General features: G+C 41.4%; 51 protein-coding genes (1 of these 51 cut by a window edge). 8 read left to right on the top strand and 43 right to left on the bottom strand.

The annotated features are described in order from the left end of the window. The 7 genes from B5F18_RS07280 to B5F18_RS07310 all read right to left on the bottom strand — a co-directional run. On the bottom strand, positions 1 to 1,276 hold the beginning of the coding sequence (locus B5F18_RS07280; protein ID WP_087157020.1) for an NPCBM/NEW2 domain-containing protein. It extends 3,701 nt beyond the left edge of the window; the window shows 1,276 of its 4,977 coding nt (coding positions 1-1,276); its start codon is at positions 1,274 to 1,276; its stop codon lies beyond the left edge, outside the window. A gap of 166 nt (positions 1,277 to 1,442) precedes the next feature. Continuing rightward, complete coding sequence (locus tag B5F18_RS07285) at positions 1,443 to 1,676, bottom strand: hypothetical protein (protein ID WP_087157021.1); 234 nt, start codon at positions 1,674 to 1,676, stop codon at positions 1,443 to 1,445. Positions 1,677 to 1,692: 16 nt separating this feature from the next. Then, positions 1,693 to 2,166, bottom strand: a complete 474-nt coding sequence (gene smpB / locus B5F18_RS07290) for an SsrA-binding protein SmpB (protein WP_087157022.1) — start codon at positions 2,164 to 2,166, stop codon at positions 1,693 to 1,695. After that, on the bottom strand, positions 2,153 to 4,297 hold the full coding sequence (gene rnr / locus B5F18_RS07295) for a ribonuclease R (RefSeq protein WP_087157023.1): 2,145 nt from the start codon (positions 4,295 to 4,297) through the stop codon (positions 2,153 to 2,155). The genes smpB and rnr overlap by 14 nt, the downstream gene beginning before the upstream one ends. A gap of 106 nt (positions 4,298 to 4,403) precedes the next feature. Beyond that, on the bottom strand, positions 4,404 to 4,646 hold the full coding sequence (gene secG, locus B5F18_RS07300) for a preprotein translocase subunit SecG (protein ID WP_087157069.1): 243 nt from the start codon (positions 4,644 to 4,646) through the stop codon (positions 4,404 to 4,406). A gap of 72 nt (positions 4,647 to 4,718) precedes the next feature. Then, a complete protein-coding gene (gene eno / locus B5F18_RS07305; protein ID WP_087157024.1) occupies positions 4,719 to 6,035 on the bottom strand; it encodes a phosphopyruvate hydratase in 1,317 nt (438 codons plus the stop codon). Between the two features lie 79 nt (positions 6,036 to 6,114). After that, on the bottom strand, positions 6,115 to 7,464 hold the full coding sequence (locus B5F18_RS07310) for an MATE family efflux transporter (RefSeq protein WP_087157025.1): 1,350 nt from the start codon (positions 7,462 to 7,464) through the stop codon (positions 6,115 to 6,117). 179 nt (positions 7,465 to 7,643) lie between these two features. Between B5F18_RS07310 and B5F18_RS07315 the strand changes: the two genes are divergently transcribed. Then, positions 7,644 to 8,492, top strand: coding sequence for a YitT family protein (locus B5F18_RS07315; RefSeq protein WP_087157026.1), 849 nt, complete (start codon positions 7,644 to 7,646; stop codon positions 8,490 to 8,492). On the opposite strand, the gene B5F18_RS07320 is transcribed toward B5F18_RS07315, so the two are convergent. The 6 genes from B5F18_RS07320 to glmM form a co-directional block, all read right to left on the bottom strand. Continuing rightward, positions 8,489 to 10,159: a DUF6020 family protein gene (locus B5F18_RS07320; RefSeq protein WP_087157027.1), complete on the bottom strand. Its 1,671-nt coding sequence runs from the start codon at positions 10,157 to 10,159 to the stop codon at positions 8,489 to 8,491. The genes B5F18_RS07315 and B5F18_RS07320 overlap by 4 nt on opposite strands. Positions 10,160 to 10,375: 216 nt before the next feature. Then, positions 10,376 to 11,548, bottom strand: a complete 1,173-nt coding sequence (gene dltD, locus B5F18_RS07325; RefSeq protein ID WP_087157028.1) for a D-alanyl-lipoteichoic acid biosynthesis protein DltD — start codon at positions 11,546 to 11,548, stop codon at positions 10,376 to 10,378. A gap of 3 nt (positions 11,549 to 11,551) precedes the next feature. Beyond that, positions 11,552 to 11,785 (bottom strand): D-alanine--poly(phosphoribitol) ligase subunit DltC, encoded by a 234-nt coding sequence (dltC, locus tag B5F18_RS07330; RefSeq protein WP_087157029.1) that lies wholly within the window; start codon positions 11,783 to 11,785, stop codon positions 11,552 to 11,554. Positions 11,786 to 11,803: 18 nt separating this feature from the next. Then, positions 11,804 to 12,955, bottom strand: coding sequence for a D-alanyl-lipoteichoic acid biosynthesis protein DltB (gene dltB / locus B5F18_RS07335; RefSeq protein WP_087157030.1), 1,152 nt, complete (start codon positions 12,953 to 12,955; stop codon positions 11,804 to 11,806). Further along, a complete protein-coding gene (gene dltA, locus B5F18_RS07340) occupies positions 12,952 to 14,457 on the bottom strand; it encodes a D-alanine--poly(phosphoribitol) ligase subunit DltA (RefSeq protein WP_087157070.1) in 1,506 nt (501 codons plus the stop codon). The genes dltB and dltA overlap by 4 nt, the downstream gene beginning before the upstream one ends. Before the next feature lie 217 nt (positions 14,458 to 14,674). Beyond that, positions 14,675 to 16,021, bottom strand: a complete 1,347-nt coding sequence (glmM, locus tag B5F18_RS07345; protein WP_087157031.1) for a phosphoglucosamine mutase — start codon at positions 16,019 to 16,021, stop codon at positions 14,675 to 14,677. A 222-nt stretch (positions 16,022 to 16,243) separates the two neighbouring features. Here glmM and B5F18_RS07350 point away from each other — a divergent pair, with 222 nt between their 5' ends. The 4 genes from B5F18_RS07350 to B5F18_RS07365 all read left to right on the top strand — a co-directional run bounded on the left by B5F18_RS07350 (position 16,244) and on the right by B5F18_RS07365 (position 19,661). Beyond that, a complete protein-coding gene (locus tag B5F18_RS07350) occupies positions 16,244 to 16,909 on the top strand; it encodes a response regulator transcription factor (protein ID WP_087157032.1) in 666 nt (221 codons plus the stop codon). Between the two features lie 90 nt (positions 16,910 to 16,999). Beyond that, positions 17,000 to 17,914: an ATP-binding cassette domain-containing protein gene (locus tag B5F18_RS07355; protein WP_087157033.1), complete on the top strand. Its 915-nt coding sequence runs from the start codon at positions 17,000 to 17,002 to the stop codon at positions 17,912 to 17,914. Next, positions 17,907 to 18,731, top strand: a complete 825-nt coding sequence (locus B5F18_RS07360; protein ID WP_087157034.1) for an ABC transporter permease subunit — start codon at positions 17,907 to 17,909, stop codon at positions 18,729 to 18,731. The genes B5F18_RS07355 and B5F18_RS07360 overlap by 8 nt, the downstream gene beginning before the upstream one ends. 27 nt (positions 18,732 to 18,758) lie before the next feature. Beyond that, positions 18,759 to 19,661: a sensor histidine kinase gene (locus tag B5F18_RS07365; protein WP_087157035.1), complete on the top strand. Its 903-nt coding sequence runs from the start codon at positions 18,759 to 18,761 to the stop codon at positions 19,659 to 19,661. A gap of 126 nt (positions 19,662 to 19,787) precedes the next feature. Here the strand turns inward: B5F18_RS07365 and B5F18_RS07370 are convergent, their stop codons facing one another. The 4 genes from B5F18_RS07370 to B5F18_RS07385 all read right to left on the bottom strand — a co-directional run bounded on the left by B5F18_RS07370 (position 19,788) and on the right by B5F18_RS07385 (position 26,411). After that, the gene (locus B5F18_RS07370) at positions 19,788 to 20,966 is read right to left on the bottom strand and encodes a phosphoribosylaminoimidazolecarboxamide formyltransferase (protein WP_087157036.1); all 1,179 of its coding nucleotides are present in this window, start codon (positions 20,964 to 20,966) and stop codon (positions 19,788 to 19,790) included. Positions 20,967 to 20,994: 28 nt separating this feature from the next. After that, entirely contained in the window at positions 20,995 to 21,708 is a 714-nt protein-coding gene (locus B5F18_RS07375; RefSeq protein ID WP_087157037.1) for an IMP cyclohydrolase, read from the bottom strand. Positions 21,709 to 21,862: 154 nt separating this feature from the next. Next, the gene (locus B5F18_RS07380; protein WP_162607559.1) at positions 21,863 to 24,307 is read right to left on the bottom strand and encodes a hypothetical protein; all 2,445 of its coding nucleotides are present in this window, start codon (positions 24,305 to 24,307) and stop codon (positions 21,863 to 21,865) included. Between the two features lie 13 nt (positions 24,308 to 24,320). Next, positions 24,321 to 26,411: an efflux RND transporter permease subunit gene (locus B5F18_RS07385; RefSeq protein WP_087157039.1), complete on the bottom strand. Its 2,091-nt coding sequence runs from the start codon at positions 26,409 to 26,411 to the stop codon at positions 24,321 to 24,323. Positions 26,412 to 26,606: 195 nt separating this feature from the next. Here B5F18_RS07385 and B5F18_RS07390 point away from each other — a divergent pair, with 195 nt between their 5' ends. Beyond that, complete coding sequence (locus B5F18_RS07390; protein ID WP_087157040.1) at positions 26,607 to 27,233, top strand: TetR/AcrR family transcriptional regulator; 627 nt, start codon at positions 26,607 to 26,609, stop codon at positions 27,231 to 27,233. A gap of 11 nt (positions 27,234 to 27,244) precedes the next feature. On the opposite strand, the gene yfcE is transcribed toward B5F18_RS07390, so the two are convergent. From yfcE to B5F18_RS07415, 5 genes are all read right to left on the bottom strand, one after another. Continuing rightward, positions 27,245 to 27,805, bottom strand: coding sequence for a phosphodiesterase (gene yfcE, locus B5F18_RS07395; protein ID WP_087157041.1), 561 nt, complete (start codon positions 27,803 to 27,805; stop codon positions 27,245 to 27,247). A gap of 95 nt (positions 27,806 to 27,900) precedes the next feature. Next, the gene (locus B5F18_RS07400; protein WP_087157042.1) at positions 27,901 to 28,359 is read right to left on the bottom strand and encodes a low molecular weight protein-tyrosine-phosphatase; all 459 of its coding nucleotides are present in this window, start codon (positions 28,357 to 28,359) and stop codon (positions 27,901 to 27,903) included. Between the two features lie 167 nt (positions 28,360 to 28,526). After that, positions 28,527 to 29,720 (bottom strand): site-specific integrase, encoded by a 1,194-nt coding sequence (locus tag B5F18_RS07405; protein ID WP_087157043.1) that lies wholly within the window; start codon positions 29,718 to 29,720, stop codon positions 28,527 to 28,529. A 107-nt stretch (positions 29,721 to 29,827) separates the two neighbouring features. Beyond that, entirely contained in the window at positions 29,828 to 30,031 is a 204-nt protein-coding gene (locus B5F18_RS07410) for an excisionase (RefSeq protein WP_087157044.1), read from the bottom strand. Beyond that, the gene (locus B5F18_RS07415) at positions 30,028 to 31,089 is read right to left on the bottom strand and encodes a replication initiation factor domain-containing protein (protein WP_275532816.1); all 1,062 of its coding nucleotides are present in this window, start codon (positions 31,087 to 31,089) and stop codon (positions 30,028 to 30,030) included. Before B5F18_RS07415 ends, B5F18_RS07410 begins: the two co-directional genes overlap by 4 nt. 471 nt (positions 31,090 to 31,560) lie before the next feature. Here B5F18_RS07415 and B5F18_RS07420 point away from each other — a divergent pair, with 471 nt between their 5' ends. After that, entirely contained in the window at positions 31,561 to 32,214 is a 654-nt protein-coding gene (locus B5F18_RS07420; RefSeq protein ID WP_087157045.1) for a helix-turn-helix domain-containing protein, read from the top strand. Between the two features lie 189 nt (positions 32,215 to 32,403). Here B5F18_RS07420 and B5F18_RS07425 read toward each other — a convergent pair whose 3' ends face one another. Beyond that, a complete protein-coding gene (locus B5F18_RS07425; protein ID WP_087157046.1) occupies positions 32,404 to 32,940 on the bottom strand; it encodes a PadR family transcriptional regulator in 537 nt (178 codons plus the stop codon). A gap of 137 nt (positions 32,941 to 33,077) precedes the next feature. Here B5F18_RS07425 and B5F18_RS07430 point away from each other — a divergent pair, with 137 nt between their 5' ends. Continuing rightward, entirely contained in the window at positions 33,078 to 34,316 is a 1,239-nt protein-coding gene (locus B5F18_RS07430) for an MATE family efflux transporter (protein WP_087157047.1), read from the top strand. Between the two features lie 50 nt (positions 34,317 to 34,366). On the opposite strand, the gene B5F18_RS07435 is transcribed toward B5F18_RS07430, so the two are convergent. From B5F18_RS07435 to B5F18_RS07535, 20 genes are all read right to left on the bottom strand, one after another. Then, the gene (locus B5F18_RS07435; protein ID WP_087157048.1) at positions 34,367 to 35,338 is read right to left on the bottom strand and encodes a serine hydrolase domain-containing protein; all 972 of its coding nucleotides are present in this window, start codon (positions 35,336 to 35,338) and stop codon (positions 34,367 to 34,369) included. 46 nt (positions 35,339 to 35,384) lie between these two features. Continuing rightward, entirely contained in the window at positions 35,385 to 36,215 is an 831-nt protein-coding gene (locus tag B5F18_RS07440; protein WP_087157049.1) for a MerR family transcriptional regulator, read from the bottom strand. A gap of 497 nt (positions 36,216 to 36,712) precedes the next feature. Further along, positions 36,713 to 38,719 carry an ATP-binding protein gene (locus B5F18_RS07445; RefSeq protein WP_087157050.1) on the bottom strand — a complete coding sequence of 669 codons (2,007 nt, stop codon included), beginning with the start codon at positions 38,717 to 38,719 and terminating at the stop codon, positions 36,713 to 36,715. A gap of 21 nt (positions 38,720 to 38,740) precedes the next feature. Then, positions 38,741 to 39,109 (bottom strand): recombinase family protein, encoded by a 369-nt coding sequence (locus B5F18_RS07450; RefSeq protein ID WP_242955823.1) that lies wholly within the window; start codon positions 39,107 to 39,109, stop codon positions 38,741 to 38,743. 930 nt (positions 39,110 to 40,039) lie between these two features. Next, positions 40,040 to 40,753: a pentapeptide repeat-containing protein gene (locus B5F18_RS07460; RefSeq protein ID WP_242955824.1), complete on the bottom strand. Its 714-nt coding sequence runs from the start codon at positions 40,751 to 40,753 to the stop codon at positions 40,040 to 40,042. Between the two features lie 42 nt (positions 40,754 to 40,795). Next, on the bottom strand, positions 40,796 to 41,707 hold the full coding sequence (locus B5F18_RS07465; protein ID WP_087157052.1) for a hypothetical protein: 912 nt from the start codon (positions 41,705 to 41,707) through the stop codon (positions 40,796 to 40,798). A 41-nt stretch (positions 41,708 to 41,748) separates the two neighbouring features. Then, positions 41,749 to 41,964 carry an IS66 family insertion sequence element accessory protein TnpA gene (gene tnpA / locus B5F18_RS12720; protein WP_087157053.1) on the bottom strand — a complete coding sequence of 72 codons (216 nt, stop codon included), beginning with the start codon at positions 41,962 to 41,964 and terminating at the stop codon, positions 41,749 to 41,751. 171 nt (positions 41,965 to 42,135) lie between these two features. Continuing rightward, positions 42,136 to 42,327 carry a hypothetical protein gene (locus tag B5F18_RS07475; RefSeq protein ID WP_087157054.1) on the bottom strand — a complete coding sequence of 64 codons (192 nt, stop codon included), beginning with the start codon at positions 42,325 to 42,327 and terminating at the stop codon, positions 42,136 to 42,138. Between the two features lie 12 nt (positions 42,328 to 42,339). Then, on the bottom strand, positions 42,340 to 43,227 hold the full coding sequence (locus tag B5F18_RS07480) for a Fic family protein (RefSeq protein ID WP_087157055.1): 888 nt from the start codon (positions 43,225 to 43,227) through the stop codon (positions 42,340 to 42,342). A gap of 427 nt (positions 43,228 to 43,654) precedes the next feature. Then, complete coding sequence (locus tag B5F18_RS07485; RefSeq protein ID WP_087157056.1) at positions 43,655 to 45,364, bottom strand: retron Ec67 family RNA-directed DNA polymerase/endonuclease; 1,710 nt, start codon at positions 45,362 to 45,364, stop codon at positions 43,655 to 43,657. A 687-nt stretch (positions 45,365 to 46,051) separates the two neighbouring features. Continuing rightward, entirely contained in the window at positions 46,052 to 47,143 is a 1,092-nt protein-coding gene (locus B5F18_RS07490) for a DnaB-like helicase C-terminal domain-containing protein (protein ID WP_087157057.1), read from the bottom strand. A 28-nt stretch (positions 47,144 to 47,171) separates the two neighbouring features. Continuing rightward, complete coding sequence (locus B5F18_RS07495; protein WP_087157058.1) at positions 47,172 to 48,074, bottom strand: hypothetical protein; 903 nt, start codon at positions 48,072 to 48,074, stop codon at positions 47,172 to 47,174. A 213-nt stretch (positions 48,075 to 48,287) separates the two neighbouring features. Continuing rightward, on the bottom strand, positions 48,288 to 49,196 hold the full coding sequence (locus B5F18_RS07500; protein WP_087157059.1) for an Abi family protein: 909 nt from the start codon (positions 49,194 to 49,196) through the stop codon (positions 48,288 to 48,290). A gap of 859 nt (positions 49,197 to 50,055) precedes the next feature. Then, positions 50,056 to 51,102 carry a toll/interleukin-1 receptor domain-containing protein gene (locus B5F18_RS07505; RefSeq protein ID WP_162607560.1) on the bottom strand — a complete coding sequence of 349 codons (1,047 nt, stop codon included), beginning with the start codon at positions 51,100 to 51,102 and terminating at the stop codon, positions 50,056 to 50,058. A 292-nt stretch (positions 51,103 to 51,394) separates the two neighbouring features. Continuing rightward, complete coding sequence (locus B5F18_RS07510) at positions 51,395 to 52,225, bottom strand: SDR family oxidoreductase (protein ID WP_087157061.1); 831 nt, start codon at positions 52,223 to 52,225, stop codon at positions 51,395 to 51,397. 80 nt (positions 52,226 to 52,305) lie between these two features. Further along, on the bottom strand, positions 52,306 to 52,821 hold the full coding sequence (locus B5F18_RS07515; RefSeq protein WP_087157062.1) for a flavodoxin: 516 nt from the start codon (positions 52,819 to 52,821) through the stop codon (positions 52,306 to 52,308). A 364-nt stretch (positions 52,822 to 53,185) separates the two neighbouring features. After that, positions 53,186 to 54,070, bottom strand: a complete 885-nt coding sequence (locus B5F18_RS07520; protein ID WP_087157063.1) for a LysR family transcriptional regulator — start codon at positions 54,068 to 54,070, stop codon at positions 53,186 to 53,188. A gap of 36 nt (positions 54,071 to 54,106) precedes the next feature. Beyond that, on the bottom strand, positions 54,107 to 54,880 hold the full coding sequence (locus B5F18_RS07525) for an anti-sigma-I factor RsgI family protein (RefSeq protein WP_087157064.1): 774 nt from the start codon (positions 54,878 to 54,880) through the stop codon (positions 54,107 to 54,109). Beyond that, complete coding sequence (locus B5F18_RS07530) at positions 54,873 to 55,355, bottom strand: RNA polymerase sigma factor (protein WP_087157065.1); 483 nt, start codon at positions 55,353 to 55,355, stop codon at positions 54,873 to 54,875. The genes B5F18_RS07525 and B5F18_RS07530 overlap by 8 nt, the downstream gene beginning before the upstream one ends. 14 nt (positions 55,356 to 55,369) lie before the next feature. Continuing rightward, positions 55,370 to 55,765 carry a hypothetical protein gene (locus B5F18_RS07535; protein WP_087157066.1) on the bottom strand — a complete coding sequence of 132 codons (396 nt, stop codon included), beginning with the start codon at positions 55,763 to 55,765 and terminating at the stop codon, positions 55,370 to 55,372. Between the last annotated feature and the right edge of the window lie 113 nt (positions 55,766 to 55,878).

A 55,878-nucleotide genomic window follows, 5' to 3' on the forward strand; every position in this document is an offset into this window, starting at 1 on the left:
CCATGCCCCAGAACACACTCTCAGACCAGAACAGCATGCCAAGTTCATCACATGCTTTTGCATAGGATGGGTCATGCGGATAATGGGAGCCGCGGATAAAATTCATCCCTGCTTCTTTTAACATTGCTACATCCCGGTAGAATCCCTGGTTCGTGACAGCATCTGCCCATCCGCCGTGGTCTTGGTGCGCATTCGCTCCGTCGAGCAGCACCTTTTCTCCATTTAAGTAAAATCCGTCATTTTTGTACTGGGCCCACCGAAATCCAAGAGGTGACTCGTATGTATCCGCAACTTCTCCGTCCGCGTACACCGTTGTATGCACTTCGTAAAGGTACGGATCCTCGGTATCCCAAAGATGAATTCCCTCAATCGTCTTGCTCGTATCGTCAAAATTATAAATTTCTCCGGGCTCTATCACCTGCTCCGGTGAAGAGAACCGGGCAACCACCACATTGTCCGCATCCACAACCTGCTGTATTACGGACACGGTCTTGGCTGTATCCGAATCGTTTTCCACCTCTGTCTGTACATTCACGTTGGAGCGCCTGTTTTCAATATTTTCAAGAATCTCATCCTCGCTTGGATAATTGTCCGGCACATTCACTGCCGACTCATCAAAACCTGGATTCGTAAGATCCGGAGTTGTCACAAAAGTTCCGTACCAGGTCACGTGCACATCGTCTGTAACGTTCAAATAGACATCCCTGTAAATCCCTCCGGTAAACTGATGATCTCCTGCCCTTGGCGTAAGATCTGGCTGCCAGATATTGTTCACCCGGACTGCGATCTCATTGGCGCCTGGTTTTACAAAGTCCGTGATATCGTACTCGAATCCAGTGTATCCCCCCTCATGGGTTCCGACAGGCTGTCCGTTCACATACACCTCAGCCATCTGGAACACTCCTTCAAATTCAATATTGATCCGCTTGTCTTCCCAGTCACTTGGAACCTCAAAAGATTTTCTGTACCATCCGTAGCCTACATAGAAACTACTTTCCATGTCGTACGGCACACTGAAATTGTGCGGCAGCGCCACATCCGACCATGCGGAATCATCAAACTCCGGAAGAGATGCGCCTTCTGCGTCACCTAGGTAAAACTTCCATTCCCTGTTAAAATTTACTTGAGTACGCCCGCTCTTTTCAGACTGGTACTCTTCTCCTACACGAGTCTCCTCGTCTGCTCTGACCGGTATCTCAATGCCAGGGCAAACCATCGCCGCTGCCAGGGCAAACCCAAGCAGCTTTTTTCCGGTTTTTTTCCACTTTTTCATCATACTTTTCCCCTTTCTGCTTTTTCTGCATTTTTTCAGGATTTGGTTTTATTCTAGAAGAAAAGGAATCAAATTACAGTATAAAATTTCACTTTATTTTTATGAAATTCTATTATAAAACAAAATAGAATCGCAAATTTTCACCTTTACGATTCTATTACAATATTTTTTATTCAATTCCCAAAATCTCTGCAAGCACCTCTATCAGCACTTCATTGGTACAGGATTTTACATATCCCATCATGTGCAGGGAAATCTCGTCCCATTTTTCTGCATCACTTAACTTCCCGTTGTGTCTTGTCTCATCGATCAGGCGCACAAGCTGCGGCGCAAGCTCTTCATATGTCTCCACTGTAGTGTCTGTCACCATCTTTCGTAGCTGTTCTTTTGTCGTTGGTACCATCTTTTTCCTCCCACCCTTATCCAAAATTGCGCACTTTGAATTCTCGTTGCGCCTCTCTTGTCTGGTCTTTCTTTGCAATGTCCGCGCGCTTGTCATAAAGTTTTTTTCCTTTTGCAAGTCCGACCTCCACCTTCACAAGGCTGCCTTTAAAGTAGACCTTCAAAGGAACCACCGTGATCCCTTTTTCTTTCATCTTTCCAAACATTTTGAGGATTTCATTTTTGTGCAGCAAAAGTTTTTTCACACGAAGCGGATCTTTATTGAAAATATTCCCCTTTTCATACGGGCTGACGTGCATACCGTAGACAAACATTTCTCCGTTCTCGATTCGGATAAACGCTTCTTTTATACTGCATCTGCCCATGCGCAGGGATTTTACTTCTGTCCCGTGAAGGGCAATCCCAGCCTCGTAGGTATCCAGGATAAAATAGTCATGATATGCTTTCTTGTTGTTTGCGATCAATTTGCCGTCCACCTTACTCTTTGCCATCCGTCTCTCCTCCTTTTACAAGCTTAAAGTCAATGGTCCTTGAAAACCGGTCCGTGCCTGCGACCTTCACCTTCACTTTCTGTCCAAGCTTATAGCTCTTTCCTGTGTGCATACCGACCATTTCATAGGTGTCCTCCATATATTCATAGTGGTCATCCTGCATCTGCATGACATGAACAAGTCCTTCCACTGTATTTGGGAGCTCCACATACATGCCCCACTTTGTAATGCTTGAAATCACACCTTCAAATACTTCCCCTTCATGTTCTTCCATATACTCCACTTTTTTCAGTTTAACTGTCTCTCTTTCCGCCTCTTCTGCGATCCGCTCCCTTTCACTGGACTGTGTGCACACTTCCGGGAGGATCTTTTCATAATGGGAGAGCCGGTTTTCGTTCATCTTTCCCCTCAGCGTCTCCTTAATGATCCTGTGGATCTGAAGATCCGGGTATCTTCGGATCGGCGAGGTAAAATGGCAGTAGTAGGCTGCCGCCAATCCAAAGTGTCCGGTGTTCTCCACCGTATACTTTGCCTGTTTCATAGAACGAAGAGCCAGTCTGCTGATCAAAGCCTCCTGTGGTGTATCCTCGATCTTTGCCAGAAGTTTCTGGATCTCCTTTGGCCTTACCGCCTGGTTTGCAATGTGCATGGAATGGCCAAAGTTATTGATAAAGGCAGCAAGCTTTTTGATCTTGTCCTCATCCGGCACATCATGGGTACGGTACACGAACGGGATTTCCTGCCAGAAAAAATGTTCCGCGATCGTCTCATTTGTGATGAGCATAAAATCTTCGATCAGTTTTGTGGCTGTATTTCTGTCATATGGTTGCAGACTCTGCGGATGTCCCTCTTCATCCAGGATCACCTTTGTCTCCGGAAAATCAAAATCAATGGATCCCCTCTTCCTTCTTTTTTCCCTCAAAAGTTTTGCAAGGGTTTCCATCTCTTCAAACATGGGAACAAATTCCCGGTACCGTTCTCTCTCGGTTTCGTCTTTGTCCTCCAGGATCTTCTTTACGCTTGTGTATGTCATTCTCTTATCCACACAGATCACTGACTCCGCGATTTTGTGGTCAACGACATTTCCTTTTTCGTCAATGGTCATAATGCAGCTTAAGGCAAGCCTGTCCTCCCCTGCATTCAAAGAGCAGATCCCGTTTGAGAGCACTTTCGGCAGCATAGGGATCACCCGGTCCACAAGATAGACACTGGTCCCCCGTTTGCGCGCCTCCCGATCCAGGGCGCTGTTCTCCTGCACATAGTTGGTCACATCCGCAATGTGAACGCCCAAAATATACTTATCCCCCTCTTTTCTCACAGACACTGCATCATCCAGATCTTTCGCATCTTCCCCGTCAATGGTCACCATCATCCAGTCACGCAAATCCATTCTTCCCGCCATATCCGCGCTGCTGACCGGTTTTCCGACACGCTCGGCCTGATTTTTCACCTTTTCCGGAAAATCCGTGGGAAGGTCATACCCTTTGACAATGGATAAAATGTCAGTACCCGGCTCATCTGCATATCCCAAGATTTCCACAACAGTGCCTTCCGGTTTCTTTCCTTCTCCACCGTAAAACGTAAGCTCCACCACGACTTTTTGTCCTGTCTCTGCGCCTTTTGATTTCTCCGCCGGAACAAAAATATCCTGTCTGATCCTTTCATTGTCCGGCACCACGAACCCGAAACTTTTGCTCTTCTGGTAATATCCCACAACTTTTGTAAGTCCGTGGGAAAGTATTTTTGCAATCTTTCCCTCCCTTCGTTTGCCCTCTTTTGCCGGTTTCAATACCACTTCCACCTCATCCCCCAAAAAGGCATATCCCGAGTCCTCCTCAGAGATAAAAATATCCTCCCCGCCGTCCGCCGGGGTGACAAATCCAAACCCCTTGGCGTGAGGCTGGTATACGCCGGTGAGCTGCCGGCCTCCTCCTTTGACGTATTTTCCTTTCTGGGTCACATGGATTTTTCCTTCCCTCTCAAGTTCATCCAGGATCTCTTTTAACTCATGCTTTTCAGCCTTTGGCACTTGAAGAAGTACGGCGAGCTCTTTTAGTTTCATCGGCACGTAGAGATCGTCGCACATAAATTCATAGATCAGTTTTTTTCTTTTTTCAAATATTGATTCCATATATCTCCATCCTCTTATCCGCATTCCGTATGAATGTAAGACAAAAGAAAAACACTCTATTTTTCCAAATAGAGTGTTCCATCCTCAGCCTGTATTCATACTTTTATTAAGCGAATACATGTAAATTCAATACTGCTGCAAGTACAAAAAATAAAACTGCCACAACTCTTGTACCTTTAACAAGGGCACCTTCCATGGAACGTCCCTTATTCTGTCCCCAGTATGTCTCTGCGGCTCCACTGATTGTACCAAGTCCTGCTGACTTTCCTTCCTGCATCAATACGACTGCTGTCAATGCAATACAATCTATCACGAAAATAATTGTCAACACGATTTTTAAAATGTCCATTCCCATCGCACCTCCTGTGTATAAACCATATTTATGGTACCACATTCATGCTGTTTTTGCAAGGTGTATTTTCTATTTTGCTATCTCAAATCTGGTAAATGGATTCTCGTACTGCGCCCCGTCCGAAAGCCGGTCTTCGATCCGCAAAAGCCGGTTGTATTTTGCTGTTCTCTCTGCTCTGCAAGGCGCTCCTGTTTTGATCTGACCTGCATTGCACGCCACTGCCAGATCGGAGATAAAACTGTCCTCCGTCTCCCCGGAACGGTGAGAGATGACAACCTGGTATCCTGCCACTTTGGCAAGCTCAACAGCCTGCAAAGCCTCTGTGAGCGTCCCGATCTGGTTCACCTTGATAAGAATGGCATTGGCTGCTTTTTTCTGGATTCCAAGCGCAAGCCTTCTTGTATTTGTGACAAACAGATCATCTCCTACAAGCTGAAGATCCTGGCCAAGCCTTGTTGTCAGAAGTTCCCATCCTTCCCAGTCCTCCTCGTCCAGAGGGTCCTCCACAGAAACGATCGGAAACTCTTCCATTAATTCCTCCAGGTATTCGATGATCTCCTCGGAAGAGCGGACCACTTTTTTCTCCTGTCCTTTGCTCTCTCCTTCAAAGACATATTTTCCAAAATCCTTGTCGTAAAGCTCTGAAGCAGCCATGTCAAGGGCAATGGCGATCTCCATACCCGGCTTATACCCTGCTCTTATGATGGCTTCACGGATAAAATAGAGCACCTCTTTTGCCGAAGTAAGCTCAGGTGCAAATCCGCCTTCGTCGCCAACAGCAGTCGTGTATCCCTTTTCCTTCAAAATCTGTTTCAACGTATGATACACTTCCGTGCACATCTGAAGTCCTTTTTTAAAACAGCAAGCCCCCACAGGCATGATCATAAATTCCTGGATATCAATGGCATTGTCCGCATGCCTTCCCCCGTTTAAAATATTCATCATCGGCACAGGCATCTTTCTTGCACCCACGCCTCCAAGGTATGCATAGAGCGGAAGACCAAGCGCCTTGGCCGCGGTCCTTGCACAGGCAAGAGATACCCCAAGCATTGCATTTGCACCAAGATTGCTTTTGTTCTCCGTGCCGTCCCTTCTTAAGAGGATGCGGTCAATCGTACACTGGTCCAGCACATTGGTTCCGATAAGCTCCTGCGCGATTTGATTGTTCACATGATCCACAGCCTTTTCCACGCCAAGCCCCCTGTATCTTTTTCCTCCGTCTCTGAGCTCTGCTGCCTCAAACTTTCCAGTGGATGCCCCGGAAGGCACTTGTGCACGGCCTACGTACTCATCTGCCGCCAACACCTCCACCTCCACAGTTGGATTTCCCCTGGAGTCCAAGATTTCTCTTGCAAAAATATCCGTAATCGGCAAATATTTCAACATGTCAAATTCCTCCTTTTTCATGGAGATAGTATGACCAGAGCGAAATCATTCCATACCGGGACGAATTTTGTAAAATTTTCTATTTTTGATTCAGATATTTTTTCAAAACAATCACGAACCAGAGCGGCACCACAATTCCTTTGATGATGCTGGAGATGGAAAGGCTCCACCATACTCCGTCAAGGCCAAGCGCTGTGGAAGACAAAAGAAGGGCCATCGGGATCCTCGCCGCTGTAAAGACAATGCTCACAACCGCAGGCGGAGTTGGTTTCCCGAGTCCCTGAAACGCGCCTGCAGATGTCAGTTCATTGCAGTTGAACCATTCTGAAACTCCAAGGATCCAAAGGTAGCTTACGCCCATTGGGATCACGTCTTTTTCCGTGATAAATATTTTGAAGATCGACTCCGGAAAAACAACAAGCAAAAGTGTGGTAAAGATTCCCCACACGACCATGATGGCCATTGCTGTCTCGTATCCTTTTTTGATCCGCTCCTTTTTTCCGGCTCCATGATTCTGCGCTATAAATGCATTGACCGCGGAACCGAATCCTTCCGCTGTCATCCACGCGATGGACTCAATCTGGCTGCCGACTTTCTGCACTGCCACAGCTGCATCTCCCCATGCAGCCACGATCCTTGCTGTTGCCATTCCGATCATGGAAAAGATCATGCTCTGCACGGCAACCGGAAATCCCATTTTCAAAATCATAATCATATACATTTTCTGTGGTTTTTGAAACAAGTGTAGTCTCTGGAAAATGACCGGTTCCTTCCACACGATCTTCAAAAACACAAGAAACACAATAATCTGTGCCAGCACAGTGGCAATAGCAGCGCCTGCAACACCCATTTTCGGAAAAGGTCCCATGCCGAAAATAAGGACAGGGTCCATGACAATGTTCACAACAAGACCGATCAACGTTGCCTTAAACGTCACAAGACTCTTTCCCATGGCCGTCATAATTCCTGTGAGCACCAGATTCATAAAATTAAAGATGATGCACCCACCTGTTATCATGAGATATATCTTTGCATCGTTTCTCACTTCCGGCTGATTTAGTTTAAAAAAAGCAATCAGCGGCCGAATAAAAATAGTGCATGCGGCGGCAAACAAAATTCCAAACAAGACGCCCATCTGGATGGCATTTCTTGCATAGGATGCCGCCTCGTCGATCTTCCCGCCACCAAGCGCATGAGCGGTTTTAATCTGTCCTCCGATCCTTGGGATCGTGATCAGGCCGTTGGAAAACCAAATATACATACCCGCAGCGCCCACTGCCGCAACTGCACCACTGCCCACCCGTCCGATCCAGATCATATCCGTCAGGTTATACGCCATCTGAATAAAAGAAGTCCCCATGATCGGCAGCGCAAGTCTTGCAAGCGAGCCGGCAATGGGGCCATTCAGCAAATCACATTCTTTTTTCATCTGTATTCCTATCCTTCCTCTTTGTCGTCTTACACTGCCTTTTTATTGTATCTGCAAGCATCTTTTTCGTCAACATACTCTCAAAAATTCCAGTGCTTTTAAAGTCGAATTTTCTTGTCTTTTCTATAGACAGAATGTAAAATCATATAGGAATGAAATCTGAAAGGAAACAAAAAGTTATGCAAAAAGAATCCACTTTAAAAACCTACACTCTCCTGACGGCGAGTATTGCCATGATGGCGGTGGGGACGTATTTCTTTAAATTCACGAACAATTTTACGTTCGGCGGTATCACCGGCCTTGCAGTCCTTATAGCAAAAACCGGACTGATGTCAGCCAGCGACTTTACCTTTGTCATGAATATCGTCCTTCTTGTCATTGGCTTTCTTGTGCTTGGCAGGGGATTCGGATTTAAGACTGCTTACTGCAGCATTCTTTTATCTGTCATGTTGAGCGCCCTTGAGCGCCTCTTTCCGATGAGCCGTCCTTTGACAGATCAGCCTATGCTGGAATTGATGTTTGCCATCGCACTCCCTGCGTTCGCCTCTGCCATACTTTTCAACATCGGTTCATCAAGCGGCGGAACAGACATCATAGCCATGATTTTTAAAAAGTACACAAGCGTCAACATCGGAAAGTCTTTGATGATCACTGATGTGGGAATCACGCTGGCAGGTTTCTTGATCTTTGACATCAAGACCGGACTCTATTCCGTACTCGGACTGGCCATCCGCTCCTTTATGGTGGACAACTTTATCGAGAGCCTGAACCTTAGCAAATATTTCAACATTGTCTGTTCAAAGCCTGAGCCGATCTGCGATTACATCACACACACGCTGAACAAAAGCGCAACCGTCTGTTCTGCGAAAGGCGCATTCTCCGGCCAGGAAAAATACATCATCTTTACGGCCATGACGCGCTATCAGGCCGTGAAACTTCGAAACTTTATCAAACAAGAAGAGCCGGAGGCCTTTATCCTCATCTCCAATACAAGCGAGATCATCGGAAAAGGATTTCACAGCATTTAAGTTTCCTCTGCTATTGTTCTTGTGCCGATTCCAAGCAGGAGGGGCAGAAGGAACAACAGCGGAAGCGCATACCGAAAATAGATGGTGCCGTTTACCGGGGAGAGAAAGTTTACAAGGATCAAACACACAGCCGGAAGATACAAAGACGCGGCTGCATACTTTCTCTTCCTGAGCAAAAAGGCAAGCGCTCCAAGCGTGATCCATGTATAGAGGGCCGGTGATTCCAAAACCGAAAATACTTTAGAGGAATGCACCATATCCGAATATTTCTCGATTCCTTCCCTGGCGCCTTTAAATTCTGGCAGTGAATGGAAAGAAAAGCCTTTTCCGTCAATCCTCTCTCTCATACAGCGTTCACTCGTCTTTTCATAATATTTTCCCCTTTGAGTGCCATTATCCCAGATGTAAAAATAGCCATATGTCTGATCCAAAAATGCCTCCACATAGCATTTGGGGTATTTCAACAGCATTTCTCCCCATACTTGAAAATATTCCTTCATTTCCTGCCCAGTGGCATCTTCACGGAACGTATTTTTCACAGGGTCCGAAAGATCCGGATCATAATTCTTTCCTATCTTGTCATAATCCAGCACTTGGTCAATGACTTCTTTTTCTCTCTTTGTGATCTCATCCCCATATTCTTTTACGCACCGCGCTGTCTGCTGAAACGGAATGGATAATGCCTCTCTTCTGCTGCCCGGCGTGATCAAAAGCGCTGGGTAGAGCGCATTTACAATAAGGAAATATACTGCCGCACTTCCAATGAAAACAGAGGCAAACCGAAAAAAGTATTTCTTTTTCTTCCAAAACACAAACAAAATCGGAAGAGAAAACAAAAGGACATACACACCGTTTTGCCGCAGCAGACACATCAGGCACGCGGTAAGAAAAAAGAGCACCATTTTCCCCTTCTTTTCCAGCATGGCCCCTTCACTTCTGACCACATCCACAAGAAAAAGCACAAAAAGCACCACGCTGTCTGCAAACAAGGTATCTTTGCTCAAAAGCACCACATACCTTGGCACGATCGGATACAGCGCAAAAATCCCCATCGTAACACTCTGACACCAGATTGGCAGCTTTAATTTCTTCAGGTATGCAATTGTACAGGAGAGTACTGCGGCTGTGGAAAAAAACTGAACCAATGTGTACAAAAAAATCCCCAGATTATCGGAATGAAAAACTTCCCTTCCGATTTTTACTGCTCCTCCCATCAAAACCGTATGCAAAACCGGATGATGGTTGTTGATCAGCTGATCTTGGGATATCAGATTCAGGTAATTCGATGTCCCGTTTGGCAATTGAAAAAACTGACTGATCTGCGCCCCCGTATCTCCCATAAAAATTCCCGGGTAATACGCGATCAGGTACGGCAGCCAGAAAATCGTCAAAACAAAAAATGCACTTCCAAAGGGATGTTCTTCCAGAATCCTTCCAATCTTCCCCTTTGGCGGCTTTCTCTCCCATCTCTTGGAATTGTCTATAAAATCATAGATTTCCCCGAGCAAAAAACTATAAATCCCAAAAAGAACGACACAGACGAAAACCGCAGCCAAAATCCTCCACGGACTTCCTATGAGCATATCCAGACTGTGCGTTACCTCCATACTGTATCCTGTGACGGTAAATACAGAAAACAGTGCTGCCGTCAGACGTATCCATCCCATGTTTCAACCTCCCTGATTGTCCATTTACTTTTTATCCCCACAAAGGCAGGAGCCATCCAAACAGATGGCGCCTGCCCATACATTTCTCTTTTGCTGTTTTAAAACTGCGAATACACGAACTGCGGTGCTGTGGAAAGATTCGCAGACATCAGATAAACATAAAGTATCACCATAAGTCCATAAAAAGTCAAGACCCACAGGATAAAATTACTTATTTTATTCCTTTTTATTTTCCTGATAAAATCTGTAAATACTTTCATTCACATCTACCCATCCTTTCTTTCCAAGATGCACCCGGTCACAGAAAAAGTACGGTGTATATTCGTCTTCGGAAAAATCCGCCAGTTTGGCGCCGTATTCTTCTGCAATATCCCGGATATTCTGATAATATTTTTGTCTGGCCTCCTTTGGAAATTCCGTGTAGTCATAATAATATCCGTTTACAGGCATCATTACGAGCATAGGTTCGATTCCCATATCTTTACACACATCGAGAAAACTTTTCAGATCATCGTATTCCGGCGATACGGAGTATCCATTCCTTGCGTGCTTGCTGCTGCCTTTTTTCCCCGGAAGTATCTTCTTTAATTTCCGGTAATATTTGCTGTCAAAATAAAATGGATTTTGTTCCTCTGCCTCACATTCTGCCACTGCTTTTTCCTTATATTGCTCAAAATCCAGGTCCTCTTTTTTTGGCTGTTTCTTTCCATCCATTTTTATGCCTGCTCTTTTCATACCAGCCACAATGGAAAATCGCTCTTTTTCATCCAGGAAAGTATTCCAGAACTTTTTGTAAGCTTTATCCCAGAAACTGCCCTCCCCCTGATCTATGCGCTCGTACATTTGTACTCTCTCAAGCGTTGGGGGATCTACCTTCAAAAGTTTATTTGTCCTGTTTTGTATGTACTCCTTTGTCTTATCGGAGAGCTTTTCATTGTCCAGCATTGCCAGATAGTGGGTTTCCGAAAAACGGGATGCAAATGCCTCGTCCACGACTCCTTCTTTTTTAAACCACTGAGGGGACAAAATGAGCACTGCTTTTTTGTTCGTCATAGATTCCCCGATGGATGCAAGTGTGATTGCATGTCCAAGGCACTGGTAATATCCCGTGCCGATAAGCATGGGATGAAAAGTGGTTTTGGAGAACATCTGTGTCGGGTGGTAAGCGGTCCCTTTTAGATGGTCAAACTCCGAGGAGCCAAACACAGGAATCACATCTTTATCAAGATTCTGTGCAATCCCTGCATGGGATTTGTATTTTTCCTCATTTACCCATGTGGCAACTTCCGGATTTTGCAGCGCAGCCTTCCTCCCCATATAGACATGGCATCCTGCAATTGTTCCAAAAAACAGAGCTGCCGCCAGGAGAAACGCTGCTGCTTTTTTCATACCTTACGCCCTCCTTGTTTCAACCAGCGCTATTACCTTTGCAGGAGTATCCACATCGCTTCTTTCAATCTCTGAAGGCGCGATCACAATGCCAAACCTCTCCTCCAGCTCTGCCAAAAGCTCTGCAAATGCCAGGGAATCCAAAAGCCCGGATTCTAAAAGTTCTGTGTTCTCATCTTCCATTACTAGATCATCATCACAAATCTCTGCCAGTAATTCTAAAATCTCTTCTCTCATGTTATTTAACCTCCTGTGTTATATCACTTCAAAAAATCGTCCTGAAAAAATAAAAAATCCAAAAAATACAATCTGCATAGTCACAAACCAGGACGCAGCCTGATACCATTTTTTCTTTTTATTCTTTTTATAAAACTTTGATTTCTTCTGATATATTTCTGTCAACGCTAAAATCACACCATGATACAGTCCGTATACAATATAGGAAGGAGTGAGCCCGTGCCATACCCCCATGATCCCCATATTGATGATAAAACCTACACTGGCTCTTTGCAGACGTGTATGAAACCATTTCTTTTTCACACATTTCATGATAAAACGTGTGAAAATAAAGTCCCTGAACCAGTGCGACAATGTGATATGCCATCTGTCCCAAAACTCTTTTAGATCTTTGCTCACAAATGGGGCTTTGAAATTATCCGGCAGTCTTACACCGAGGATATAGGCAGTGCCGGCTGCCATCAGAGAATACCCTGCAAAATCAAAAAACAGATAAATTCCGTATGTGTACGCATATCCAAGGTTTAAGTACCATACATTTCCCGATCCCAGAAACGCCATCCACCGGTATACGGTTGCCGCAATGACAATTTTATACACCATCCCCAGGAGAATCTTAAAAACACCGTCCCCAAGGAGCGTCAAGTACTCTTTTCTCTCCAGCACCTTACTCCAGTCTTCATGGAATCTCCTGCTCCTGTCTATAGGCCCGGACGAAAACGACGGGAAAAACAGCAGAAACGCTGTAAATTCCACAAGCGGCACTTCCCGGATCACTCCATCGTAAATCTCTATGATGACCTGGACGCTTCGAAATGTCAGATAAGAGATACCCAGGAATCCAAACCAGCTTACGCGGAACAATGGGGCAACTTTGCACAAGATCAATGGCAGCAGGCCTAGCAAAACGGCCAGATAATAAAGGATTTCCACTCTTCCGTACTTGCGGCGGATCGCCAGATAGCCTTTTACCACTATAACCGACAATACATAAAACAGGATCAGGTTTAGAAACTCCGCCGGATTTTTGTGCAGCACAAGCCCTATCACAAGAATAGATGCGCAAAGCTGATAATACCGCAGCGGTTTTTCCATGATTCCCAGAATCACAGCCGGCAAAAGGATCATGATCAGACAGAGAAAAAATGGAAATCCGTCGTAAAAACTCACCGTCCACTCCTTCCCAGCGCTTTTCTGTCCGCTTTCCCGTTCGCTGTCATCGGGATACTGTCAAGAAAAAGAAATTTTTTCGGAATCATGTATTCCGGAAGAAATTTTCCTAAACGCTCTTTAAGGTCTTTTGTATACGCTCTTTCATCCTCTGTTCTCTTTTTTGCGACCACATGGGCAGTCAGGCTTTTTACCTTTCCCTCCCTCTCATTTGCAGTTACCACGGCATGTTTGATATCGTCCAGTTTTAAAATATTGTTTTCAATGTCCTCGATTTCCATCCTGTACCCGTGCAGTTTGATCTGGAGATCCATGCGGCCGCAGTAGAACAGCATGCCGTCCTCCATATATCCTTTATCACCGGTGTGATATCCTCGTATGCCGTCTTGGTTTGTCAAAAAGAAAACCTTTTCTGATAGCTCTTTTCTTCTGTAATATCCCAAGCTTACTGAATCGCCGATGATGACGATCTCTCCTCTTTCTCCATCCTTGCAAAGGTTTCCCTCTTTGTCTCGGATTTCAATTCTCGTCCCCGGCTTTGCCTTTCCAACCGGCAATGGAGATACTGTCTGACAAAGTTCTTCTGTCACTTCAACCTCTGTGACTGCAACTGTTGACTCTGTCGGCCCGTATGTATTCATAATGACAGCCTTTGGAAACCTCTCCGAAAGTCTTTTTGCTGTGCGGTTTGTCAATGTTTCTCCACAGAATAGAAACACTTCAAGATCGGAAAGATTTTGCCCGTCAAAAGATGGTTCCGACAGACACACCTCTGCGAAAGACGGAGTGGACACCCATATGTGGACGCCGCTTTTTTCCAGCTCACTCTTTAACGCCCCATAATCTGCCTGCGTCCGTTTATCCAGGCAGTAAAGCGTACCGCCGCTTGCAAGACAGGTATACAAATCCATGACTGACAGATCAAAAGAAAACGGAGCCTGATTTAAAAATACTTTTCCGTCTTTATCTTCCCGTTTATTTCCAAGGGATACAGACCAGTCCAGAAAATGGGAAAGACCGTTTTCCGTAATCTGCACTCCTTTTGGCTCTCCCGTGCTGCCGGATGTAAAGATAATATAAAAGACATCTTCCCCGGATACGGGATTCAGTTCCCTTTTGTCTGCTTTTGGAATTTCTTTTTCCGGAAAAATCAGTTTCTTGTCTCCCACGTCCACCTGCAGCTCTTCTGATGCAAGCACTACGTTTGAGTCCAGCATATTTAAGATCGACCCGATTCTGGACTGTGGAACAGAAATATCTATCGGGCAGTAAGCCCTTCCTGACTTGACACAAGCTAAAAAGGCAACGAGCATTTCCGGCTTTTTGTGTCCATACACTGCGATCGGCTCTTTATTTTCACCGCAGACCTCGTCCAGATACCATGCAAGTCTGTCGGAATCGCGTTCCAGTTGCCCATATGTCAACGTATGCCCGCCCGAAGAAACAGCAGTCATATCCGGTCTTGTGCGGGCATACTCCTTGATGCATTCTAAGATGTTCATGTTTGTCTTCACCTCGTCTTTCGATTTGCCCACAGTATATCCAGATTCTTCCTGACAGACAAGCATCTTCATAGATTCTTAAAAATTCTTCAGAATGCCTTTCATTTTTCCAAAACAAAACTTTCAGAAATTCCTTTTGAGGCCAAAATAAAGAAGGCCCCTCAAGCCATCTCATGACTTTGGGAGCCCTCCTTATTTTACGGCTGTGTCTTTCTTTTTATTCTATCACCAGATTCTGCTCTTTCATTACGTCCACAACCCGATCCACATACTTGGCACACAGCTCATCTGTTGCCGCCTCAACCATAACCCTGATCAAAGGCTCTGTACCGCTCTCGCGCACAAGGATACGTCCTTCCTCTCCAAGCTCTTCTTCCACAGAATGGACTGCTGCCTGGACTTTCTCATTTTCTCTTGCCTGCTTTTTGTCCGCCACCTTGACATTTTTTAAAAGCTGAGGATAAATTTTTACTTCCTCTGTCAGTTTCGCAAGGCTCATCTTCTTTTCCAGTACAGTCTCCATGATCATAAGGGATGTCAGGATTCCGTCCCCTGTTGTGGCGTGTTTTGCAAAGATAATATGGCCGGACTGCTCTCCTCCAAGGGAGTAGCCGTTTTGTACCATGTTTTCATAGACATATTTGTCGCCTACTGCTGTCTTTTCATACTTGATCCCTGCCTTGTCGCATGCTTTGTAAAGTCCAAGGTTTGACATGACCGTTGTCACGATCGTATCATCGTTTAGTCTTCCCTGCTCTTTCAGATATTTTCCGCATACATAGAGGATCAGATCGCCGTCCACGACTTTTCCCTCTCCGTCAACCGCAAGACATCTGTCCGCATCCCCGTCAAAGGCAAAGGCAATGTCCAGATTTTTTTCTTTCACAAGCTCCTGCAGGGACTCTATATGTGTGGATCCGCAGTTTGTGTTGATATTCAGCCCGTCCGGCTCATTGTGGATCACGTATGTCTTTGCGCCAAGTGCATCGTAAACGCTTTTTGCGATCGCAGACGCACTTCCATTCGCGCAGTCCAGTCCGACCCGCATTGTCTTAAAAGAACGGGTTGCAAGAGAAATCAAATGGCCAATATACCGGTTTCTTCCGGCCGCATAATCAACAGTCCTTCCTATCTTCTCTCCTTTTGCGAGCGGCAGTTCGCCCATCTTGCCGTCCAGATACGCCTCAATTTTTTCTTCCACCTCGGTTTCCAGTTTCTGTCCCATACCGTTGATGACTTTGATCCCATTGTCATAAAATGGATTATGGCTTGCCGAGATCATGATCCCACAGTCAAAATCTTCACTTCTTGTGACAAAAGAGACGCTTGGCGTTGTAGTCACATGCAGAAGATAGGCATCAGCCCCTGATGCAGTGAGCCCTGCGGCAAGCGCATACTCAAACATATAGCTGCTGCGTCTTGTATCTTTCCCAAGGACAACCCTTGCTTTTTTTTCCTGTCCATAATACCAGCCAAGAAATCTTCCAACCTTGAAGGCATGTTCCACAGTAAGACCTTCATTGGCCTCTCCCCGAAATCCATCTGTTCCAAAATATTTTCCCATTGCCTTACCCTCCTAAGATATTTTTATTTAGACAATTGTTCTTTTTTTTTGCACTTTACATCACAACATTATATAGACTTGGACTGAAAAATACAATACTTTTTTTGCTGTTCACAAAATCTTGTGTTTTTTTGTCCCATTTTTCGTTTGCAGTTGACTGCTTGCACGGGATATACTATGCTGAAAATCAGATTAAAAATACCATGTTACCGGAGGATTTTTATGAAGACAATTATGGTCATCGACGATGATGTGTATATCGGAAATATGTTGGAGGAAACATTGGAAAACGAAGGATATCATATTGTGCGCGCCTACTCAGGGACAGAAGCTCTGCTGCTTCTGAACGCGCAAAAACCGGATCTGATCCTTCTGGATCTGATGCTGCCTGGGCTTAGCGGGGAGGAACTTTTGCCCAAACTTTCCGGCATTCCTGTCATTGTCGTCAGCGCAAAGAGTACTGTGGACGACAAAGTACAGCTCCTGCTGCACGGTGCAGCTGACTACATCACCAAGCCTTTTGATACAAGGGAGCTTTTGGCAAGGATCCTCGTGCAGTTTCGGGACAGTTCCAAAAAGACAGATGCCTCTCTGACCTTTTCGGATATTGTCTTGGACACCCGGACGCCTTTGGTGAGTGTCCTTGGAAAGCCGGTTCACCTTACCAAGACCGAGTACGCGATCTTAAAACTGCTTCTTCAAAATCAGGGCCAGATCATCACAAAATCCACGATCCTGGAGCGCATCAGCGAAGATACCCCGGACTGTGTGGAGAGCTCCCTGAAAGTCCATATCAGCAATCTTCGCAAAAAGCTGCGGGCAGTGTCGGACAAAGACTATATTGAGGCAATTTGGGGCATTGGCTTTAAACTCCGGGACGAAGAATAAATCTTTACGGTTTCTTTACGGTCTTCTTTACCGCTTTCTTAACCTTTGTCTTGTAGACTATGGGCATCAACAATTGAAAGGAGACTTTTTATGGAATATGTACTGACTACCAAAGATTTATGTAAATCTTACAAACATTTTAAAGCACTCAACCAGGTTTCCATGCACATCCCAAAAGGATCCATCTATGGATTTGTCGGCAAAAACGGAGCGGGAAAGACCACGCTGATCCGGCTGATATGCGGCCTGCAGTCCCCAACTTTTGGCGAATACTGTCTGTACGGAAAAAAATTTACGGACAAAGATATTTTAAAATCCAGAAGACGTATGGGCGCTGTGGTGGAGACACCGTCCATCTACATGAATATGACTGCCAGGGACAATCTCATTGCCCAGTACCGCGTCCTTGGACTTCCTTCCCTTGCGGGACTGGAGGATCTGCTCGTGCTTGTTGGTCTTGAAAACACCGGAAAAAAGAAAGCGAAAAACTTTTCCCTTGGCATGCGCCAAAGGCTTGGCATCGCCATTGCCCTTGTGGGAAATCCGGATTTTCTTGTCCTTGACGAACCGGTAAACGGGCTGGACCCGCAGGGCATCATTGAGATGCGCGAACTGATCCTAAAGCTCAACCGGGAGAAACAGATCACCGTTCTTATCTCCAGCCATATTCTGGACGAATTATCAAGACTTGCTACATGCTACGGATTTATAGACAGCGGCAGACTCGTAAAAGAGATCAGCGCAGAAGATCTGGAGGCTGCGTGCAGGAAATGTCTTTGCATGGAAGTCACGGACACGAAAGCTTTTGTGCGCGTTCTTGATAAATGGGATCTTCCGTACAAGATTTTGTCATCCAGTAAGGCAGAGATTTATGAGAAACCAAACATTTCCAAGCTGACACTGGCCCTTTCGGAGGAAGGGTGCGACGTGCTCTCCATCCAGGAAAAAGATGAGACTTTGGAGAGCTATTTTATGAATCTGATCGGAGGTGGAAATCATGAGTAGACTTATACACGCGGAGTTTTGGAGACTGAGAAAAAACGTCCTCTATTTTATCTGCCTTCTCTTCATGCTTGGCTACACCCTCCTTGGATACCTCTCCCAATACAGGAACCTGAAAGAATACGGCTATCACTATTCTGTGGACACCTTCTTTTTCGGATGTCTTGTTCCGATTGGTTTTGTATTTGCGGTTTTTGTAAGCCTTTTTGTCGGTACACAGTACGCGGACGGCGCGATCCGCAACCGTCTGATCGTGGGAGCAAAAAGAAGAGATATTTATATGTCATCCTTCATTGTGACCGGGGCAGCTGCAGTCTTTATCACGATCGCAACATATGTGTTTGGCCTTACCGTTGGCATTTTGCTTTTGGGAAAACCGGAAATTCCTTGGAGTCATATGTTTCTTTTCATGGCAGCAGGGATCGTGATGAGCGCAGCATTTGTATCAATCTTCCACATGTTCGCCATGCTGACTTCCAGCAAGACCAATTCTGCTGTCTTTTGCATCCTGCTCTCTTTTGTCATGTTCTTTGTGGCAGTTGGGATTTACCAGGCTTTGGTACAGCCACAGACCATTCAGCAGATGGTGATGAAGGATGGCGTTTCCGTGATCGAGACGGTAAAAAATCCTGGTTACCTGACCGGTTTCAAGCGGACCCTCTACCAGGCTTTTCTGGATATTCTGCCTCCTGGCCAGGCCATGCAGCTTGGAGAGTGTTCCTTGTCTCATGCCGCAAGAATGATGGGGTACTCTGCTCTTATTACGATCATCACAACGTTTGTCGGAAACTTTATCTTTTGCAGAAAAGACATCAAATAACGAACTTAAAAATAAAGGAGTGTTCCTATGGAAATCTGGCTGTTTCTGTTTCCAGCAGTCTGTATTTTGGTGATAACAGCGCTGCTCATAAAACTATATCTGATGAGGAGATCTTTGGATGAACTGTGTCAAAATCTGCCGGAAAAGATCAAGACGGACACAAATACGCTTCTTGACATTTCCAGCCGTGATCCTCATCTTCTTGCGCTGGCAGACAGCCTTAATGAACAGCTTAAAACGCTCCAGAAAGAACGTCTCCGTTTTCTTTCCGGGAACCAGCAGATGCAGGAGCGGATCGCGGATATTTCCCATGATCTTCGAACACCGCTTACCGCGATCATCGGGTATCTGGATCTTCTGGAAAAGGAAGAACACACAAAGACATCGGACCGGTATCTTTCTATTATACGGAACCGGACCGATGTCTTAAAAGAGCTGACCGAGGAGCTGTTCTGTTACTCCATACTGACCTCCCCGTCAAAGGAGATGTCCGTGGAACGTGTTTCTTTAAACCATGTTTTAGAGGAAAGCATTGCTGCTTTTTACCTTTCGCTCAAACAGGCGGGCATATCCCCTTTGATTTCCATACCGGACACTCCCATTTACCGCAGCCTGAACAAAAATGGACTGTTCCGCATCTTTGGAAACCTCCTCACAAATGCTGTCAAATACAGTGACGGGGATTTGTCCATCCATCTTCTGCCGTCCGGAGAAATCCTGTTTTCCAACCATACAACCGCGCTTGACAGTGTGCAGCTAGAGCAGCTTTTCCACCGTTTCTACACAGTGGAAACTGCAAAAAATTCAACTGGTCTTGGCCTTTCCATCGCAAAGGAGCTGACCCTTCACATGGGCGGAAAACTGCAGTTTGACTACCAGGATTCCCTGTTGACGATCCGCATATATTTTCCGGAAACCAAGCAGATTTAAAATTACATTTTCTTTGATTTTGTGTTGGTTTTTTCATAGCTTGCTATTTATATAACCCTAAAAAAGCAGACGGAACCTTTTTATAGGTTTTCGTCTGCTTTCATTTCTATTGTCTATATAAGTTTTTTAGTGGTGGAACAAGCGGATTCCTGTAAATGCCATTGCCATGTGGTGTTTGTTGCATGTTTCAATGACATTGTCATCGCGCACAGAACCACCTGGCTGTGCAATGTATTTTACCCCGCTTTTGTGTGCGCGTTCAATGTTGTCCCCAAATGGGAAGAACGCATCAGAGCCAAGCGCTACATCTGTCATTTTGTCCAGCCATGCACGTTTTTCTTCTCTTGTAAACACTTCCGGTTTTACCTTAAAGATTTTTTCCCACTCGCCGTCTGCCAGAACATCCATGTAATCCTCGCCGATGTACAGATCAATGGCATTATCTCTGTCTGCACGTCCGATCTTGTCGATGAACTGAAGTCCAAGTACCTTCGGGCTCTGGCGCAGGAACCAGTTGTCTGCTTTCTGTCCTGCCAGTCTTGTACAGTGGATACGTGACTGTTGTCCTGCACCGATTCCGATTGCCTGTCCGTCTTTGACATAGCATACGGAGTTCGACTGTGTGTATTTCAATGTGATCAGGGAGATCATCAAATCTCTCTTTGCAGCGTCCGGGATGTCCTTGTTTTCTGTCACCACATTGGAAAGCAGCTCTTCATTGATTGCAAGCTCATTTCTTCCCTGTTCAAAAGTAATACCGAATACTTCTTTGTGTTCTACAGGCGCAGGTTTGTAGTTTGGATCGATCTCAATGATGTTATAGTTTCCTTTTTTCTTCTGTTTTAAGATCTCCAAAGCCTCAGGCTCGTATCCCGGGGCAATGACTCCGTCGGAAACCTCACGTTTGATCAGTTTTGCTGTGGACACATCGCACACATCAGACAGAGAAATAAAATCTCCGAAAGAAGACATTCTGTCCGCACCTCTTGCCCTTGCGTACGCACATGCCAGCGGAGAGAGTTCTCCAAGATCATCCACCCAGTAAATTTTCGCCAAAGTCTCATCAAGCGGAAGACCTACGGCTGCTCCTGCAGGGGAGACGTGTTTAAAAGATGTTGCAGCAGGAAGTCCTGTCGCCTCTTTTAACTCTTTTACAAGCTGCCAGCCATTGAATGCGTCCAGGAAATTGATATATCCCGGCTTTCCGCACAGAACTTTGATCGGCAGTTCTCTTCCGTCCGTCATGCAGATTTTGGATGGTTTCTGGTTCGGGTTACATCCGTATTTTAATTCCAGTTCTTTCATCTTTCCTTCTCCTTTGCTCCTTGGGTGATTATTTATTTTTATTTACGATCTTTGTCTCATAGGTTCCTGTGGCAATGTCAATGTAGCGTACAAAAAGAGAAACCTTATTGTCCTCATTTAAACTGTTCCAAAGACTCTGCGTGAAAGCCTCCATGTCATCCGGGATCGCGATCAGTTTTGGCTCTCCTTCAAAACTTGGCAGCGGATTTCCATCGCATTTGTATGTGTGGATGAAATGTCCTTCACCTGCCGCCGGATTGTTGTAAGCAAATGTATAGCGGTGGCAGCTGTCCGGATTTCCGTTGTTGCTCTTTAAAATAGACATTGCATAATTGTATGTGCCGTTTTCTATGTGCATGATTCCGGAAATGCGCGGTGTGTAGTTTGGTGCATCCGGCTCAAACTCCCGGGTCCTCAAAGACTGCTCAAAGGTAAGCTGTTTATCCATTCCCTCGTAGATCGTGTCTGTCTGGTCACCGTTTGTAACAATCGTTTTATTCCCAAGGACACGCACCGGAGCGTAGATAATAAGGCTTGGGTCCGTCAATTTGGAAGGGTCAAATGCCTGTGTGCGGATTCCCTGTCCTTCCTCCACAAACACGCGGTTTCTGCTGTTCTCGCTTCTTCCCATGATAAAATAAGCGGTAACCGCTTTTGTCCCATCCTTGGAGCGTCCGATGATGATCCCTCTTCCCGGATAGGAATTGCCCTGCAATTCTTTTTCGATTGATAACATTTCCATGAATACATTCTCCTTTTTCTCAAATGGTTTCGTCCGTATCAACTTCATTATATACAAAAAACCTGCACAGCACCAGTATCCGGGATAGTATTTGTTCTTATAGGGATTTATAAGTTATACTTAATTTATATGGTTAATTCATTAACTTTACTTATCATTTGATTTCCTTAGTCTCCATGACAAACTTGACTTCTCCTTCCATTTCATCGGAAATACCAGAATAAGAATCATAGTCTTCGGCAAGTTTCTGCATACCTTTCAACTTATTCTTCAAACTTTCAAAATCGTCTCCAAACACATCGGCAAGTTTTTTGATACCTTGTTTTTGAAATTCATCCATTCCTTCCTTCAGCGTATTCGCACCGTCCGAGAGTTTGGATACGCCATCCAAAAGCTGCACCGTACCGGAAGAGAGCGTGCCGGTCCCATCCAGAAGGCTCTTTGTGCCTCTGGACAGCATAGCTGCCCCTCCATTTAACTTGGCATTGTTTTCACTTAATTTTGCGGAACCGATCACCAGATCCTTTCCGGACATTTCCAAAAGTTCGACTCCCTTTTTCAAGGCCGCGTCGTTTTTTTGCAGTTCATTCAAGCCCATGATCAACTGCTCGCTGCCATTCTCTGCTGATTTTGCAAGTTTGGATGTATTCTGCGCGATCGTTGTCACCGTGTTCGTGATCATTGGAGCGCTCTCCTCTGCGAATGCATCAATTCCTGTCTTCAACTGTCCTATGCCTGCCGACAGTTTTGCGATGGGAGCATCGTCCAGTTGAGCCGCCTTGTCTTTCAGTTCTTCGGAAGTTTTTAAAAGCACCTGGGAAGCTCTCGAAAGTCCTTCACTTCCAATCACAGGCGTCAGTCCATCTGCAACCTGTTTCAAGGCCATGGAAACCGGCACTGTCTTTCCATCCACACTTACCGTCGGCATCTGTACCTGGCCAAGCGTCTTTGTATCACCTTCGATCTTGGGCGCTGTTGTCTTTGCTTTTCCAAGAGCTGCAGCTACTTTTTCTCTTACAGCATCCTCCACACCTGCTTCTTTTAAAATTTCATCCACTTCTTTTGTCTCTTGATCCAGCTTTTGATTTGCAGTCAAAATTGCAACATCCACTTGTTCCTGTGCCTCTTTCACCATACTGTTTCCAAAAGCCTGCAGTTCTTCATTCTTTTTTGCAATCTGGCCATTTAAATCCGTGTACCCGGATGTCACCGCGCTCCTGGCAGTCTCGATTCCTGCTTTTGATTCTTTTACTGCCACATTCGCTTTGTCCACTGCCTCTTCTTTTACTGTCATAAGGCTGTCCGCCATGCCAGAAAGCCCTTTGTCTGTCACTACTTTGCTAAGGTTTGAAAATCCGTCCGAAATCTGACTGATTCCTGTCTGCATCTTCTGTGAACTTGCCACAAGCCCGTTTGTTTTGTCTGTCAGTTTCCCATCCAGCTCTTCCAGACCTTGTGAAAGCGTTTCAAGATTTTGTCCAATCAGCGGCAATTGTTCTTTTGCTGCTTTCGCAATTTTTCCGACGCCTTCCACGTATGCTTTCGTGCCGGATGAAAGCGTTCCCGCCCCGTTTGTATATTGTCTTATGCCTTCTGCAAGCGTTCCTTCTGCTTTTGTATATTGGCTGAGCCCTTCTTCCAGCGTCCCCGCTCCGTCATGTAACGAAACTGCTCCTTCTGTCAACTCATCCACTCCCGCTGTAAACTCGAATGATTTTTCCTTCAGCTCCAAAAGTCCATCTGCCAAAGAATTACTTCCGTCCGCAAGTTTCAAGGATGCATCGGTCAATTCATCCATCGCCTTTTGCATCTCATCGAGACTGTCTATCTTATCAAGTCCAAGGTCCGCAAATACTTGTGCACTGACCACCGTAAAGATCGGCTCCATTTCACAGTCCGTCACATCCGCCTCAATGGTAATGCTTTCCGGGATTTCAAGATCCACATCTTCCATTTTATCAAGGCCTAAATTTTCTGACATACCAGGCAGCACGGCTCCTGCCACGATTGCTTTTGAACCGTCTGAGATCACTTTCCCATTGTCCACCTGCACATTTGTAAACGTATCTGTCGGAAAGATTCCTCCGCTCAATACAACAAACGGAACATACAGATTTTCCTTTTTCCCGTCAATCTCCACTTCCTGCTTTACATTGTTTTTGTATTCCAGTTTGATTTTCAGATGGCCTGACTTTCCTTTTAAATTCTCTGGTTCCATCTCTTTTCCATTTAATTCATACGTCAGTTTCATTGTCACCGGAAGGGTCTTATCGGTTTTGCCTTGATAATAAATGTCCTCTCCATCTGTGCTCCAGACAAGTTTCTCTCCGTTTTTTTGGAATGTCTCATCACCTTTGATATTTTTGATCTCAGAAAGCGAGGAGGCATCTTTGACTTGTTTTTCGTTTTCTGCATGTTTCAGCCAGTCGGAAACCGTGATCTCCTGCGGATTTCCCTTGGCGTCCATGTTTACATAGACAGATTCATCTTTAAAAATCTCTTCCCCTGCTGCAAATACATTCATCTGACAAAGGGTTGCTGACGCTGCGATTGCGATCGCTGACATGGTACGTTTTTTCCATTTTCTATTTTGATTCATATCCAAATCCTCCTTATACATTCTTTTTATTTGTTTCTTTTTTCGGCAAAAATCCAATCGAGGTGTGAACGATCACCTTATCAAAAATCATAAACATAGCCGGAAGGACAAGCAGTACCACGATCGTACTGATGATGGCTCCTCTTGACAAAAGCGTACAGATGGAACCGATCATATCCACCTTTGAATATACGCTCACACCAAATGTAGCTGCAAAAAAGCTGATCCCACTTATCAGAATGGATTTCATGGAAGTCTCGTGTGCGATTTTGATGGCTGTCTTTTTGTCCTTACCACGGTACCGTTCTTTCTGATACCGGCTCGTCATCAAGATTGCATAGTCTACAGTGGCCCCCAGCTGAATGGTCCCTATGACAATACTTGCCACAAACGGAAGGGAGATTCCCTGATAATACGGGATCGCCATGTTGACAAAAATGGCAAATTCAATGACCGATACCAGAATGACCGGCAGGGAAATGGATTTAAATACAAGCATGATAATGATAAAAATCGCTGCAATGGAGATGATATTTACATTCTTTAAATCCACGTCCGTTACATCCGCCAAATCCTTTGTAAGAGGCGCCTCCCCGATGACCATGGCACCTTTATCGTAAGACTTTACAATATCATTAATCTTACTGATCTGCGCATTTACCTCGTCTGTCGCTGTCTTGTACGTTGAGCAGACAAATTCCATTTCATAGTTCTGGCTTTTTAACATGGAAGTGAGGTCTTTTGGAATCATACTTTCCGGGACGGATGGGCCTAAAACCGAATCCACTCCAAGCACCCACTTCACGCCGTCCACATGCTCGATCTTTTCCATCATCTCCGTCTTTTCCTTGCTCTCCATGTCCTTTGGCAACAGCAGCATATGCAGGTTATTCATCTGGAAATCTTCCTGAAGTTTTGCATTTGCCACATTGCTTTCCAGAGACTTTGGAAGAGACTTGTCGATATTGTAGTACACTTTCGTGTGGTTATTTCCATAGATCGCCGGCAAAAGCAGGACCAAAAAGACAACGATCCATATTTTGTAATGTCCGGTGATAAAATCGGATACTTTGTCAAGATTTGGTATCAAAGCTCTATGTTTTGTCTTTTCAATTACCTTGTCAAAAATCAAGATCATGGATGGCAGCAATGTCACACAGCAGATCACACCGATCACAACGCCTTTTGCCATAACGACCCCGATGTTCATCCCCAGCTTAAATGTCATAAAACAAAGCGCCACAAATCCTGCGATCGTTGTCACAGAACTTCCGATCACGGATTTAAATGTATTGGCGATCGCATGCCCCATGGCTCTTTCTTTTTCACCGGGGAATCTTTTTTTATTGTCCTCATAGCTGTTCAGAAGAAAAATGGAATAATCCATCGTGACCCCAAGCTGCAGCACGGCAGTCAAGGCCTGTGTGATATAGGAAATCTCTCCAAGGAAAAAGTTGCTGCCAAAGTTATACAAAATCGCCATTCCAATGCTCAGTAAAAACAGAACCGGAACAACAAAGGATTCCATCGCAAGTCCCAGTACGATCAGACAAAGGGCTGCCGCGATCACAACATATGCCGGCATTTCCTTTAAAGACAGATTTTTAATATCCGTCACGATCCCTGTCATCCCACTGATAAAGCACTGCTCACCTACCTCTTTTCGCATCTGGCTTACCGCCTGCATGGATGTATCGGAGGAGGTGGTGTCATCCAAAAGCACAAGCATCATCGTGGCATCGCCTTTGAAAAGCATCTCCCTTATATCTTTTGGAATCATGCTTTCGGGCACGGAAATATCCGCGAAATCGTCATACCAGATCACATCCTTGACATGTTCAATACCTTCTATTTTTTCTTCCAGTTTCTGCACATCCTTGTTCTCCATATTTTCCACGACCACCATGGAAAATGCTCCGGTCCCAAATTCATCCACCATGATATCCTGACCCTTTACTGTCTCAAGGGAATCCGGCAGATAGCTTAAAAGATCATAATTGATCCTCGTCTTCGCGATTCCGATCAGGGATGGGACAAGGAGCAAAAGCCCAAGGATGAAAAACACCCATCGGTGTTTTGCTATCCACTTTCCTACCTTCACCATCTTTTTTGCTCTCCTTTTCTTTCTGTAATTTCATTTTATGACCAATAGTCATTTCTGATCCCTTTTCAAGTTATATATCAAAAATGACTATTAGTCAATATTTTGTGCTGTGTTTATATTTTTTTAATATATTGACTTTCAGTCAGTTTTGCACTCATAATATAGATACGATAAAAACGGATCGAGGTGAGTCGCATGACAATAGAAAAAAACACGCTTTTAAAAAAAGCTGCTCTGAAAAAAAAGCAAAAAAAAGAAAGCCTTTTGAATACGGCTTTCGAATTATTTCTCACAAAAGGCCTTGCAAAGACAACGATCTCCGATATCGTGGAGAAAGCCGGCGTGGCAAAAGGGACCTTTTATTTGTATTTCAAAGATAAGTACGATATCTGTGACAGCCTTGTCTCTTCCAAAGCCGGGGACATCTTTTTGAACGCCCACCGCTCACTTGCAAACACAGATATCCATGAGTTTGAAGACCAGATCCTCTACATCCTGGACCATGTCTTAAACCAATTAAACGAGGACAAGGCGCTGCTGCGTTTTATTGAAAAAAATCTTTCCTGGGGTATTTTCCGCAAAGCCCTGGATTCCACACTTCCGAACGAAGACTGCAACATCTATGAACTGTATGAAGAAATGTTAAAGAAAAGCTCCAAGTCTTATAAAAACCCGGAGCTTATGCTGTTCACCCTCGTAGAGCTCATAAGCTCCACAGGTTATAGCTGTATTTTATACAACGAACCGGTATCCATGGAGGAATACAAGCCAGTCCTCTACCGCACGGTCCGCAGTATCATGGATAGTTTTTGCGAAGGATAATATTCGTCCTCCTACTTTTTCGGATACTGATCGTACACTTCCCCTTCAAAGCTTTTCCACAAAAATGTTCCGTCTTCCAATGTCATGTACCCGTGCGCGCTGTTTTCCTTTGGAATGGAAACAGAACCCGGGTTCATGTACAGGAAGGACTTCCCTTCTTTTGTTGTGCAGATTTCGCATTTTGGCACATGGGTATGTCCATTCAAAAGAATATCTCCCTCTTTTAACATCGGCGGGTTTGCCGGATGAAAATGATGCCCGTGGGTTGCAAAAATCATTTTTCCGTCCACGTACAAAATCGCATAGTCTGCCAGCACTGGAAATTCAAGCACCATCTGATCCACTTCTGTGTCGCAGTTTCCCCGAACACAGAGGATTTCTTCCTTCACCTCGTTTAGCATTGCCAGCACTTCTTTTGGCTGATAGTCCTTTGGCAAGTCATTTCTTGGCCCATGGTACAGGATATCCCCCAGCAAAAGCAGTTTGTCCGCTTTCTCTTCTTTGTATGCCTCCAGCATTTTTCTGCAGTAATATGCAGAGCCGTGGATATCGGATGCGATCATGATCTTCATTTTCTTTGTTCCCCTTTCTGTCTTTTCCTTGTGTTGTATGTTCTATTTTTATTTCATCGGGCTTTGCCTTTTATCTTTGCATCAGGCTTTGCCTTCTAACCTCGCTCCATCAGATGGAGAAACAATCCTTCCAGTCCTTCTTTGATGTCTTCGTATGTGACGTCAAAATTGCCGGTGTACCAAGGGTCCGCAATATCCCTTACTCTCTCTGTAAACTCCAGAAGTTTATGCACTTTCCCTTCCGGGTCCGCTCCCAAAATGCGGTGCATGTTGCGGATGTTCGCGCTGTCCATTCCGATAAGATAATCGAACTTTTCATAATCTTCTTTCGTCATCTGTCTGGCCCTGTGGTCACCGCATGGAATGCCGACTTCTCTTAATTTTTGCCTTGTTCCGTAGTGGACCGGGTTACCGATCTCCTCGCGGCTTGTAGCCGCGGAGTCGATGTAGAACTCAGATTCCATGCCGCGGTTTTTGACAAGGTCTTTCATCATGTATTCTGCCATGGTGGAGCGGCAGATGTTGCCGTGGCAAACGAATAGTATTTTTATCATGTTCGCATTTCTCCTTATATGTTGATTTTTCCTTGATTTTACAGGGTTTCCGCATTTTTCCATTTTAGGGAAACTTGCGTATTTTGGCATATGTCAGCAGGTTTTTCCTCTGAAAAGTTGTAAAATAGGTTGTAAAATTTCCCCTATTTTACAACTTTACAACTCACCTAACTACATATCTTTTTCCTCTCTTTTTGAATATCCTCAAAGCCTACATGCGTATAAGTGTTCAGCGTTACGCCGATATCCGAGTGCCCCATAATCTTCTGCAACGTCTTGGGGTTCATGCCCGACTTTGCCATATTGGAACAAAAAGTATGACGGCAGACATGAGGTGTCACCTTTGGCATTTCAGCTTTGTAAATTTTATTATATTTCTCACAGATATGCTGGAAATATTTTTCCCAGTGCAGGGCGACCATTGGCATATCATTTTTGTCCAGATACAGGAAACCCACTTTCCCGTCTATCATTGGTTCTGTCTTTGGCTTTTTGCGGTTCTCTATGATTTTGCGGAAACACTTTTTCACCTCGTCTGTCATGGGTACAAGCCTTGTACCGCACTCGGTTTTCGTCTCCTCTATGACATACTCCATATTCCGTTTCCTCTGTAACTGATGATTGACGTCGATAACGCCGTTTTTCAAGTCAATATCCGCAATCATCAGCCCTACAAATTCAGAAATCCGAAGTCCTGTCTTAAAAAGGATATAGATACCTTCATAGTATCTGGAAAAGTGTTTATCCTCTTTTACGAATTTCAGAAATGCCCGTTCCTGCTTTCTGGTAAGGGCTTCTCTTGTCACACTGTCATTGACAACTACCGTGGCAAGCTGGAACTCAAAGGGATTTTTCCTTATCAAATCATCATCAACCGCCATCTGGAACGCTGGCCTTACAACGCCACGCACAGAATGTATGGTGCTGTACCCTCTGCCGTCACTCTGCAATTTAATCAGCCAGCCTTTTGCGTCAGATAATTTCACCTTATCAATCCGCTTTTTTCCAGAGTCCTCTTTCTTGATAATGTTAATGACAAAGTTATAATTGGCTTCTGTATTATGTTTCACTCCTGTTTTCTGCGACACATATTTCTTCACCAAATCCAGCACTGTCATTTCACCGCCGCAGGGAACAATATCATCTTCCAAATCTCTATGTATCAGCTTTTCCTTTTCCCTCAGCGACAAATCATCTTTTGCCCCTTTGGGAACGGTATCTGTATTGACCAGTTTCCAACTGTACACATATTTTATATTTCCTGCATTATCTGTGTATTTATACATGAAACGTCCGTCTTTACGTTGACTCTCTCCATTTCGCAAGACACGCCCTTTATTATCACGTCTTTTCTCGCTCATCTTCGCTCCTTTCCACTTTTGGAAGAGTCCCGATATGACATTTTAAAGTATAACATATCCGGCACTTCTCTACCATATCCAAATCCATAAAATGCCATAATCCAGCGTCAGATAGCGTCCAGTTCATCAATGATTTTCTCAAACTGCTTTCTCTTGATCTGGATACGGTTGCCCTTCATCATAAGCCAACAAGCTCCTTGACCTTCCTCTGCCAGCTTGCGGAGCTTCTTCTCTCCGATACGAAAATATTTTGACGTTTCTTCAATGGTGAGGGTGTATTTCTCCCATACAGGAATATCCGTATTACTCATACAGCACCCCCTTTTCCGCTTTTGGTATCATACTGGATATGCGGTATCAGCTCTTCCCTGCCTATCCGCTGTAAATGCCCTGTCAGCTTGCTGGAAAGGGGCGGACTGTACCTTGCCTTGTCCAACATTTCCCCGACTGATTTCAGCTCACCTAATGCGTCATGCTCTTCGAGGAAGCAGAAACCCTTGACCGCCGAGATAACACCCCCGTCCGTCAGCCATTGTTGGGTTTTCAGAAGCGAGTTCTGTGTTTTGGGGATATGGAGCTTTAAAGACTCTACGTTCCCTAAGAAACGTTTCCAGAAATGGCACGTTTTCCAACGGCTCTTGTTGCTCTCGTTCTTGTTGGGAACGACAAAACGCAGATTATCCGCCAGCAGACCGAATGCAAGCTCTCCAAGCTCCATAGGTCTTTCCTCAAAGAGCATGGCAAAGGCGTGTGCCTTTTCATCACGGAGCTGTATCTCTGTACGTTTCCAACTTCCGATTTCATCAAGGGATTTATTGTACTTTGCGCTCACCTCTCTGTCTTTATCGTAGAAGCGGTAGGATATAGCGGATTTTCCAGAACCGAGATAAACCGTCCTTGCTAAATCGTCCGTATCATACTTGCTGTCGTCAAAATGGTAGAAATCGCTGGTGGAAACAAACTCCTCTTTTTCAAATTTCTTTCGTATCTGTGCAGGCGTGAAGAATGGTACTTCATTCCTGTCGTCAATGGCAATGTCCAGCCTTGTAAAATGAAACTCTGTACCGAACCAGCGGACACATTGATGAAACATGTGCCCGAATGTGCGGTTATGACTGTCGAGGATATTAAAAATATCATCACACCCTCTCCCCGTCATAACGAGGTAACAGCCAAGCCCCTGTGGATTATCTTCTGTGGGCTTTGCGTTGCCCGATACATAAATATCTCCTAACTGCCAGCGTGTCTGGTAAGTCTTGAAAGCCACCTTCGCCGGATAGGTGATAAATAAATCTTCCGGCAGATCTAAGACGTGCCTTATCACCTCTTCTGCCGTTGCACTGTCAAATACAATGCTGATGTAATCAATCTTTACTGTCAGATGTTCGTGTGTTGCTATGTTGCATGACTCCTTTCTTTCCGTTGTGTTTTGTGCATAGTAGGAACAGCCTTTTTTCCTTAATTCATGCACGTTTTCAGCTACTATGACTTGTATGCGCAGGGCGGTGTTACATATTCGCCCTTTGCGGAACGCCTGACGGCGTTCCTTTCCAGATATACCAACCCGTCCGTGTCACGCCTGGGGTGACGTGCCCCGTCCGTTCTGGCATATCTGGAAACTCCGATTTTCAGTCCACAAGACTGTATATTAACGCTTGTGAAGTGAAAATATCTCTTATCAATGCTTACTTAAGCGTGTGATTGACCCTATAGTGCTTAATCACTGTATCTAGCGATAGAATAACGCCAACAGAATTACTTGTCAAGAACTTTTTCTTGACTTTTTAGAAACAAATAAGTATGATAGGCTTATAAACCAAGTAAAAGGAGCAGATATACCATGAATTATCAGCTTTTGGGCGAGAATATCCAGATTATCCGAAAACATAGAAAAATGAAACAACAGGAGCTTGCGGACGCTATTGGTATTAACTTACAGAGCCTTTCCAAGATTGAGCGTGGTGTAAACTATCCTACCTTTGAAACACTGGAAAAGATTATGAATGTGTTGGGAGTAACCCCGAATGAGCTTCTGACGGGCGAATGGGAACAAACTTCCCATGTGGAACAATTCATCATGGAAGTTGTGAAACGGGAAGAAGATTTCAATGTTTCTCTGGACAGTTTACCAGACCATGAATATTTCCAGAACCAAGAAGAATGGCAGTTCTACATGAAAACAAAGTTATCCGAATATATTCAAAACTATATGAATGACACAAAGACTTCTATTGAGGAACTCAGTGAGATAAAGAAACTAATCCAGCGACAGAAAATAGAACGACTGATGAAATGTTACGACGTTCTGCATAGTAAAGAGCGCTACGGCGAACCCTTGAAAGGCTATCCACATGTTGAGCCTTATGATGATGCAACATTAGCTGACCTTGCGGATGAGAATAATAAGCGGAACATTCCAGAAGTGTCACCGAAAGATGATTTTGACAGCTACGATTATACCGAATATCTGAAAGAACTCAATCACAGAAAATAGACCGTTTCTCTCCTCTTACGTATAAGAAGATACAGAAAAATAAAAAGCCCGGATCAAGAGTGTAAACACCACCTACGGTGGCAGGCTCTTGACAGGGCTTTTCATTTTCTGTTTATGGTAGACAAGAGGAAAGCAAATGCCCTTTCCAACTTCTAAAAAAGAATGGTGTAAAAAAGATCATGCAATGAGTTACTCATTACCATTTAAACATTGCTGCACAGAATCAATCCACGTTTCGATTGCTTCTACCAAAACAAACTGCTGCTGTAAAACAGCCATACCTGTTGCAGGAATCTCCGGCATATTTTCCTTTTCCCTTATATTCTGTTCCAAATAGCTTTTCAGCTCCTTTATCTTCTCTTCGATACTATCTATACACATCTTTTTCTTTTCTAAGGGGAGACTGTCTAAATTGACGATCACAGCATTAAAGTCCAAAAAGATATGAATAGGCTCTGAGGAAATATCAAACATGAGTTTTTCAAATGCTTTTTCCCCCGCTTCAGTTAAAGAATAGATTACTTTTTCCGGCATTTTACCCTCTTTTACAATACTACCTTTGATAAGCCCTTTTTGCTCTAACTGAATCGTCTTTTTGTAAATGGACGGTGTGCTGATTTTTACCCATTTAGAGATATTTCGATACTCTACAAGCTTCTGAATATCATAAGCACTCATTGGTTCTTTTTTTAATATACCTAATACAATTAAATCAATCGTTGCCATAATGTTTTCACCTCATTGTTGATATGAAAAGTAACTACTGTAATTTATAGTAGTGAATTTTACATATCATGTCAAGAAATAGATCATGAATTTATCTTGACAACTACTATAATTTATATTTGAAAGGAGAACATAAAATGAACAAAAAGAACACGAAATTAGAATTATTAGGAAGTGCTCCTGTTCCAAAGGCATTGGTTTCTTTAGGAATACCAATTATGATAGGTATGCTCATTAACGCATTGTATAATCTTGTAGATGCTTATTTTGTAGGAGGACTGGGAGAAAGCCCTATGGGAGCAATTTCTATTGTATTTCCGTTAGGTCAGGTTGTAGTGGGGCTGGGATTGATGTTTGGAAATGGAGCGGCTTCCTATCTTTCAAGATTATTAGGACGAGATGATAAAGATACTGCTAATAAAGTTGCTAGTACAGCCTTGTATAGTAGTGTGATAATTGGAGCAATTCTGATTATAATTGCAACAATATTCCTTAAACCAATTTTAACATTACTCGGTGCAACCGATACCATTATGCCATATGCGCTGACCTATGCAAGAATATATATAATTTCTTGTATTTTCAACGTATTCAATGTGACAATGAATAACATTGTGGCAAGTGAGGGTGCGGCTAAAACAACCATGTGCGCTTTACTTTTAGGTGCAATTATTAACATCGGTTTAGACCCTCTTTTCATTTACACCTTCAACATGGGAGTGGCTGGTGCGGCGATTGCAACCGCTATTTCACAGTTTGTTTCTACTATAGTATACTTATCCTATATTTTAAGGAAGAAAAGCGCATTCACCTTTAGTATAAAAATATTTGATCCTACAAAACAAATATTTATTGAAATTTTAAAAATAGGAATTCCTACTTTAACCTTTCAACTTCTTACAAGTCTTTCTATTGCCTTAATTAACAAAGCTTCGAGTGGATATGGCGATTATGTTATTGCCGGAATGGGCGCTGTCACAAGAGTAACTTCTATGGGAACATTGGTTGTATTTGGATTTTTGAAAGGATTTCAGCCTATTGCTGGGTTCAGCTATGGGGCGAAAAATTTCAAACGTTTGCGTGAATCTATTAAGACTTCAATCCTATGGTCAACTATATTTTGCGTAATTGTAGGGTTACTGATGTTTTTATTTTCCACACAAATTATTGCACAGTTTGCAAATGGAAATGAAGCAATGATTTTGGTGGGTAAAAAATCGCTCATGGCAAATGGGTTATCATTTTTCTTATTTGGGTTTTATACAGTATATTCTTCCTTGTTTATCCTTGCTATGTCTATTGTCTTATATGTATTCATTCAACGCACCTCCATCCCTCATTATGTCATATTTTATAAGTCTGGTGTTATAGTGTAGGGTTTTTTAGTTTACCGTAGAATACCCTGAATAGCAAGTTTATTCTCAGTCTATCTAAATATTGGTTCAATATATGTTTTGATTAAATCTATCCTATCTCTTACCTTTGGCACAAAAAGCGCAGAAGATGACACAACTATTTTATCTTTTGTATTCACATAAATTATATTTCCTCCATCCCCCATCGCTGCATAACCATCTTCATTTACCCACCATAAATATCCATACGATAAATCATGTTTCTTCCATCGGCTATGCTCTCTCGTACTTTCTTCCACCCACTTTTCTGATACAATTCGTTTTCCGTTCCATATGCCTTTATTCAAATATAACTGACCAATTTTTACCATATCCATAGGGGAAAGTGTAAGTCCCCAACCCGCTGTATGAATCCCTAATGAGTCCCGTACCCATCCGCTGGTATCTATAGATTCATTAAATGCCAGTTGTTCCTCCTTGCTTTTAAACACCAAATCTCCATCTACATGAATTTCTAATGGTGAAAATAAATTTTCATCTGCAAACTCAAATACCGACTGCCCTGTTGCTTTTACTAATATTCCTGAAAAAATATCCGGACCAATCAGAGGTGCATATCGGAATGTTCCTATCTTCCCCCGGCCCCCTAGCTGGTCTAAAGAAAATTTCACCCAATCCTCACTAGTAAAATATTTCACATATGGAGCAAAAAAACGATACTTATAAGGTGCTGTCATTGTCAGCATATCCTTGACTGTGATATTTTGGATGGTGTTTTCTCTCTTTCTTACTATGTATCCAGGGAAAAAATCCAGCACTTTCTGATCAACACTTTGGATATATCCTCTATCTACTGCAATCCCAATCAGTATTGAAATAATACTTTTTGTTACAGAATAAACATGAACCTGGCTTTCTCTTGTACATCCCTTGAAATATTTTTCATATACCAATTTTCCTTCTTTTAATACCGCCACACCTGTGGTATTCCCATAATCAGTGCTGATTTTTTGTTCGAATTCTCTAATTCTTTTCTGATCCATGATATCTCCTTTCCTTTAACCTATTTGTAAACACATTTTTTCTGCTTTATTTTTTTAATATCTTTTTTACTGGATAATAGACCTCTGTAATGAAATCGCTCTCCTGCAAAACCTCCGAAGGACTTGTTACATAAACTTCATAAAGTGCATTACAATTTTCATACCCTTCTTTTTCTGCCCATTCAATTTGCTTTGCATAAACAGAAGAGAGCTGAGAGTAGGAACCATGCACAACAGTTTTCAAACAAAGTCCAGGATAAAAATCCCTTGTTCCCGTTGCATACTCGTTGATTGGGACAGCAAATTCTGTATCCAGTCCAAATGGACTATATTCATCACTATGGAATAAAACCATTGGTGGAGCGGATGCTGTCAGGTTCTTTTCCTTCATTTTCTTAAACAGCTTTTCAAAGCAATACCCATACTCATCAGGAAAATCCTGTTCCTGAATCATCTTTCGTATGGACAGAAGATACATCTTTGGCACCTCCACCAGTTCTATACCAATATCTTCCATATATGACATAATCGACTTGCCCTTTCTTATGGCAAACATATCAGCATCTATCTGCTCCAACATATTTTTATACATCATCATTTGCATTGAAATCTCTTTTTTCTTTTTACTAAGAGCCGCATATAGTTTGTCATCCATTGCCTCCTCTGACTCAAGAATTGCCTTAATCTCTTCCAACGAAAAATGATACGCTTTCAGCCGATTAATAAACAGCATCGTCTCCAACTGATTAATAGAATAATATCGATACCCATTTTCTGGATTGATTTCTTCTGGAAGTATCAATCCTATTTCTGCATAATACCGAAGTGTTTTTGTGGATACTCGGCATATACTCGAAAATTCTCCAATCGTCAACATATAATAGGCCTCCTTTCCAGTGCCAGTATAAACTTTGCCCCAAGGGAAAAGTCAACGGCACTTTTCATACGCATTTTCAAGGTAGTCGCATATTAATCGAATATAAAAAGAATTGCAAGTTTTATCTGATTTAACACTCCTGTCAACTCGGCACCTCTTTTATCCATCCTGTCTCCACAACATACCCAATATCTATCCTATCCACTCAACTCTCCGCCATTTTCCACAGTAGACCAGTTCCCACTTACCCGTAAAATGAAAAAATCCGGGAACCCGAACCTGTCCTCTGACAAGCCCCGACTCCCGGAAATCCCTTGTTTTCTACACTTTTTCGCTATCTTATTCTTTGACTTTTGACATCAATACAACTGTCTCAACATGTAATAGTTAGGCTATAACCAAATAAGTCCACATTTACTAAAAGTCCTTGAAATTCAAGCCTTTTGCAGCCATCTTATCTTCTCAATTTTATATGTCTGATTAGGCTATTTTACCTGTCATACTACTATTTCTTCTGCTGCCCTTGCTGAATTATTCTCTTGTGCTGCAATTATTTCTTCTTTTGTTTTACCTCTACTGTCAATTAACTTTTTTTGCTCAATTTGCAGCTTATCTAATAAAAAATCATGATTAAGCTCAAACTCTGTAAATATTTCACTCCATGTCTTCACATAGATCTTAAAATTATCTACCGAGTATACAAGAGACTTTTCCCCATTATACCTAAGGTTTTTTATTTCATTCTCTATTTGAGTATTATATTTATTTCCGACTAAATAAAATTTCCATTCTATATTAGGTGCATTAAAACGAGCTTCTTTAAGTATAACATCTTTATATCTTTTGACTTGTTCTAGTTCTTTGTAACCTAGTACTACCTTGGGATGTTTTAATTCCACAATAATACTACTTTTAATATCTCCATTTTTCATTTGGCGCACAGCAAAAATATCCATCTGCTTACGTCGATCTGGATCATCGATAGTTATCTCTTCTTTTGTATGTGCATCGCCTTTAAGTATATAAATATATCTTCTTAAGGCCTCTTCAAAATCTGGTTCCTCAGCTGTTACTAGATGATATTGTTCTCCAAACAACCAATAATGCTTTTCTATAAAAGGCTGTATCGAATTAATTTCACCTGCCCCAAGTTCCTTGTTAAAAACCAGTTCCTTTAAATCTGCAACAGCTTGAGCCCTATCTTTTAACATCATAATAGTTCTGGAAATATTTGACATCGTTGTGTACTCTAATGCCTCTGCCAATTCTGTCCTTTCATCTTGCGACATATTCACAACGCTATCGATTATTTTTATAAAACTGTCCTTTTCTCCCGATTCCATGATCAATGCAAACATCCTTATTATGGTTTTTAACTGAGGCTTATTCAACCCTGACAATATTTTAGGTTCTACATAATACACTGTTGAAATTAATTCATCTAAACATTCTTTTTTAAAATTGTCTACAGGGTTGTTCTCATCGAAATCGGGATATGCTTCCTTTTCTTCTATTGTTTTCAGAAATCTTTTTGCATATTTTTTTATAAATGGTATTCTTTTTTCTCTAATCAATTTATCAATTTCTCTTTTTATATATTTAAAAGCTTCATCTTCTCTACTGTTACCCGCAATTTTCAATCGCAGTTGTCCTGTTACTACAGAGAAATCAAAATCTTCAAATAAGCTACTAGTTATATATACACTATGATAAAAATTATCACCTTTATTGTTTAAGGTTGTGTTTTCTTTAAATTTTTCTCTGTTATTTTCATCTAAGTAATAATATTTAGAATACTCACCATTTAGTTTTTGTGTCCAACGACAAAAGACAACATCAAATTCTACATCATTATACCTGTACTTTCGTACTTCGCGATCCTCAAGAATTTCAGAGTAATCGATTGGATTATTATTTATTAACAACTGAAATTCATTATTCTTCATCAATTCTAAAAACCAGCAAAATTCAATATTTAAAAAATGCTTCATATGACCAACATTAAAGTCTTCATTAATTCTAAAAAAACTCACTGTGGTTCCTACTTCAATATTTTTATCCACTTCTTCAGGTTCTGTAGCAATATAATCATTTAATCCGTCACTCTCAATGAGGATTGTGTATTTGTACTTTTTGTCATCTTCCTTATATATAGTCTCCCATTTTGCCTGCCCTGCAAAAGTAAAAAAAGTTAATCTACCAACACCATTTTTTCCATGATAACTAGAGCTATTTGATTCACTATTACGAATAATAATTTTATTAGATTCAAAGAAAGGTTTAAATTTTGCATTCAATTGGTTAAAGGGAATACCGTAGCCATTATCTGAGATACTTATTTCTTCTATACCTTCAATACTATTTTGCAAAATATTTATATTGACGCGAGTAGCTGTAGCATCATAACCATTCCATACATATTCCGCTATGGCTTCCTCCGGCTTATATTTACTCAGTACTCTTTTTATTCCTTTTGATCCAAGTTCGATTTTTTGAACAGCCATTCTTTCCCTCCCGTTAAGCTTTTATGCTCTCTTTTGCGTAATCTGCATAACTATTTTCTTTTTGAACTCTATCGTTTCAACAGTATCTCTTCCAAAACGGCTAATGCTTTTTGTAAATATAATATCTAGTTTATGAGATGTACAATCATCCAACATACGATTAAATTCCTTGCGTGAAGAACCTGTTTTGCTAGTAGAAATATCCATATATACATCCGCAAGAAGCCATTGCGGTGTAGCCGCCGTTATTTTTGTTAAATGCGATACTTGTGCAGCCAAACTTTGTAACTGTTCTGAACTATTCGTACTAACACGACAATATATTCCGATGCGCTTGTCCCGTTTCTGTGGTATGGGTGGTATGAAATGAACTTTTTTTAAATTATCCATACATCATCGCCTCTACAAATCTAACAATATCCGCATAGACTAACTAACATTTATTTCATATTTTACATGATAACTAGCCTTTTTACAATCATTCTATCCACTCAACCTGCATTTATCCATCCTGTCTCCACAACATACCCAATATCTATCCTATCCACTCAACTCTCCGCCATTTTCCACAGTAGACCAGTTCCCACTTACCCGTAAAATGAAAAAAACCGGGAACCGGAACCTGTCCTCTGACAAGCCCCGGCTCCCGGAAATCCTTTGTTTTCTACACTTTTTCGCTATTCTATTCTTTGACTTTTGACATCAATACTACGCACTCCACATGGCTCGATTGCTCCGAATTGATGTCACGATTTTGTCACTTATTCAAAACAGGTCGTTTGTTTGCGGAAACATATCAACACTTTTTGCGCCAAAAATGTATCTGTACATTTCGCTATCTATATCACAGTCTAAACTTCGTTCGTATGTGGGAAGGGATGAACAGATAAAGCGTATCAACGACCTGCAAGATTATATCACACAGCAGACCGCCTACCTCACCGAATTTGACGAGACACTGGTGCAACGCTGGATCAAGCAGATAACCATCTGGGAGAACCGCATCACCGTTGAACTGAAATCCGGTGTCAGCATAGATGTTGATGCATAACTTCATAGACGCACGAAACCCTCCTGACCATGATGACCGGGAGGGTATTTTTTCTAACTTTTATATTTAGCTGTTCGAAACCCCGAGTAATCGGGATAGGAAGTTACAATCAGTTACAGCGCTCAACAATAGTACCAAAAAAGATAAAACGGTTAAGATATTACTAATCATAGACATCCCTCCTCGAATACTTGCTAATGTTATGTGTCCTCATTTATACATCTAGCATACACCATTTCTGGATTCCGGAGCAGGACATTAATATTATATCATTTCGGACCCCAATTTTCAATTAGCGAAATGTACGAATATACTGTGTATAGTCGCTCCCACTTTTCTTTTCTCTGTAATATCTTTCCTAGAGACTCTAAGCCTTTATCTCCGCATCTTGACTGAATGATTGATAGATTCCATTTGTTAAGTTTTCCCTTGTTTACATGAATAACTTTCGCATCAAATACCGATTGTTTATTTGCGGACTCTAACAAAAGTCTTTCTAAATCATCATCTATTTCAAGCTTGGGATATGTCCTCAAAATGGTTATTCCAACTTCATTAACATTCAAGTTTTTAGCACCATCAATTTTATTACATATAAAGGTTACATTCAAAAAGCGGGTTCCAGTGAAATCTACATTTCTCAGATTACAATTGTAGAATACAACATTTTCAAGCTTAGCATTTTTAAATGATGTCCCTCTCAAGTTGCAATTATAGAGGTCTACACCTATCAATTCCGAACCTCTGAAATTGCAATCCGTCATAATAGACGCTTGATACTTAACATTATAAAATCGAGCATCAACAAAACATAATGCATGCATATTTGCTTTGTAATTATATCTATTCGATACTCCGCCCAACTTTTTATGACAATGAGTCAACGTAAAAAATATTCTCTTCCCCATTTTTTTACGGATAGTATTTCTATTGTTCATTCGTAATCTTCTCTTTGCATCTTTTTTTCTCTTTCCTCGGCCCATGTATTATCACTTCCTTGTTCAAACAGTAAATTGATGAACACTTCAACTTTTATTTTTTGATGTATCATCATCGATTTTTTTATCATCAAATACATATCGTTTTTCTCCGTAAATCTCCGGATTATTTCGTTCTTTTCCCTTTCGATATGGTCTTACTGGGATTACTCTCCCGTCAGAGAGTGTTCGTTCATGACCTCGAACCCCCCAAGCTGGAACATGATATTTACGTCCTGAACCAGTTGCAGCATACTCAATAGGCCTTCCATCTTTATCTACAGCAATGATTCTCTTAATTAACACAATTCTATCTTGCGATTTATACGCATCATCGTCTGCTGAAATTGGTCCTCTCTGTTCAACAACTCTTATTTCTTCTGGATGATTATTTATTTCATATTGTACTCCCACCCAGAAGTTGCCAAGCCAGTAAGCTAATCTCATAATGTCATCGAAAGAAAAATAGTCTAATGCTTCTTCCGAAATCTCTACAGGAAGAACATATGCATTCTCATCTTGACTGACCTCGATTACTGCAACATCCATCTCTGAACCCCAATCTTTATCAACAAGGCAAACCGTGATAGCACAGTAAACAGATCTTCCTATATATCTGTATGACGCAAACACCCCATACGGAGAAGACTCCTCACGATAACGGCTAATACCATTTAAAATCATACCAATTTGTGTGTCCTGATGAATGTCTCCAAAGATTTCTAATCTAAAATCTCTCAACCCAACTGCTTGTTCAAAAAACTCATACCGTCTTCCGATAAACGAAATTTGGTCTGCTTTTGCATCCGTCATGTTAAAATAGTCCAAATTAGCCCCAAAATCATAGTTGGTACCATTCACTCTACTTGCAGAAAAATCAATATTTTCTTTCACAGCTCGTTTCCACTGCCATTCAATTTCTTTCTGTGTAGACGGCATTCGATTCAAACTAAAATCCATATGAGTAATCCTCCTGTTATCACTTCCACAACCCCTGACATCTAATCCACGTCCTGTTTCGGGCGGGGACCGTAATTCGCTGCTGGGATTTGATCCGCTACGGCTTTCCGGCAACGGCTGACCCAGTTGTAAACGATGCTTACTGCAATATCGTTCTTGCGACACCAGTCGGCATCTGTCATGCCGCTCTGGCGGCATTCATTGATAAGCCGGATCTGTTCCGCCATCGGAACACGGGCTTTGCGAGTACCTGCCATAACCTATTCTCCATAATTGTAGTGAAATAGTCTAAGTATCTATCGACTACAATTATAGTCAAAACTTGAGGATAAGGAAATCCGCAGGGAATATTTGGCGCTTACCTTGATTTTATTTTCTTGACAGCAAACAGACGGTCCCCACATGAATATTTTTTGCAAACGGATCATCTAATTCTCATCTCTATTTTTCTCTTCTTTCCAACGCATCAATTCTTTCCTCGCTTCATCGGGGCTTTGAACCATCCATTGGAAAAAACTTTGTATTGCTTGTTCCATTGTCAGATGATTCGTTTCCAATATTTGCTCTGCCTGACGTTTCACTTCTTCATCAATTTCTATCTTTATTGTTTCATAAGCCATGTCCCCACTCCTCTACAATATTGCCAGATAACTGTCCAGTCTTTCATTCACATACCCTGCAAACAGTTTTTCCATCGATCCTAAATTATGTTTTACATGATACTCATCAAAAGCATTATAGTAAGCAACCCGATCTGTAAATTTAATATCAATCGGCGGATATCCTGCTTTCATCAGTTCCAGATTTACCAGCAGACGCCCTGTACGGCCATTTCCATCTATAAATGGATGAATGCCTTCAAATTCAATATGGAACCGAGCAAGCCTGGGAATGATATGCTCAGTGCTGTTTCTATAAGCTTCCAGCAGCTGCTCCATCTTAGGCTGGATCAGATAAGGCTGTACCGGTTCATGTTTTGCCCCCATAATTCTTACTGGAACTCTTCTGTAAATCCCGCGGTCCTCTTTTTTATCCGCCAGTACCAGATAATGGATCTGTTTTATCACGCTCTCTGATAATGGCACCTGCTCACTGACCAGATCCCGCACAAAGTAAAACGCTTCTTTATGTCCGACTGCCTCCATATGATCTTTGAGCGGCTTTTGATCAATCGTAAGACCTCGCAGCACCAGATCCGTTTCCCGCAGGGTCAGCGTATTACCTTCGATTGCATTGGAATTATAGGTATACTCCACCACAAATTCTTCTGTAAGACGCTCTGCCTCTCCTTCTGTCAGCGGGCGCCTGGTATCCAATTCCGCTTTCTTTCGGTCTATCCTCTCTAACAGACTTTCTGCAGACCTGTATCGGCCATCTTCCGGTTTCTTTGCATCTTGCGGAATTTTCCAACTGCGTCCTTCACGGAAAACCCCTGGGATTTTCCCTTCTGAGCACAAGATTCTTACTCTTCTGTCTGAAATTCCCCATTCCTCTGCTGCTTGTTTCACTGACATATACATAAAGTCTTTCACCTCGCTCAGATAATAATATATCCTATTATCGGAATAATAGCAACGCTATCGGAACAATATTTTGCATTTATCGGAATAATATCAAAGATCCGGAAGATACTATTGTCTCTTCCGGATCCATGCTTTCACATTATTTATTTTTTCTTTCCTCAGTAGTAGTAAATCCGTAGTCCCCCTCTACCTCTCCCACCCCTATTTGCCGCATTTCAGCCGCCAAAGGCCGCCAAGAACCTCATTCTCTGACTCCTGCCGTGGCAGATGAAAAGTATTTTTATCATGTTCGCATTTCTCCTTATATGTTGGTTTTTCCTTGTTTTTACGGGGTTTCACGCACATCCCCATTTGAGGAAAACTTGCATATTAAAGAGAGATATACATTTTGCTCTATCTCCCTTCTCCTCTACAAAGAATCAAATTATGACAACTGTTTTGTTTTTTCTTTATAATCCTTAAGCACCACATTAATATTATTTAATAATGATTTAAAGCCATCAAAATCTATACTACTGTAGTTTTTCATTATATATTGAGAAAAAATTTCTTTACCATAAAATTTACTTGTATCGTATGTATCCTTTTTACAAAATTTCTTTCCACCAATTTCGTGAGAAAGTGTAGTTTCATCAAACAACATTTCAATATCGCTTTCTTCACTCTCGCCGACCAATGGTGTTATCATAAGATATAGATTCTGTAACAAATTTATCCATGTTTTAGTACATAATTCCTTTTTTCTATCATCAGAAATTTTATTACTTGCAAACTTGTATACAGGCTTATTTTTATTATTCAACTCATTATCAAACAGCAAAATAACAGAGTTAAACGGAACAGCATTTCCTAAATTTTTAAACATTTCTATATAATTTGGATACTTTTCTCCACCTTCCTCAGAAAAAAATTTATATATATTGTTCATGGTATCTGCACCATCTTTTTTAAAATTCAAAAAATAGGCAAGCCGTTTGCTTCTCTGCAAAAAAGATACTTTGTACTCAAACTGCCCTTTCGAATTCCTACTTACTAAATTTGGATACTCTTTCCATAAATTTTTTAAAGCAGCTTTCAAATAGACCACATCTGTTTTTCCTTCTGTTACAATTAATGGTTTCGGATTAGCAAAGAAATATTTATAAAATATAAATTGACTATATGCTCTTTCTCTTCCATTAAGATATTCGTATGCAAGTTTCTTCCCTTCCAAATTCAACTTGTTATTATACCATTCTAATTGATTAATAAAAGAAAAACGTCCTTCAAGTTGATTAATAGTTCCTTTTATTTCATTTTCAATAAAATATTCTCCCGATCTATACAATTGATAAGCCATTGCTCTAGTTCTTTTATAATAATCTCTACTCACATGAAGTTTTTTGTTAACAACAATTCCTGTGACTTCTTGCCTAGAATCTCTATATTGAACCCTTGTTTTCCTCTTATTAATGTTGAATCCAGCATTGATAATTTCCTTTTCCAGTTCTTCAAAAAATATGTTTTTAATGTTTAAGAACTCTCTATTATTTGTAGAAAACGTTAAATCATCCACATATCTTGTATAATCTAGTCGATATTTCTTTGCTAATTTAGATATTCTTACATCAAATATATTGCAAATCAAATTTGTTATTATTGGAGAAGTAGGTGCTCCTTGTGGCAGTTTACCTTGATAGCATGTCAACTGCGCTATAACAGTTGCCACTTCTAATGGTAACTGAAAACTGTGGTCCTTTAAAAAATGGCCCCGCACTCTTCCAAAATGAAAAGAGTCAAAAAAATTTTCCAAATCAATATTTATAACAACTCGTTTATTCCGGTGAATTTTAGCATTCGTAATAAAACTTTTCTCTTTTTGAAAAGCATGTGAGATATTAGGATTGACATTGTATTTATTCCAAATTTCTTTTTGGTAATTATACAAAGCTTCAGCAAGTTTTCTTTGAATCACTTTTAAATCTTTCTGCGGAGCATATATATGTCTAAATCCCCCACTTTTCTTAGGTATATCAAATGATGTATATAACTCGTCAACTCCTTTAATGTATAAAACATATGATAATTTCTTCCTTGGTATATCTAAGAAATCAGCTAGTTCATTTCTGCTTTTTACTTTATCTATTGTATCCATTTCTTCATCCTCAAAAAAACGTGTGGTTACTCATTATGCGATGCGTAATATATAATAAAATATACATACACATAATACAGATTGATAGAGAGCATATCTTCCTACCATTTTAGTCAACACTTGCGAAACACAAGTCCATAATCTAACCACACGCTTATATAAGCAAATTTTATCACGAATAGTAATCATTCTCAATACAATTATTTAACACTGGAAAATGCTAAAAATAATTAACAAATGATTATCATACCAAAACGCCTTTCAAAAGTTGTAAACTTGTTGTAAATCACCTCTACCATCTGAAAACCTGCATAAAATAAGGAAATTCAATAAAAACGGAAACTCCTGCCGTGACAGATGAAAAGTATTTTAATCATCTATGACCTCTCTTTGTATTTACTGTATTTTCTTGATTTATAACGAACTTCCGATAATTGAGGTTTAATACCACATCCTCTTTCTTTTCGCTCATCCTAAAACCCACTATCCAAAAAAAGCCTCATCCTTGATATACTAACAATATACCATAGTCGAGGCCTGTTTTCTATTAATATAAGAGTATTCAAAGTTTGTGAGGGTCTACGAAAGATGTATTCAAGAGGTCGAAGCTGTTAAAGGCTCTGCCAAACCGTAAAAAAGGTAAAAAATAGAAAAACGCCTTTGTTCCCAACACATTCTGGTAACTATTTACTTGGCCAAAGAAAATACTCCTGTAATTTTATCCGGAGCTAATAACTTTATTGTGTAAGGAACATTCAATGCTCCTTTTACGATGATGACCTCCAATCTTTCCTTATCATCTTTATCATTAAAGAATAAATCTGGTTTATACAGTAACTGAATAACATCAAATAAACGATAATAGCTGTCAGATGGAAAATCCCTCAGCATCGGTCTCATATCAATCCTTTGTTTCGGTATACTGAGATTATAAATTACGAACACAACGGTTTGGCTTTGTGCAGCAATATTCTTTAATTTATAAAGGAAACGCTCAACGGAATCTGCATCATCTAACAAAACACCATTGAAATCGTCAATTACAACGATTTCCGCTCCTGAATTTTCAACGATATCCAAAATCTTATTACTTTCAGAGAGCTCATTATATGGAATCAATGCCAAATTTTCACCATTCAAATTCACTTGACTACTTGTTAATTTTTCCCAATCTTCTTCTGTTACTATTCCACGTTTTATATACTCCACATTTACATGAGCATTTTCACCAATTATTTCAATACTTACATCAAAAGGCTTATCCTTCATACAGCAATACACGACTCTATGACCAGATATAATATTCTGATTTACAATATGATACAAATATGTACTTTTCTTCGCACCAGTACAACCAGCTACCAATACTATATTCCCTGGAAAGACAGGACATAATTTATCCTGTTCTGGATAGCCCCAACGTATCAGTGACATATTCTCATGGGGCGGAAATATACTTTTCGTCTTCTCTGAATTTAACGTTGAACTATCACTATTTCTATTTTCTAACGAATACCTTTCATAGCACTTATCCCTATGCCCTTTTAACTCTTTTTCGGTAAATTTTCTCCCCTTTGGATGGTGAGGATTATAAGCTTTTACCTCTGCATGACAATCAAAGCACAATGGAATACAATTATCGGCAGTATCTTCTCCACCATCAGCAACTTGCTTTATATGATGCAATTCAATTTTTTGACCCACATACTTTCCACACAGACAACAATGCCTACCACAACGAACCAGTACATCATCTGCAACACTTGTTGGAAATCCCATACGTTCACCCTTTCAGTTTTTCTTTTAGTTATGTATCTAACATATCCCAGTCGTCCCCTAAGACCCATCTGAGAGCGGAAAGTTTACCATTGAGCATTCCCCATTCAAAATCACTATATGGTCCAAGATTTTCTTCTCCGTACTTATCGATTACTTTCTGGGCAGATTCTAACGCACCTTTCCATATTTCCGGATTAACCGTTTCCATGCCAGTTTCAATTCGATAGCGCAAAGACAGATGCCTATCAAACCATATTTTATCAAGAAAAACACCCACAGCATCGACAATTTCCTCTATGCTACGTGGTTCATCTTCATCATCACTTTCAGGAAGTTCCTCCATTAGCTTAACATCGGGAAGGCTTTTACTTAATTTGTATTCTTCTAAGCCAATGGTCAACTTTTCTAATGCAGCTTCAATGTTAGACATTTTCTGATTTTGGTTTGCAAAAAAGGCTAACTGCTCTTCTTTATTCATTTCAATTTCAAGAAATTCCATACGAATTCCATAATTCGACGGCGAATTTAACAAGGTTGCAAGTCTCTCCAAATGATAGATTTGTACATCTATATTTTCATCGATTTCAGTTAATTCTTTTCGTTCAGACAATCTTAACTCCTGATTCGTAACAAATACAATACCATTTGCATTGTTCTTTTTTACTCCTTCTAAATCGTGTTCGAATTTCGATTTAATATCTGAAAAACACTGCTGCCCTCTGGGAAAGTAAACTGCTCCAACCCATTTTGTTCCATTATCAGTTAAAATCATATCTTTCAAACCATCTCTGCCACCTAATGGATGAGATGGATCAATATTTCTAAATCCATCACTAAGCAACACTACCGCTGCCAATCGCTCTGCCGGTGCTTGTCCTTTATCCCAATCTAATAATCTATGCCAAGTTTCTCGTCCATCGTTTCTTCTCATGTATCTGCTCCTTTTATAGCACAATTTATCTATGAATATTATATCAGATTGCCCAGCAAAATAAATATTCCAGATAGACAAAATTTCAAATTCACTTTGTATCAAAATAAAAATGGCGAAGTGCTTATCGTAACACTCCGCCGAAAGCCTAACCGGTTTGAGCATAAATGCTTGGTTAGGTCTACTTTGTTATTATATTCAGTATAACGGATTTTAAACACTCAAATGTGCTTTCCAATCTGTCGGTAAATTCATTGCCACAAGACTGATTACGCTGCTGTTATTTTGAATCAGCTTATCAAATTCGTCTACAAATATAATCCATTCCTCATCTGATGATCTCAGATATTTCATCGCCAATAAAATTTGATATAACCCATTATGTGCTGGCGGAGGTGTGATTTTATCCACATCGAGAATTTCCGGTGTAGTATGTATTGTTCGATTATAAATACGGGAATTGTGAGCACACATATTGCGTAATACAGAAACCCCCTGCACCCAAGAAGCAAGCATTTTCTGTGATGGATTTACCAAATTTCCCTTTTTTGATTTGTACTGGTAATTAGCTGCCAATATTGAATATGAGCTTCCAGCGCCTGTTTTCAAGTTTTTAATTATCTTCGATAACGTCCCAAAAGAAAGAACTTCTACTGCTGCCCATACAGGCACTCCACCATCATGATTGTCAAAATTATGTTTGATAAATACATCATTAGAACGAGCAATTTCTGATGCTATTGTAGACATATTCTGCCAATACAGCTTTTTCTCCTTGAAGATTGATGAATCTTGCAAAATCAGCGCATCTCCATGTACAAGTAATGCTTCCACCAATCGTACTCTCAAAGCCACTTCAATCTTAGAAATCATTGAAAAAATCAACACAGATAATTCCTGATCGAACTGATACAACTTTAAAATGTCTTCAAATTTGGTTCCTGGAACATACTTTTTTGTAACATTATCATATAGATGAAACGAATATCCTCGTAAACGATAAAATCCAATTGATTTTAATGCCTTTTCTACATCTCCTCTAGAAATTATCGTCATTCCTGCATCAATATACGATTGTACCTGCTGTGTTATTGTTAATAATTGTTTTGGATATTGATACATAAAACACCTCATAAATGAAAAAGTCCCACCGGGTTGCGCATGAAAATCAGAGGCGTGGTGGGTTCTGTTGCTATCATTATACAACTTTAAATTCGATTGTCAAGAATTCTTTCTCCAAAAAATACAAGTTCCCCTTGTTTCCTGACGTGCACATCTGTATCAATCCCTTCGCATCATTCATTGCCCTCTTGTTGTCCTCTTTCAAATTATTTTATCCGATCCTTCAATTTGATGCTACATTTTTCATACTCTTGTATTGTCGTTTTCTCTGCTACCTCTCTCAAAATATAGTATCGTGTCCGAGAAACGATGCGCCTCTCCTTTCTATCCTCCATGTCTGCATTACCCATTTTTTTCATATCGTTTCACCCAATTTCAAATCTGATGATAAAAGCAATTATACTTCAAGGCTTTTGAATAATGTCTGTTTGTTTTTGATCCTAGCAATCTTTCTAGTCCTTCTCTTATAGATTCTCGTCCACTCCCAAACATTTTTCTTGTCTGTACCACATATTTGTACAGCTTTTTTGCTAATTTCTCCGTTCAAATACTGTTCCACAATCTTTAACTTTCTCTACTGCACTAATTTTGCTTTTTCTAGACATTCTCCAAGTAAGTTTTTACATTTTAATGCCCCACTAGAGGGTCGCATATCAAAGTCCTTACTATTCCAAATGGGGAAAGTATGGACTTTTTTAGCAATAAACACGGTGATTTATTTTCAATATCCAGAAAATCAAGAAATTAAGACTAAGTTTTCCTTAAATCTGTGATGTTGCACACAGCGGGCAGTTTATATTTCTAATAACGCAACGGACATACATCCATATTTTTACAGATAGCTGTACGCCCGTTACTTTTAGTCTCTCAAATAGGGATTGATATAATTCTTCCAAATATTTTTTACAACATCTTCTATAGTCATATTTTCCTGGCTACTGGTGAACGATAACTGAGCTGATAAATACAAATTTCCCGCTATTTCTTTAGCTGTATACATACCATTCCATGATCTAACTCCACCACTAAAGGAATGAAAGTCTGTAGAAATACCAGTATTCATTGTTCCCCAACTCTGATCCATAAACACTCTTAAATTTCTGATTAATTTTCCTGCTTTATAAAACTGATAAAAATAATTCCTGGAGTCGTTTTTCTCTATCACTACCTGAAAGTATGGGGATTGTATTTCCAACTCTGCACATAAATCGGACATAATATTATTAACTTCCTGGAAACTTTGTGACATAAGCTGATTGATTTCGAAATCACTTGCCCTTGTCTTTTCTATTTGACCTGAAATACCGAGAGAATCAAAGAGTGAGGATGTTGTAGTTCTGTTATTTTGTGCTGTTGGAACAGGAACTATCAAATTTTTTTCTTTCAATTTCGTTTCGATTGCAACAGGAATATCCCCCATAGCTGGATTATTCATATCAGCAACTTTATCCAGAAATGTTGCCACATTAGCTGAGATATTCTGTGCCCTCTTTAAATCTTCGCCCAATCCACCTATATTCTGAAATTGTATTCCCTTTAAACTTTCATTTAATTTTTCATATTCATTCTGCCAGTATTTTACATATTCTGCCCGAATGGCTGGTTTATATATTCCAGAATTAATTACTGCGGGGAATATCTTTTCGCTATAATTTCTGTCACGCATAACTTCTAAGACTTCATACAAACAATTAGAGGATTTTAAATATGCGTTTGAAATAAGCAAGATTGTATAATCCATTTGCGGTATGGACTGCATATATTCTTTAATACTGCTCCAAGTACCAATATCAATCTTATCCCGATGAAGATTAATCGTATTATTTTTCGCCAGTGCAGTTTCAATGTTTTCAGCTATTTCTTCATCAGCCCAACAATATGACAAAAAAATTTCAAATTTTTTCACCCTTTTTATTTCTTACCTTCCCTCGGCGCCTAGATAGAACATTACATCAAAACACCCGAAAACTTTGTTTACAAATATAGAAACACCGTTTACAAATGAAATTGTACTGGCGACGACCATTTTCTCCTAGAAAAAAGGAGCATTTCTCACTCCGGCTCATAAACAGGCCTGTCCCAAAGTATGCCGTTTACACATTTTCTTGTACAGGATGAACAATTTGCGTTTACTGAACTTCTTTTAACACAGGGTAATACAAAACATTTTATTTAAGTGAAACAACATCCCTCCATCCCTACTTCCCAGGTGCGAGAGGTCCATAGTAATAGCTTGCTGTTGCGCCGCCGTCAATCAGAAACGTGGAGCCGGTAATAAATGCTCCTTTATCACTCATCAGAAGTTCTGCCACATTTGCAATTTCATCTGCAGTTCCCGGCCGCCCTGCCGGACAATTGGCAAACATATTCTTGTAGAAATCACCACGCGGTCCATTGAATTCGTCAAGAGCCAGAGGCGTCACAACAATTCCCGGAGCAATGGCATTGAGCCGCGCGCCTCTTTGTCCCCATTTAACGGATTCTGCCATCACTCGCTTTTCATTGCAGCGTTTCGCCATCTGGTAAGCGTGCAGGGTATCCCGGATATTTTCCGGTTGCAACAACGGGAGATTTAATAATTCTTCTGTCGGTGTAGTTGCCAACAATTCGTCTTCTTGGGCTGTCAGGGCTGGCATACGCCAGCCGGACTGACTGGAAATGGTAACACCCACACCGCCTTTTTTGATGATCTTTCCCACTTCTTCCAGCAAAACTGCAGTTCCATACAAGTCCACTTTCAAAATCGTTTCAATTGACGCCTGGCTTGGGGAAACGCCAGCTGCATTGACCAGCATGGAAACTTCGCCGAAACTCTGCGCCTTTTCAATCAGTTTCATAATGGATTCACGGGAAGACAAATCCATTTCTACAGGCACCGTATCAAAACCAGCACCGTTCATTGTTTGAGAGATCATCTCTGCATTTTCCAGTTTTTTATCACCTATAACAATCTTCATTCCATAACCCATTCTTCTGGCAATCGCCATACCGATCTGACCGGCACCTGTTAAAATCATGACGTTGTTCATTTGTTATTCCTCCTATCGTAATCCATCTTTTGTCTTTCATATTTTTCAATTGGTAATTTGTTCTTCTCTACAGTGCAGTATCAAACAGACTTTTGGGCCCAAGATACAACCTTACTCTCTGATTTTGACGCATCTGCTCCGTGAATCGAAAGACCTGCCCCAAAAGATGCCCCTTTACAAATTTTTTTCAGTTCACTCTCACAAGAACCAAGACCACTGCCCTCGTGGGTCATGACTGCCATTACTTTTTTACCCGAAAAGTCCAATCGCTCCAACTGCGTAAATATGGCACATGGAAAAGTTCCCCACCAGCAAGGCCCGCAGACGAAAATATTGTCGTAATCTTTAACATTATCAAGATATTTTTTCAATTCCGGTCTTGCACCGCTGCGAAGTTCCTGTTGTGCTTCTTCTATACAGACATAATAATCTGCTGCATATTCCTTGACTGTTTCCACTTCAAAAAGGTCACCGCCCACGGCCTTCTGAATGAACTCTGCAACAATCTCGGTATTTCCTTTGGTAAGATTTCGGATGCTGCCATTCCAGTAGTTTTCACCCTTACGGGAATAATAGATAATCAGATTTTTCGCCATAATAGTTTCCTCCTATTGTTTTTCCCATCTCATAAACTTTCTCAAAAATTACTCATTTTCTGTATTTTCATTTTAGGTATTTCTGACAGAAAGAACAATTCGGATTCCCAGGCAATTTCATAAGAAAAACTTATAGAGCAAAGTGGGCAATCCCACTTCACCTCCCCTTCCCCTCACTCATGAGGGGCCCTCTACTTTGCGCGCCGCCGCAATACCGCAAAGCGGAAAGTACCCTTATTGCGGCATGCGCATCCTGCCCGGAGGGAATTCTTCTATAGGAAATCCATCGGATTTTTCTTATAGAAGAACAAAAAAGACCGTTTCTGCGTCTTTACAGATACGGTCTTAATCTTGCTTATCCTGTTTATTCTTTCCGGCCCTCTAAAAACCTGGATTTTAGCATGTCTGCAAAATCCTCGATATAATAGCCTGAATTATCTGCTTTCCAAAAAGCACAATAAGTACGTTTGATGGGGTTCCCTCTGCGAGTTAAAAGCAATCGGCTTAGTGCTGGTGCAAAGCTCGGTTCATTTTTCCCGCCCTCTACCGGCATAAATCCATTTCCGCCAATTACCAGAAGACGTGCGTCCTCTAAATTTTCTGCGAACTGGAAATCTCCTTGGATTCCCACGATCTCGCGATAATATCTCTGTTCCGTCTCCTGCTGTTCAGGAGATGCCACCAAAATGCAGGGAATGTTTTTCAAATCATCTATTTCTACACATTCCAGAGATGCAATCGGATTTCGCGCTGCAATCTCTATGTAACACTCACTTGTTGCCAGAATAAAGTTTGTATATTCATCTGAAAATGCTCTCCGCTGGTCGCTAAGTATCAGATCAACCCCTCCGTCCCTCAGAGCCTCATATAACTCTTCATGGGTTCCGTTTATAATCTGTACAGAAACATCCGGGTATTTTTCCGAAAATTCCGCAACAGCCAGGCGAAATTCCTGTCCGCTGTAACATTTCAGATATCCAATACGAAGTTCTGCTCGATCCTTATTTGCGATACGAACAGTTTCATTGCAAAGTCGTTCAAAATCTGCAAGCAATACCATACTTTTCCGATAAAAATACTCGCCCGCTGGTGTTAAAGAAATTTTTCTGTTTTCGCGGTTCAGAAGTTTTACTCCCAGTTCATGTTCTAACGCCTGAATCTGCTGCGACATTGCAGATTGTGAGATGAAACATTCTTCAGCTGCTTCCGTGAAACTTTGACATCGAACTACTGCCTGAAAATATTTCATTTGTTTTATCACTTTGTCTTGTCATCTCCATTCATTTCATTCTTGTCCTTTTCCATACCTGTTCTTTTGTCCCCGTTCTTGTCCGTTCCCATGGTTTTCTTCATTCCCACCGCCGGTTTCTGTATCATCAGTAACACTGTTTTCATCACCAGTTAAAGTTTGGATCAAATCCCAAATTTCCCGCATAGGCATATTTTGAATTTCTTCTACGGTAATGGATGGATCAAGTTTCTGTAACTCTAAAAATGCACGGTATTTGCCATAGGAAAGCCCCAGGTCGTTGGCCACTTCCGTTTCTTCTGGACTTATAGAATAACAGTAGGCATTTTTTTCTCCGGAAGTACAGGATTGAACACCGGAAAGTATTTGTGCGGCCTGATCTGAATCTTCTCCAGCAACGACAACGGTCAAAATCCCATCATTTGACAACAGCGCAGACACCTCTTCATTCTCCAAAATCTGATTCACTGCCTCGGAATATTCCAGATTCCATACATCAATGGAGCTCACCAGCTCCTTCCCGTCATCATTCCAGCCTTTTGCAGAAATTATCCTGTCAAATCGGTTGACACTCAGTTCAATGGACGGATTAATATCCATGCTGATTTCCGCAGTAGGGGTGAAGTACAGCCAGTACCCTCCAAGAAAAAGAAGAAACATACAGGCAGCGGTCGGGAGAAAAATTCTAAATCTTGCTTTTTTTATCCGTTTATAGTCGGTTGTTTTCCGAAAGACATATTCCTTTGTCTTTTGTTTTAATTCCTCTGCGGCCTGTACCTGATCCAGTGCTTTTTTCAGGCTGTCATTCATCTTCTTCACCTCCCAATTTTTCTCGGATTAATTGTTTAGAACGGTTCAGGAGCGTATAAACCGTATTTACATTTTTCCCCAGAATCCGGCTGATCTGCGGGGCTGTATACCCTTCATAATAATACAAGTACACGACATCCTTATATTTTTGTGGAAGTGACAAGACTGTTTCTAAAACTTCCCGGTAATCAGGCGGCATTTCAGCCGGCTGTTCCATAATTTCATCCAACGAGACAGTACGATTGCGGAAAAAACTTTTGAGTAAATCTTTACAGGCATTTATGGTAACGCGGATAAGCCAGGCTTTTTCATGTTCCTCATTTTCAAATGACACAGAACTAAGAGCATATTTCAAAAAAACAGTCTGAAATATGTCCTCGGTATCCGCATAATTTTTCAAATGAATCATACAAAGCCGCCGCACCATATTAGCGTACTGTTCGACTGCCCGGTTAATCTCCTGTTCACTCCGCATCGTATCCTCACCTGCTATTTTCTATCTGTCTTATCCGCCTCATAATCTTTATTCTGCCCTCGTCTGGCAGTATGGTCACAAATGCCATCCCTGTCAGGATCCGCATAGCGCCCTCTGTTTCCTGCATGATCGCAGATGCCATCATTATCCTGGTCCACATAATTTCCGCCGCAGTCATTTTGCAAAGGGCGCTCTTTTTGATTCCTGCCACAATTGTCACAAATACCATCTACATTGGCATCCACATGCTGGCAATCATTTCCCCAGTAGTCACAAACTCCGTCTCCATTGCCATCTGCAAAGTTTGTTCCAGTTCCCGGCTCTGCTGTAAAAGCTTTCGTTGCTCCACCAGCCAATACCACAGCAGCCAACAAAACACCAGCTAATGTTCTTTTCATCATTTTACCCATACGTCATTCCTCCTCGTATAATAAGTTTGTAAGCATAAAACAGCTTACAGACTTATTCTTTTTTGATTAGACAGAAGGATAATTCTAAACATCCTTTCAGAAGAGGCTTCTTC

Origin of the sequence: Lachnoclostridium sp. An181 (assembly GCF_002160325.1) — a bacterium.
Classification (GTDB): Bacteria; Bacillota; Clostridia; order Lachnospirales; family Lachnospiraceae; genus An181.

Coding starts and splice junctions, on each gene's coding strand:
- B5F18_RS07285 (WP_087157021.1), bottom strand. CDS start 1,676: ATGGTACCAACGACAAAAGAACAGCTACGAAAGATGGTGACAGACACT.
- smpB (WP_087157022.1), bottom strand. CDS start 2,166: ATGGCAAAGAGTAAGGTGGACGGCAAATTGATCGCAAACAACAAGAAA.
- rnr (WP_087157023.1), bottom strand. CDS start 4,297: ATGGAATCAATATTTGAAAAAAGAAAAAAACTGATCTATGAATTTATG.
- secG (WP_087157069.1), bottom strand. CDS start 4,646: ATGGACATTTTAAAAATCGTGTTGACAATTATTTTCGTGATAGATTGT.
- eno (WP_087157024.1), bottom strand. CDS start 6,035: ATGTTGAAATATTTGCCGATTACGGATATTTTTGCAAGAGAAATCTTG.
- B5F18_RS07310 (WP_087157025.1), bottom strand. CDS start 7,464: ATGAAAAAAGAATGTGATTTGCTGAATGGCCCCATTGCCGGCTCGCTT.
- B5F18_RS07315 (WP_087157026.1), top strand. CDS start 7,644: ATGCAAAAAGAATCCACTTTAAAAACCTACACTCTCCTGACGGCGAGT.
- B5F18_RS07320 (WP_087157027.1), bottom strand. CDS start 10,159: ATGGGATGGATACGTCTGACGGCAGCACTGTTTTCTGTATTTACCGTC.
- dltD (WP_087157028.1), bottom strand. CDS start 11,548: ATGAAAAAAGCAGCAGCGTTTCTCCTGGCGGCAGCTCTGTTTTTTGGA.
- dltC (WP_087157029.1), bottom strand. CDS start 11,785: ATGAGAGAAGAGATTTTAGAATTACTGGCAGAGATTTGTGATGATGAT.
- dltA (WP_087157070.1), bottom strand. CDS start 14,457: ATGAACATCTTAGAATGCATCAAGGAGTATGCCCGCACAAGACCGGAT.
- glmM (WP_087157031.1), bottom strand. CDS start 16,021: ATGGGAAAATATTTTGGAACAGATGGATTTCGGGGAGAGGCCAATGAA.
- B5F18_RS07350 (WP_087157032.1), top strand. CDS start 16,244: ATGAAGACAATTATGGTCATCGACGATGATGTGTATATCGGAAATATG.
- B5F18_RS07355 (WP_087157033.1), top strand. CDS start 17,000: ATGGAATATGTACTGACTACCAAAGATTTATGTAAATCTTACAAACAT.
- B5F18_RS07360 (WP_087157034.1), top strand. CDS start 17,907: ATGAGTAGACTTATACACGCGGAGTTTTGGAGACTGAGAAAAAACGTC.
- B5F18_RS07365 (WP_087157035.1), top strand. CDS start 18,759: ATGGAAATCTGGCTGTTTCTGTTTCCAGCAGTCTGTATTTTGGTGATA.
- B5F18_RS07370 (WP_087157036.1), bottom strand. CDS start 20,966: ATGAAAGAACTGGAATTAAAATACGGATGTAACCCGAACCAGAAACCA.
- B5F18_RS07375 (WP_087157037.1), bottom strand. CDS start 21,708: ATGGAAATGTTATCAATCGAAAAAGAATTGCAGGGCAATTCCTATCCG.
- B5F18_RS07380 (WP_162607559.1), bottom strand. CDS start 24,307: ATGAATCAAAATAGAAAATGGAAAAAACGTACCATGTCAGCGATCGCA.
- B5F18_RS07385 (WP_087157039.1), bottom strand. CDS start 26,411: ATGGTGAAGGTAGGAAAGTGGATAGCAAAACACCGATGGGTGTTTTTC.
- B5F18_RS07390 (WP_087157040.1), top strand. CDS start 26,607: ATGACAATAGAAAAAAACACGCTTTTAAAAAAAGCTGCTCTGAAAAAA.
- yfcE (WP_087157041.1), bottom strand. CDS start 27,805: ATGAAGATCATGATCGCATCCGATATCCACGGCTCTGCATATTACTGC.
- B5F18_RS07400 (WP_087157042.1), bottom strand. CDS start 28,359: ATGATAAAAATACTATTCGTTTGCCACGGCAACATCTGCCGCTCCACC.
- B5F18_RS07405 (WP_087157043.1), bottom strand. CDS start 29,720: ATGAGCGAGAAAAGACGTGATAATAAAGGGCGTGTCTTGCGAAATGGA.
- B5F18_RS07410 (WP_087157044.1), bottom strand. CDS start 30,031: ATGAGTAATACGGATATTCCTGTATGGGAGAAATACACCCTCACCATT.
- B5F18_RS07420 (WP_087157045.1), top strand. CDS start 31,561: ATGAATTATCAGCTTTTGGGCGAGAATATCCAGATTATCCGAAAACAT.
- B5F18_RS07425 (WP_087157046.1), bottom strand. CDS start 32,940: ATGGCAACGATTGATTTAATTGTATTAGGTATATTAAAAAAAGAACCA.
- B5F18_RS07430 (WP_087157047.1), top strand. CDS start 33,078: ATGAACAAAAAGAACACGAAATTAGAATTATTAGGAAGTGCTCCTGTT.
- B5F18_RS07435 (WP_087157048.1), bottom strand. CDS start 35,338: ATGGATCAGAAAAGAATTAGAGAATTCGAACAAAAAATCAGCACTGAT.
- B5F18_RS07440 (WP_087157049.1), bottom strand. CDS start 36,215: ATGTTGACGATTGGAGAATTTTCGAGTATATGCCGAGTATCCACAAAA.
- B5F18_RS07445 (WP_087157050.1), bottom strand. CDS start 38,719: ATGGCTGTTCAAAAAATCGAACTTGGATCAAAAGGAATAAAAAGAGTA.
- B5F18_RS07450 (WP_242955823.1), bottom strand. CDS start 39,109: ATGGATAATTTAAAAAAAGTTCATTTCATACCACCCATACCACAGAAA.
- B5F18_RS07460 (WP_242955824.1), bottom strand. CDS start 40,753: ATGGGCCGAGGAAAGAGAAAAAAAGATGCAAAGAGAAGATTACGAATG.
- B5F18_RS07465 (WP_087157052.1), bottom strand. CDS start 41,707: ATGGATTTTAGTTTGAATCGAATGCCGTCTACACAGAAAGAAATTGAA.
- tnpA (WP_087157053.1), bottom strand. CDS start 41,964: ATGGCAGGTACTCGCAAAGCCCGTGTTCCGATGGCGGAACAGATCCGG.
- B5F18_RS07475 (WP_087157054.1), bottom strand. CDS start 42,327: ATGGCTTATGAAACAATAAAGATAGAAATTGATGAAGAAGTGAAACGT.
- B5F18_RS07480 (WP_087157055.1), bottom strand. CDS start 43,227: ATGTATATGTCAGTGAAACAAGCAGCAGAGGAATGGGGAATTTCAGAC.
- B5F18_RS07485 (WP_087157056.1), bottom strand. CDS start 45,364: ATGGATACAATAGATAAAGTAAAAAGCAGAAATGAACTAGCTGATTTC.
- B5F18_RS07490 (WP_087157057.1), bottom strand. CDS start 47,143: ATGGGATTTCCAACAAGTGTTGCAGATGATGTACTGGTTCGTTGTGGT.
- B5F18_RS07495 (WP_087157058.1), bottom strand. CDS start 48,074: ATGAGAAGAAACGATGGACGAGAAACTTGGCATAGATTATTAGATTGG.
- B5F18_RS07500 (WP_087157059.1), bottom strand. CDS start 49,196: ATGTATCAATATCCAAAACAATTATTAACAATAACACAGCAGGTACAA.
- B5F18_RS07510 (WP_087157061.1), bottom strand. CDS start 52,225: ATGAACAACGTCATGATTTTAACAGGTGCCGGTCAGATCGGTATGGCG.
- B5F18_RS07515 (WP_087157062.1), bottom strand. CDS start 52,821: ATGGCGAAAAATCTGATTATCTATTATTCCCGTAAGGGTGAAAACTAC.
- B5F18_RS07520 (WP_087157063.1), bottom strand. CDS start 54,070: ATGAAATATTTTCAGGCAGTAGTTCGATGTCAAAGTTTCACGGAAGCA.
- B5F18_RS07525 (WP_087157064.1), bottom strand. CDS start 54,880: ATGAATGACAGCCTGAAAAAAGCACTGGATCAGGTACAGGCCGCAGAG.
- B5F18_RS07530 (WP_087157065.1), bottom strand. CDS start 55,355: ATGCGGAGTGAACAGGAGATTAACCGGGCAGTCGAACAGTACGCTAAT.
- B5F18_RS07535 (WP_087157066.1), bottom strand. CDS start 55,765: ATGGGTAAAATGATGAAAAGAACATTAGCTGGTGTTTTGTTGGCTGCT.